Raw genomic sequence first — 56,262 nt, 5'->3', positions numbered from 1 at the left:
CCGCCAACAACGCGATGACCATCGGCGCGCTGCGCGCCCTGCGGGAGCGCGGTCTGTCCGTGCCCGGTGACCTCGCGCTGTGCTGCCTCGACGACTTCGCCTGGGCCGACCTCTTCTCCCCCCGGCTGACCGCCGTCGCGCAGCCCAGCAGGGAGCTCGGCGCCCAGGCCGTACGGCTGCTGCTGGAACGCCTCGCCGTGCCGGACCGGCCGGTGCGGACCCTGCGGCTGCCCTGCGCCTTCGTCCACCGCACCTCGTGCGGCTGCCCCGAGCAGCCCCAGCAAGCCTCCGCAAAGGCTCACGAAAGGAGTCTCCCGTGATCGTCGTCGCCGGTGAGGCACTGATCGACCTGGTTCCGCAGGGCACGGGTGCCCTCGCCGCGCTGCGGCCGGCGCTGGGCGGCGGACCGTACAACACGGCCGTCGCGCTGGGCCGTCTCGGCTCGCCCGCCGCCTTCTGCTCCCGGGTGTCGCACGACGCCTTCGGCGAGGCGCTGCTGGACCGGCTGCGCGGAACCGGCGTGGACGTCTCGCCGGTGCAGCGCGGGGCCGAGCCGACGACACTCGCCGTGGCCTCGGTGGGGGCGGACGGCTCGGCCGCGTACTCCTTCTATGTGGACGGGACGGCGGACCGGCTGTTCTCGGTGCCCGCCGCGCTGCCGCCCGGCACCCGGGCGGTCTCCTTCGGGACCTGCTCACTGGTGCTGGAGCCGGGGGCGAGCGCGTACGAGGAGCTGCTGCGCGAGACGGCCGCGCGGGGTGTGTTCACGGCGCTGGACCCGAACATCCGGGCCGGGCTGATCCCGGACCCGGACGCCTACCGGGCCCGGTTCAGGAGCTGGCTGCCGTCGGTGTCACTGCTGAAACTGTCCGCCGAGGACGCCGAGTGGCTGGGCGGCACGCCCCGGGAGTGGCTGGCTGCGGGCCCGGCGGCGGTCGTGGTCACCCGGGGCGGTGCGGGACTGACGGCGTACACGCGTGACGGGGGCGAGTACGCCGTGCCGGGCGAGCGGGTCGACGTGGTGGACACGATCGGCGCGGGCGACACGGTGAACGCGGCGCTGCTGCACGGCCTCGCGGTACGGGACGCCCTCGACGACGAGGCCGTGGCCGGTCTGGGGACGGAGGGCTGGGCGGAGCTGCTGGGGTTCGCCGCCCGCGCGGCGGCGATCACCTGTTCGCGGGCGGGCGCGGAGCCGCCGTACGCCCACGAGGTGGCCGTCTGAGCCGCGTCGGCGACGGCGCCGGCCGGGTGGCTCAGCCCGTCGGCCGTACGGCCCGCAGGGCGCCGGGGCGGCGGCCGTCGAGGCGGTCCAGGGCCGCGGCCGTGGCGTCGTCCGCGGGCAGGTGTACGACGATCCGCTGGCCCTCCTCGGGAAGCGCCAGCGTCTCGTACGACAGCCGCAGGGGTCCGGCCTCCGGGTGCTCGACGTGCTGGGTCCCGACGCGTCGCGGGGCCGCAGCGAGGTCCGCGAACCGGTCGGCGAACACCGCCCCCGCCGTCACCGTCAGCTCGTCGGCCAGCTCGGCCACGTACGGGTCCCGCAGTGGGGCCTCGTGCCGGAGCTGGGCGACCAGGTCGTCGGCCACGCGGTCCCAGTCGGGGTAGGCGGCGCGGGCCCGCTCGTCGGTGAACAGGTGCCGGAGCAGGTTGGGCCGCTCGTCGTCGAGCAGCCCGAGCGGCCCGGTCAGCCGCGCGTAGCCGTCGGTGTGGGCGAGGACGTCGCCGATCCAGTTGAGCACCACGGCGGGGGCGGGCTCCAGGCGGTCCAGTACGGCCCGCACGGTGGGGCGCGCGCCGCGGCTGAGGGGCGGGGCCGCGGCGCAGAGCAGCGGGTCACCGCCGTCGGCCTCCTTGGTCAGGCGGCGCAGCAGCACGCGGTCGCGCAGCGACAGGTTCAGCGCGTCGGCGAGGGCGCCGAGCACCTGGACGGACGGGTTGCGGTCGCGGCCCTGTTCCAGCCGGGTGAGGTACTCGACGCTGACCCCGGCGAGCGTGGCCAGTTCGGCGCGGCGCAGGCCGGGGGTGCGGCGGCGGGGGCCGGCGGGGAGACCCACCTCGATGGGGGTGACGGATTCGCGCCAGGTCCGCAGGAACGTGCCCAACTCGTTGTCGCTCACCCCTGGAACGTACCAATGTGCGCGGGCGGAAGGATGGCCCTGCGACTACCACGCTCGGGCCGGTCTCCCTGCGGGGGCACGGTCGCCCCAGGGTTGAGGGCATGACGAATGACATCTCCAGCACCGGCACCGCCACTCCCCTGCCGATCGCCCCCGGCCAGTGGGCGATGGACCCGTTCCACTCCGCCGTGAACTTCACCATCCGCCATCTCGGCATCGCCAAGGTGCGGGGGCGCTTCGGCGGTGTGCGAGCCGAGCTGTTCGTCGGGGAGCGGGTCGAGGACGTTCGGGTGTCCGCGACGATCGATCTGGCCTCCATCGACACCGGCAACGCCGACCGGGACGCGCACGTACGCGCCTCCGACCTGCTCGACGTGGCGAAGCGGCCGACGATGAGCTACCGCTCGACCCGGGTGTCGGGCGAGGGCGAGGACTGGACCATGGAGGGCGAGCTGACGATCGGTGACGTGACCCGCCCGGTGACGCTCGCCGTGGAGTTCGGCGGGCTGGGAGCCATGACCGACGGCGGCGACGGCCGGCACGCCGGGTTCGAGGCGACGGGTGAGATCCGGCGCAGCGAGTTCGGCCTGGACTTCGCTCCGGGGCTGCTCGGGGAGGTGGTGAAGATCCAGCTCGACATGCAGTTCGTGGAGCCGGCGGGTGCCTGAGCGCGTCGGCTGCGCGAACGCCGCGCCGGGCCCCACGGACGATCCCGTGGGGCCCGGCGCGGTTTCGGCTCAGGCCTTGCTCGTCCGCGTCGTCTTCTTCGCGGCGGGCTTGGCGGCCTTCGTGGTGGCCTTCGTGGCCGTCTTGGTGGCGGCCTTCTTCGCGGCCGTGCCGGTGACCGTCTTGGTGGCGGCCTTCTTCGCGGAGGCCCTGGTCGCGACCGTCTTCGCGGCCGCCTTGCGCGGGGCCTTCACCGGGGCGGCGTCGCTGATCCGGTCGGCGCCGAGGACGTCCCGCAGGAACTTCCCGGTGTGGCTGGCGGGAACGCCGGCCACCTGCTCGGGCGTGCCCTCGGCGACCACCAGGCCACCACCGGCGCCGCCCTCGGGGCCCATGTCGACGACCCAGTCGGCGGTCTTGATCACGTCGAGGTTGTGCTCGATGACGATGACCGTGTTGCCCTTGTCGACCAGGCCGGACAGGACCGTCAGCAGCTTGCTGATGTCCTCGAAGTGCAGACCGGTGGTCGGCTCGTCCAGGACGTAGACCGTGCGCCCGGTGGAGCGGCGCTGCAGCTCGCTGGCGAGCTTGACGCGCTGGGCCTCGCCGCCGGACAGGGTGGTCGCGGACTGGCCGAGCCGGACGTAGCCGAGGCCGACGTCCTTCAGCGTCTTCATGTGCCGGGAGATGGCGGGGACCGCCTCGAAGAAGTCGGTCGCCTCCTCGATTGGCATGTTCAGGACGTCGGCGATGGACTTGCCCTTGTAGTGGACCTCCAGGGTCTCCCGGTTGTACCGGGCGCCGTGGCAGACCTCGCACGGGACGTAGACGTCCGGGAGGAAGTTCATCTCGATCTTGATCGTGCCGTCGCCCGCGCAGTTCTCGCAGCGGCCGCCCTTGACGTTGAAGGAGAACCGGCCCGGCATGTAACCGCGGACCTTCGCCTCGGTCGTCTCGGCGAAGAGCTTGCGGACGTGGTCGAAGACGCCGGTGTACGTCGCCGGGTTCGACCGCGGGGTGCGGCCGATGGGCGACTGGTCGACGTGGACGACCTTGTCGACGAGGTCGTCGCCGTCCACGCGCGTGTGCCGGCCGGGAACGCTCCGTGCGCCGTTCAGCTCGCGCGCCAGGTGCGTGTACAGGATGTCGTTGACCAGGGTCGACTTGCCGGAGCCGGAGACTCCGGTGACTGCCGTGAACACGCCCAGCGGGAAGGACACGTCGATGTCCTGGAGGTTGTTCTCGCGGGCGCCGTGCACGGTGAGCTGCCGGGAGGGATCGCGCGGGCGCCGGATGTCGGGCAGCGGGATGGCCTTCTTGCCGGACAGGTACAGGCCGGTCTGCGACTCGGCGTTGTCGAGCAGCTCCTTGAGGGAGCCGCTGTGCACGACCTTGCCGCCGTGCTCGCCGGCGCCGGGGCCGATGTCGACGATCCAGTCGGCGACCTTGATGGTGTCCTCGTCGTGCTCGACGACGATGAGCGTGTTGCCCATGTCGCGGAGCCGGACGAGGGTCTCGATCAGCCGGTGGTTGTCGCGCTGGTGCAGGCCGATGGACGGCTCGTCGAGGACGTACAGCACGCCGACGAGTCCGGAGCCGATCTGGGTGGCCAGGCGGATGCGCTGGGCCTCGCCGCCGGAGAGGGTGCCGGCCGCGCGGTTCAGCGAGAGGTAGTCCAGGCCGACGTCGACCAGGAACCGCAGCCGCTCGTTGACCTCCTTCAGCACGCGCTCGGCGATCTTCTTGTCGCGGGCGCTGAGCCTCAGCTCGCCCAGGAAGTCCGCGCAGTCGCTGATGGACATCGCCGAGACCTCGGCGATCGACTTGCCCATGACGGTGACCGCGAGGACGAGCGGCTTCAGGCGGGTGCCCTCACAGGTGGGGCAGGGCACCTCGCGCATGTAGCCCTCGAAGCGCTCGCGGCTGGCGTCGCTCTCGGCCTCGCTGTGCCGGCGCTTGACGAAGGGGATCGCGCCCTCGAAGGCCGTGGTGTACCGGCGCTCGCGTCCGTACCGGTTGCGGTAGCGGACCTCGACCTGGGTCTTGTGGCCGTACAGCAGGGCCTTGCGGGCGCGCAGCGGCAGGCCGGCGAAGGGGATGTCCGTCCGGAAACCCAGGGCGTCCGCGAGGGCACCGATGAGGCGGCCGAAGTAGTCCTTGGTGTGTCCGTGCGACCAGGGGTGGATGGCGCCCTCGTCGAGGGACTTGTCCTCGTCCGGGACGATCAGTTCCGGGTCGACCTCCATGCGGGTGCCGATGCCGGAGCAGTCGGGGCAGGCGCCGAAGGGCGAGTTGAAGGAGAAGGAACGGGGCTCCAGCTCTTCGAAGGACAGGTCGTCGTACGGGCAGTACAGGTGCTCCGAGTACATGCGCTCGCGCTCGGGGTCGTCCTCGGGGAGGTCGACGAAGTCGAGCACGACCATGCCACCGGAGAGGCCGAGGGCGGTCTCCACGGAGTCGGTGAGGCGGCGCTTCGCGGTGTCCTTCACCGTGAGGCGGTCGACGACCACCTCGATGGTGTGCTTCTCCTGCTTCTTCAGCGTGGGCGGGTTGGACAGCTGGATGGTCTCGCCGTCCACCCGCGCGCGGGAGTAGCCCTTGGTCTGGAGGTCGGCGAAGAGGTCGACGAACTCGCCCTTGCGCTCGCGCACCAGGGGCGACAGCACCTGGAAGCGGCTGCCCTCCGGCAGCTCCAGGACCTTGTCGACGATGGCCTGCGGCGACTGGCGCGTGATCGGCCGGGCGCACTGGGGGCAGTGCGGCTTGCCGATGCGGGCGAAGAGCAGCCGCAGGTAGTCGTAGACCTCGGTGATGGTGCCGACCGTGGAGCGAGGGTTGCGCGAGGTCGACTTCTGGTCGATGGAGACCGCTGGGGAGAGGCCCTCGATGAAGTCGACGTCCGGCTTGTCCATCTGGCCGAGGAACTGCCGGGCGTAGGAGGAGAGCGACTCCACGTAGCGCCGCTGGCCCTCGGCGAAGATGGTGTCGAAGGCCAGGGAGGACTTGCCCGACCCGGACAGGCCCGTGAAGACGATGAGCGAGTCACGAGGCAGGTCGAGCGAGACGTTCTTCAGGTTGTGCTCGCGCGCGCCACGGACGATGAGACGGTCGGCCACGCCGGTCCGCACCTTTCTTGAGAGAAGTGACAGGGGCGAGGCCCCCGTCTTTCTCAGACTAGGGGGAGCCACTGACAACGCCGGTCGGATTCACCGGTTGTCAACAAACCCCGACTCTCCAGCATGCCCGACGCCGCATCCGACCATATAGCACGTGCATTCGATTTGCGGGTGTCGCCCATCGTCTTCACCCGAAGGTGTGGCGCGGTCTAGGGTCAGCACCATGATTGATCACGCGCATGACCTGGCGTCTGTACGTGACGCTACCGAGCGGCTGCTCACCGCGGTCGGGAAACTGGACAACGCGTCCGTGACGGAGTCGTCACGGCTACCGGGCTGGACCCGCGGCCACGTCCTCGCCCACCTCGCCCGCAACGCGGACGCCCTGGTGAACGTCTTCGAAGGACGCCCCATGTACGTCTCCGGCGAGGCCCGGGACGCCGACATCGAGCGGGACGCCCCGCGCCCACTGGACGTCCAGCTCGCCGACGTGCGCGAGAGCGCGGCCCGGTTGCAGGACGCCTGGGCCACGCCCGGGGACTGGTCGCGCACGGTGGAGCTGCGCAACGGGGTCACCGACTCGGCGTCCCGGGTGCCGTTCCGGCGCTGGGTCGAGGTGGAACTGCACCACGTGGACCTGGGCATCGGGTACGAGCTGGAGGATCTTCCGGCGGAGTTCACGGAGCGGGAGACCGAATTCCTGGCCGCCCGGTTCGCCGGGCACCCGGACGTGCCGCCCACCCGCCTCACGGACGGCACGCGCGCGTGGAGCACGGGCCGGGAGGCGAGCGCCCCGGAGGTGACCGTCGCCGGTCCCCCGGCCGATCTGCTCGGCTGGCTCGCCGGGCGCCGCGAGGGGACCGCACTGACGGCGGAGGGCGGCCCGCTGCCGTCGCTGCCGCCGCTGTAGCCCGGGGACGGCGGTCCGCGGACCGCCTCCCGGCGCCATGGGGTGTCGTTGGGATCAGGCCGGCTCCGGGCAACCGTGCCCTGCAACCGACCCGAGCGGGGTCTGGTGCGTGCGGCTGCGAGGCGGAGGAGGGCGGTTGGGGCGGAGCCCTGTCATCCGACGACAACGCCGCGGATGTGCGTGCCACGGCCCGCGACCCCGGCAAGGTCCGAACGACACCCTCTAGGCTGGCGGTCATGACGTACAGCGGAGAGGTGCGGGTCGGCGGCCCCGCCGACGTGCACGAGCTCAAGGACCTGATGATCACCAAGGTCGCGGTCGGCCCGATGGACAACAACGCCTATCTGCTGCGCTGCCGGGCCACCGACGAGCAGCTGCTGATCGACGCCGCGAACGACGCGCACTCACTGCTCGGCACGATCGGTGACGGCGGCATCGCGTCCGTCGTCACCACCCACCGGCACGGCGACCACTGGCAGGCGCTCGCCGACGTCGTCGCGGCCACCGGCGCCCGCACCTACGCGGGCCGGCACGACGCCGAGGGCATCCCGGTGCCGACCGACGTCCTGGTCGACGACGGCGACACGATCCGGGTGGGGCAGGTGGAACTCACCGCGCGCCACCTGGTCGGGCACACTCCGGGCTCCGTCGTCCTGGTGTACGACGACCCGCACGGGCATCCCCATGTGTTCACCGGGGACTGCCTCTTCCCTGGTGGTGTGGGCAACACACATGACGATCCGAAGGCGTTCGCCAGCCTGATCCACGATGTCGAGACCAAGGTCTTCGACGTGCTCCCGGACGAGACGTGGGTCTACCCCGGGCACGGCAAGGACACCACGCTCGGCGCGGAACGGCCGCGTCTGCCGGAGTGGCGCGCACGCGGCTGGTGACTGCCGCGTGCGCCTCGTGCGACGCGTTCACGGGCCGCCGGTTCCCCGATTCCCGCCCTCGGCCGGCGCGGCCCGGGCGTCTCAGGTCCGGGCCTGTCCCGCCCCGGCCAGCGCCGCGATCCGCTCCACACCGAAGACGTAGCCCTGCACACCGCACCCCGCGATCACACCGTCGGCGCGCTGCGAGACGTAGGAGTGGTGCCGGAACGACTCGCGCTGGTGGATGTTGGAGATGTGGACCTCCACCACCGGGAGCCCGTCGCAGGTGTTGAGCGCGTCCAGGATCGCGACGGAGGTGTGCGAGTAGGCGGCGGGGTTGATCACGATCCCGCAGTGGTTCAGCCGGGCCTCGTGGATCCAGTCGACGAGTTCGCCCTCGTGGTTGGACTGCCGGAAGTCCACCGTGCCGCCGTGTGCCGTCGCCGCCTTCACGCACAGGGCCTCGACGTCGGCGAGGGTGTCGGAGCCGTAGATCTCCGGCTGACGCTGGCCCAGCAGGTTCAGGTTGGGGCCGTTGAGGATCATGATCGGGGCGTTGGCCAGGGTGCGGGGCACGGTTCCTCCGGTCCGTTCGGGGTGCGGCGGCCCTTGCGCGACCGCTGCTCGGACCCCGGTTTATCACGGTGCGCCGACGATCCGGCCGGCCGTACCCTCCGTGCATGACGCCGATCGCGTATCCGCCCAAGCCCTTGCCCGGCGACCGTGTCGCGGTGATATCCCCCTCCTCCGGTCTGCCTGGACTCTTCCCGCTCCCCTACGAGTTGGGTTTGGATCGGCTGCGCGAGGAGTACGGGCTGGAGCCGGTGGAGTACCCGGCCAGCCGGAAGATGGGCTCGACGCCCAGTGAGCGGGCCGCCGACATCAACGCGGCCTTCGCCGACCCCGGGATCAAGGCCGTGATCGCGTCGATCGGAGGCGACGACCAGATCACCGTGCTGCCGCTGCTGGACCGGGAGCTGATCCGGGCCAACCCGAAGCCGTTCTTCGGCACCAGCGACAACACGAACCTGCTCGCCTACCTGCGCAACACCGGCATCGTCGGCTACCACGGCGCGAGCGTGATGGTCGAGCTGGGACGTCCGGGCGGCATGCACCCGCAGACCGCCGACTCCCTGCGCGCGGCCCTGTTCACCTCGGGCCCGTACGAGCTGCGGCCGGCCGGGCGGTGGAACGACGTCGACCGCGACTGGGCCGACCCGGCGACCTTCGACGCGGAGCCCGGATCCCGGCCCGGCTCGGGCTGGTCCTGGGTGAACGCCGACCGGGTGGCCGAGGGCCAGACTTGGGGTGGCTGCCTTGAGATCCTCGCCTGGCTGCTGATGGCCGACCGCGAGATCGCCCGTGACCCGGCGGAGTACGACGGCGGCGTGCTGATGCTGGAGACGTCCGAGGACATGCCGAGCGCCACGGAGGTCTTCCGCACCCTGCGCAACATGGGCGAGCGCGGGCTGCTCCGCCGCTTCTCCGCACTGCTGATGGCCCGCCCGAAGACGTGGTCGTTCGAACGTCCCAACAGCCCCGACGAGGCCGCCCGGTACGCGGCGGAACAGCGCGAGGCGGTCCTCCGGGCGATGCGGACCTACGCGCCCGAGGCCACGATCGTCTTCGACGTGGATTTCGGCCACACCGACCCGCAGGTCGTCATCCCGTACGGGGGCACCGTACGGGTCGACGGACCCGCCCGGCGCATCACCGTCACGTACTGACGCTCGCCCCGTCTGCGTCTGCGCCTACGGGTTGACGGCGAGTTCCAGATACGCCGCGAACAGCACCAGGTGGACGCCTCCCTGCAGGGGCGTGGCACGGCCCGGCACGACCGTCAGCGAGGCGACCACCACGGTCAGGGCGAGCAGCACCATGTGGGTGGAGCCGAGGCCGAGGACGAGCGGTCCGGAGAGCCACACGGAGGCCAGGGCGACCGCCGGGATGGTCAGGCCGATGCTGGCCATCGCCGAGCCGAGTGCGAGGTTCAGGCTGGTCTGCACGCGGTCGCGGCGCGCGGTGCGCAGGGCGGCGATGGTCTCGGGGAGCAGCACCAGCAGGGCGATGATGACGCCGACTACGGCGTGGGGCAGCCCGGCGGCCTCCACTCCGTCCTCGATGGTGGGCGACACCCCTTTCGCGAGGCCGACCACGCCGATCAGTGCCAGGGCCAGCAGCCCCAGGCTGATCATTGCGGTGCGGGCTGACGGGGCATGGGCGTGGTCCTCGGCGGTGATCACGTCGCCCTGGCGGGTGATCGGAAGGAAGTAGTCGCGGTGCCGCACCGTGAGGGTCGCGATGAACAGGCCGTAGAGGACCAGCGAGGAGAGTGCGGCGAACGTCAGCTGGACGGTGGAGAACTCCGGACCGGGCGCGCTGGTGGTAAAGGTCGGCAGCACCAGGCTGAGCGTGGCCAGGGTCGCGACCGTCGCGAGGGCCGCGCCGGTGCCCTCCGGGTTGAACACCGCGGTGCCGTGCCGCAGGGAGGCGACCAGGAGGCTCAGGCCGACCACGCCGTTACAGGTGATCATCACGGCTGCGAAGACGGTGTCCCTGGCCAGCGTCGCGCTCTCGTCGCCGCCGTCCGCCATGAGGGTCACGATGAGTGCGACCTCGATGACCGTGACGGCGACGGCGAGGACCAGGGAGCCGAACGGCTCCCCGACCCGGTGGGCGACCACCTCGGCGTGGTGGACGGCGGCCAGTACGGCCATCGCGAGGACGAGCGTCAGCAGCGCGACGACCGCGCCGGGCACATCGCGCCCCCAAGTGAAGGCCAGCAGCACGACCGCGACCACGGGTGTGGCAGTCGTCCAATGCGTGATGAGCGCCCTGGGACGAGTGACCATGCGGAGATCGTCGCAGAGGGCGACGGGCCCCGCATGTGCACGCGGGGAGCGGCGGGCGGCTCTTCGCCGCTCGCCGCTCCCGGTGCTGGTCCCCCACGCCCAACTGGGGGTCGTACGTGGTCAGGCGTCGACGCTGTCCTTCGGAGCGTCGTCGTCCTTGGTGGCCGACGCTTCCGCCTCGGCCTGCTTCTTGGAGGCCCGAAGGCTGGTGATCGTAGTGACGATCAGGACGGAGCAGATCACGCCGAGCGAGACCGGGATGCTGATCTCGGGGACATGGACCCCGGTCTCGTGCAGGGCGTGCAGCACCAGCTTGACGCCGATGAAGCCAAGGATCACCGACAGGCCGTACGAGAGGTGCACCAGCTTCCGCAGCAGACCGCCGAGGAGGAAGTACAGCTGTCGCAGACCCATCAAGGCGAACGCGTTGGCCGTGAACACGATGTACGGGTCCTGGGTCAGGCCGAAGATCGCCGGGATGGAGTCGAGTGCGAAGAGCACGTCGGTGGTGCCGATCGCGAGCATCACGACCAGCATCGGGGTCATGACGCGCTTGCCGTTCTCCTCGATCCACAGCTTGGTGCCGTGGTAACGGTCGGCCACGCCGAAGCGGCGCTCGGCCGCCTTGAGCAGCTTGTTCTCTTCGAACTCCTCGTCGTCCCCGTCGGCCCGGGCCTCCTGGATGAGCTTCCAGGCGGTGTAGATGAGGAAGGCTCCGAAGATGTAGAAGACCCAGGAGAAGTTGGCGATGATCGCGGCACCCGCCGCGATGAAGACCGCCCTGAGAACCAGGGCTATGAGGACACCGATGAGGAGCACTCGCTGCTGGTACTGCGAGGGCACCGCGAACTTCGCCATGATCAGGATGAAGACGAAGAGGTTGTCCACGCTCAGGGACTTCTCGGTGATGAAGCCCGCGAAGAACTCGCCGGCGGGCTGGCCGCCGCCGAAGACGAACAGGCCGATTCCGAAGAGGCCCGCCAGGGCGATCCAGACGGCCGTCCAGATCCCGGCTTCCTTGATCGATACGTCGTGCGGCTTGCGGCCGATGAAGAAATCGGCCCCGATCAGAGCGGCAAGGCCCGCGACGGTCAGGACCCACAGGGTCACAGAAACTTCCACTACTACGCCTCCGGCAGTACGTCACACGGCAAATGTCAGCGTCGTCGCTGCCGGAGGTCTCTTCCACCCGGGTCCGGGACGCATGACGCGTTCGGAACCCACGGGCCGACGCCCCGGGATCTGGCCTGATCCGTATTGACGGGTACGCCGCACAGACAGGGAGTACTCCCCTCCGTACGGACGACAGTACCCCATTCCCCAAGAGAAGGTAAAGAGATTTGCAAATTAAGCTCAAAAGGCCAGCTCGGAGGCCGTCACCGGTCCCACGAACGGCGGGCTGCGGCGACCTGGGTGAGCACCTGTTGGAGCACCTGACTGCCGGGCGGCACGAGCGCGGGCTCGTACGTCCAGGCATGCCCGACCCACGGGTCGGCGAGGTGGTCGTCGGCCACCGGCGTCAGCCGGAGAAGCGAGCGCCACAGCGGGTCGAGCAGCGGCCCGTACCCGGCGGACTCCTCACGGTCGGCGACCATCATCAGGTGGACGCCCACGGCCGGCCCCTCGTCGGCGAGATAGCGGAGCTGGTTCACCGCCCGGTCGTCGAAGCCGTGCGGGAAGTCGTTGACGATCAGGAGCTGCTGGGACGTGTCGAGGCCGGGCGGAAGCGCGTCGGGAGCGCCTCCGCGCAACGCCATCTGCACCAGGTCGACGCGCTGGGTGAGGCGGGCGAGCACGTCAGCCGTCCCGGCGGCGCCCAGGGCGGGCGGGGCCGCGAGCACTCCGGTCTGCACCAGCGGGGCCAGTGCCGGCGCTCCTGATCCGGCCGGGTCGATGACGTGCACGGTGAACTCGCCCGCCGGATAGACGGCGAGCAGCCTCGCCGCGTGCGCGACCGCCGTCTCCAGACCCAGGCGCCGCATCTCGTGGGAGTCGGCGAACGAACCGTCGAGCGAGGCGGAACGCCCGCTGTCGATCCACAGGCCGCGCTCCAGCGGCAGCCGGACCAGCAGCGGGATGCGTATGCGGTCCGCCTCGGAGAGATGGAGGTCGCCCAGCCGCAGGGCCATGGGGATCTCCATGGGGACGCGGTAGGCGTGCCAGACGGGGTTGTCCCAGCGCGCGTACGCCGCCGGCAGGGCGGGCTCGACCACATCCGCCTCGGCGGCGAGCTGAGCGACGTCCCGGTCCAGGGCCTCCCTGGCCTGGGACACGAGCTGGGTGTGCCGGGTGCGCGCCGCTTCCCGGGCGGCGTCGCCCTGACCGCCGATCCGGCTGCGCGGGTCGGACAGAACCTGGTCGAGTTCCTTCTCCATGCGCGAGTCGGCGAAGTCGACGGCGCTGCGGTACGCGGCCGTGGTGCGGGCCAGGTCCTCGAACATGCCCCACACCTGGTTGTAGAGCCGCTCCTCCATGGACCAGCCGGTGGCGTCGCCCGCGACGGGCCGCGCGGGCTGCCCGGGCGCGGCCGGGGGTGCGGTCGGTGGGGGCGGAGGCGGAGCGGCGTTCCGCCGGCGCGGGTGGCTGTAGTCGATCGGGCCGCCGCCGGTGGGCGCGGACGACTGGCCGGCGGTGGCGGAGCCCCCCGGTCCGGCCGGGTACGGCTGCTGTGTGCCGTGCTGTGCCGGGTCGCCGGGCGTCTGCGGGTCGGACCCACCCTGGGCGTCGTACGGCGACACCGGGGGCACGGTGCCGGAGGTGCCCTGGGATGCGGCGGCGCCGTGGTCCGGACCGTGCGCCGGGGTGGCGGCCTGCCGGGAGCGGTTGCCGTCGGCCGTCCGTGCCGGGGGCGCCGGCACCGAACGGGCCAGGCCGCCGGCCACCGCCTCCTGGATGCTTCGGGCGAGTTCGTGGGCCTGGGGCAGGTTCTGGTCGGTGAGGAGTTCGGCGAGACCGCCCGTGTAGCCCTGGCCGACGGCGCGCACCTTCCAGGCACCCTGCCGCCTGTAGAGCTCCAGCGCGACGACGGCCGACTCGGCCTCAAGGCCGGTGATGGTGTAGCTGGCGACCTCGTCACCGTCGAGGCCCGTGACGGCGACGAAGGGGGCGGCGACGGCCCCGAAGCGGCCCGGGCCCGTCCCGCCGGCAGGCAGGGCGAGCAGCACACTGACGCGGTGCACCGCGTCCGGCACGGCGTCCAGGTCCACGGCGAGGCGGTGATCGGCGGCTGCCTGCCGGGAGACCTCCAGACCAGGCAGGGCGGGCGTGCCCGGGTGGGCCACCCATTCGACGCCGTGGACCCTGCCGTTCTCGTCGCCGAGCGTTGCTCCGGCCAGGATCGGTGTGCCGGCCGAGACCCGGATCTCGAGACGGGCCCGGGGAAGCGGGTGGTTCTGTCCCCGCGTCAGCTCGGCCGTCATCGCCTTCCCCCTGTGTCACTCGTGCGTCACTCGTGATGTGTCGTGCGGCGACCGCCCGTCCTGCTCACGGGGCCGGCCGGGAACCTGACGGCCTGCTACAGGACCGGCAGGATCGCCGGCATCAGGTCCTGGAAGGTGCGGCCGTTGGCCGGGGAACCGATGGCGGTCATCGCCCAGCCCTGGCCCGCACGGTGCACCTTCGCCATGATCTGGGCCGTGTAGGCGCCGCCACCGGCCAGCGTGTAGCGGGCGAGTTCCTGGCCGTTGGTCTCGTCGACCAGGCGGCAGAACGCGTTCTGCACTTCCTGGAAGGTCTGGCCCGTGAAGGAGTTCACGGTGAAGACGATCTGGTCGATGTGGACCGGGACGCGCTGCAGGTCGACGAGGATCGCCTCGTCGTCGCCGCCCTGGCCGACACCGCCGACGAGGTTGTCCCCGGTGTGGCGCACCGAGCCGTCGTCGCTCACCAGGTGACGGAAGAAGACGACGTCGACCGGCTGCTTGTCCGCGAACAGGACGGCGGAGGCGTCCAGGTCGATCTCCCGGGTGCGCGAGCCGAACAGGCCGCGCCGGGGAGCCGCCTGCCAGCCGAGACCCATGCGCACCGACGTCAGGCTGCCGCCGTCGCTCTTCTGCAGACTGATGGCCTGACCCTTGGTCATGTTGACGGTCACGCGCTGATCCCCTCTCGAACTGTCCCCTGTTGCCACGGACTCGCGGTTGACCAGAACCCTACGCAGGGACACTGACAGCGCCCCACCCAGGTCCGCACTTTGTGTCGGTCTTGCAACACAGCGCGTGCCCGGGCGGGCCGTCAGGCCAGACCGGCCTCCTTCATCTGACGCAGCTCCTTCTTCATCTCGGAGACCTCGTCCCGCAGCCGGGCCGCGATCTCGAACTGCAGGTCCGCGGCGGCCGCCCGCATACGGGTGGTGAGGTCCTCGATCTGTTCGGCGAGCTCCGCCGCGGGGCGGTCGGTCGGCACGGTTTCCTTGCCCTTGCCCTTGCCCTTGGCCGCCTTCGCACCGGCCGTTGCCTGGCCGCCGAGGGCGGGCACGAGGGCCTTGGCGGCCTTGCCGTCCTTCGACTGGCGGTAGCCCGAGCCGAGCAGCTGCTCGGTGTCGATGTCCTCACGGGCGATCTGCGCGACGATGTCGTTGATCTTCTTGCGGAGCGGCTGGGGGTCGATGCCGTTCGCCTTGTTGAACGCGACCTGCTTCTCGCGGCGGCGGTTGGTCTCGTCGATCGCCTTCTCCATCGCCGGCGTGATCTTGTCGGCGTACATGTGGACCTGGCCGGAGACGTTGCGCGCCGCGCGGCCGATGGTCTGGATCAGGGAGGTGCCGGAGCGCAGGAAGCCCTCCTTGTCGGCGTCGAGGATCGCCACCAGGGAGACCTCCGGCAGGTCGAGGCCCTCCCTCAGCAGGTTGATGCCGACCAGGACGTCGTACTCTCCAACACGCAGCTCACGCAGCAGTTCGACCCGGCGCAGCGTGTCGACGTCGCTGTGCAGGTAGCGGACCTGGATGCCGAGTTCCAGGAAGTAGTCGGTGAGGTCCTCGGCCATCTTCTTGGTGAGCGTGGTGACCAGGACGCGCTCGTCCTTCTCGGTCCGCTTGCGGATCTCGTGCACCAGATCGTCGATCTGGCCCTCGGTGGGCTTGACGACGACCTCCGGGTCGACGAGGCCGGTGGGGCGGATGATCTGCTCGACGGCGCCGTCCGAGCGGGAGAGCTCATAGGTGCCCGGGGTCGCCGACAGGTACACGGTCTGTCCGATGCGTCCCTGGAACTCCTCCCACTTCAGTGGACGGTTGTCGAGGGCGGAGGGCAGCCGGAAGCCGTGGTCGACCAGGGTCCGCTTGCGGGAGGCGTCGCCCTCGTACATGGCGCCGATCTGCGGAACGGTGACGTGCGACTCGTCGATGACGAGCAGGAAGTCGTCCGGGAAGTAGTCCAGCAGGGTGTTCGGAGGGGAGCCGGGCAGGCGGCCGTCGAAGTGCATCGAGTAGTTCTCGACGCCGGAGCAGGAGCCGATCTGGCGGAGCATCTCGAGGTCGTACGTCGTGCGCATCCGCAGTCGCTGGGCCTCCAGCAGCTTGCCCTGCTTCTCCAGCTCGGACAGCCGCTCTCCCAGCTCCTTCTCGATGTCGTTGACGGCCCGCTCCAGACGCTCGGGGCCCGCGACGTAGTGGGAGGCGGGGAAGACGTACAGCTGCTGGTCGTCGCTGATGATCTCGCCGGTGACCGGGTGGAGCGTGGACAGGGCCTCGATCTCGTCACCGAACATCTCGATGCGGACCGCGAGCTCCTCGTAGACCGGGAAGATCTCGATGGTGTCGCCGCGCACCCGGAAGGTGCCGCGGGCGAAGGCCATGTCGTTGCGCGTGTACTGGATGTCCACGAAACGGCGCAGCAGCTCGTCCCGGTCGTGCTCTTCGCCCACCCGGAGCGGGACCATGCGGTCCACGTACTCCTGCGGGGTGCCGAGGCCGTAGATGCAGGAGACGGAGGCGACCACGACGACGTCGCGGCGGGTGAGCAGTGAGTTGGTCGCCGAGTGGCGCAGGCGCTCCACCTCCTCGTTGATCGAGGAGTCCTTCTCGATGTAGGTGTCCGACTGCGGGACGTACGCCTCGGGCTGGTAGTAGTCGTAGTACGAGACGAAGTACTCGACGGCGTTGTTCGGCAGCAGCTCGCGGAACTCGTTCGCGAGCTGGGCGGCCAGTGTCTTGTTCGGCGCCATCACGAGGGTGGGGCGCTGGAGCTTCTCGATCATCCACGCGGTGGTGGCGGACTTGCCGGTGCCGGTCGCGCCGAGCAGGACGACGTCCTTCTCGCCTGCTTCGACACGCCGGGCGAGCTCGGCGATGGCCGCCGGCTGGTCGCCGTTCGGCTGGTAGGGGCTGACGACCTCGAAGGGCGCCACCGTGCGTTCGATCTGGGAAACGGGCCGCATGGGTTCCACCGTACGACCCCGCACTGACAACGGGTCCGGATCAGCGGTTCTGCGGGGTCCGGGAGCGCCGGACGAGCGGGCGGCGCGTGTGGTGGGCGGGGTGGTGCGGAGGGCGGCGGGCCGTGCGCGGTGCCTCGGAGTGGGCGGGGACGCCCGGCTTCCGCTCGGCGGGGACCTCGACGGCCCTCTCCATGATCATCAGCGGATCGAACATCACCACGACGCCGGCGAGGAGGAGGAAGGCCAGGGGGCCGATGAGCATGGGGGCGAGCAGTTCCGCGGCCGAGCCCCCGGTGGAGGGATCGGTCGTGCCGTGGAGATGGACTTCGAGGGCGGCCATGCCCGTGTAGTGCATGCCGGTGACGGCCAGCCCCATGACCAGGCTGGCGCCGACGCTCCACAGGAATCCCCGGACCTGTCCGGCCGCCCACAGGGCGGCGGTGGCGGCGGCCATGGCTATGACGACGGACACGGCCACGGTGAACGTGTTGTACGTCAGCTGCCCGTCCAGGCGCATCCCGGCCATACCCAGGTAGTGCATCGACGCGATGCCCAGGCCGGTGATCGTGCCGCCGGTGAAGAGGGCCGTTCCTCGCGCGCCCCGATAGCCGACGATGAAGATCCCGATGCCCACCATCACGATGGCGACGGCCAGGCTGGCGAAGGTCATCAGCCAGTCGTAGCGGATCGGCGTGTGTTCGATCGTGAACCCCATCATGGCGATGAAGTGCATGGTCCAGATGCCGGAGCCGATCGCCGCCGAGCCGAGCGCGAGCCACGCCGGGCGCCAGGACCGGGTGACCCGCATGGACCTGGTGGTGCAGCGCAGACCGAGGGCACCGCCGAGGCAGGCCATGAGGTAGGCCACCAGCGGTGTGACGAGTCCGTAGCTGAATCCGTCGACCGTGCCTTGCATGTGCGGCTGCCCTTCCGCCTTCTTACACCCCGGTTACGTCCCGGAATTTCCTGATGTGCGCCCCCTCCCAGGACCGCGCGAACGGTCAGGGTCGAGGCAGAGAGTATGACTCCCACCGGAATGGACGAACGATTCGCCGGCAAAGAATCACGGCCTTGCCCCACTTGTGGGGCCCCCGTGAGCGGAGTTGAGCAACTCCATTCAGCCTGTGGCCATTCTGCACCCCTCTCCCGTTGACTCTCTGGTGTCACAGTGGTGCTGTCCGTGATCGCTCGACGCGAGGAGTACGCATGCACGCGCGCGCAGTTGCCGTCACGACCACCGCGCTCCTGGGAGTCGCCCTGCTCACTCCGCTCTCGCACGCCGGGACCGCCCAGAGCGGGGACGACGGTCCCTCGGTCGTCGCCCACCGGGGCGCCTCCGGGTATGCGCCGGAGAACACGCTGGCAGCCGTCGACAAGGCGGCCGAGCTGGGCATCCGCTGGGTGGAGAACGACGTCCAGCGCACCAGGGACGGCGAGCTCGTCGTCCTCCACGACGACAGTCTGCGGCGCACGACCGACGTGGAGGAGGTCTTCCCCGACCGCTCGCCCTGGAAGGTGAAGGACTTCACCGCGGCGGAGATCGCGCGGCTGGACGCGGGGAGCTGGTTCGGGTCCGAGTACGCGGGCGCGCGCGTGCCGACGCTGAAGCAGTACGTGGACCGCGTGGAGCACAACCACCAGAAGCTGCTGCTGGAGCTGAAGAACCCCCAGCTGTACCCGGGCATCGAGCAGCAGACCCTCAAGGTCCTCGCCAACGAGGGCTGGCTCGACCGGCGGCATGTGGCCGGCCGGCTGGTCGTGCAGAGTTTCAGCGCGGACAGCGTCCGGACCGTCCACCAGCTCAAGCCGGCCGTCAAGACCGGGTTCCTCGGCACTCCGTCGGTGTCGGACCTGCCCGAGTACGCGGAGTTCACCGACCAGATCAACCCCTCGCACCGCTCCCTCTCCATGAGCTACGTCTCCTCGGTGCACGCGTTCACGGGCCCGCACGGCAGGCCGATGGAGGTCCTCACCTGGACGGTCGACGACGCGGACACCGCCCGGCGGGTCGCCGGGTACGACGTCGACGGCATCATCACCAACAAGCCCGACGTGGTGCGGGACGCCGTCGGCGAGGACGAGGACTCGGCCGGCCGGTGACCCCGGCACGCCCGGGGCAGGGACCGGTCGCGTCCGCCGCTGTCCCGGGCGTTGTCAGTGGCCGGCCGTACCGTTGGCGCATGGACAGCCATGGGCAGTACGAACAGCGGGTCGTGTGGACCGTCGTCGGCACCGGCATCGGTCCGCTGCTGCTGGCCGCCACCCGCGACGGACTGGTCAACGTCGTGTTCCACGCCACCGACGCCGCGCGCGACCGGGCGCTCGAAAGGCTCGCGGCCCGGCTGGGCACGGAGCCCGTCGAGGCGCCCGGCTCGCCGCTGCTGTCCGAGGCGATACGGCAGGTGGAGGCGTACTTCGCGGGTCGGCAGCGCGACTTCGACCTGCCGCTGGACTGGTCGCTGATCTCGGGCTTCAACCGGGAGGTACTGCGCGAGCTGGCGTCCGGCGTCCCCTACGGCTCGGTCGTCGGGTACGGCGACCTCGCCGACCGGGTCGGCCGACCGGGCGCCGCCCAGGCGGTGGGCATGGCGATGGGGGCCAATCCGCTGCCGGTCGTCGTGCCGTGCCACCGGGTCGTCGAGAGCGACGGCGGCATCGGCGGGTTCGGGGGCGGCGTGGGCACCAAGCGACACCTGCTCGCGCTCGAGGGCGTGCTGCCCGAGCCGCTGTTCTGAGAGGTCGGCCGCCCGGGGCCCGGCGGGGCTACTCGTAGTGCCGAGCCTCGAAGATGTTGCCGTCCGGGTCGCCGAAGTAGAAGCTGCGCCGGGCCGGGCCTCGGGCGCCGTAGGAGTCGTACGCCAGTTCCGAGACCGGAACGCCCTGCTCTTCAAGGCGGGCGCGCAGTGCCTCGAAGTCGTGCGGTGACAGCGACAGGCAGATGTGGTTGACGGGATGGCCCGCACTGCCGTCGGCGCCGGGGACCACTCGCATGCGTTCCGCCAGGGAGTGTGGCGCCAGGTCGAGGATGGTCTCGTCGTTGAGGCGTACGGAGGGGAAGCTCACGGTCCCCGCGGTGTACTCGGCGACCCGCAGCGGCTCCAGCCCCAGATTCTTCTCGTAGAAATCGGCAGCGGCGACCGGGTCGCGCACCCAGAGGACGACATGGTCGAGACGTGTCGTGTCGTGCGTCATGGTTCCCAGGCTCGTGGTCTTCCCGGAGGGCCGCAAGACTCCGGCCGGGGCCCTTGAGGGGTTTGGCCCGGTCCCCCGCCCGCCAGAGATGAGGGAGAACCGACGGACAGGAGGCAGGCGCGTGATGCTGATGGTGTCGGAAGAGGTACGGGCGGCGATCGACGCGCGTCACCCCGTGGTGGCGCTGGAGTCCACGATCATCGCGCACGGGCTGCCGCGCCCGCGCAATCTGCTGGTGGCGCGCGAGCTGGAGGAGACCGTACGGCAGGAGGGCGCCATACCGGCGACCATCGCCGTGCTGGACGGGCGGCCCCACGTCGGCCTGGACAAGGAGCAGCTGGAGCGGGTCGCGAACGAGGACGGCATCCGCAAGCTGGGCCACCGCGACCTGCCGCTCGCGGTGGCCGCCGGAGCGAGCGGGGCGACCACCGTCTCGGCGACCGCCCTGCTGGCGGCCCTGGCGGGCGTCAGGGTGTTCGCCACCGGCGGGCTCGGCGGCGTGCACCGGGAGTGGACCGTGACGCAGGACGAGTCGGCCGACCTCGGCCTGCTGGCACGCACCCGCGTCACGGTGGTCTGCGCGGGCGTGAAGTCCATCCTGGACGTGCCGGCGACCCTGCAGCGGCTGGAGACGCTGGGTGTCGCGGTGGCCGGTTACGGCACGGACCGCTTCCCCGGCTTCTACCTGTCCGACTCGGGGCATCCGGTGGACTGGACACTGGACACTCCGGAGCAGGTGGCGACGGTCATGCGGGCGCAGGACGCGCTCGGCGGGCCGCGGTCCGCGCTCGTGGTCGCCCATCCCGTCCCGGAGGAGGAGCAACTCGATCCCGCGCTGCACGCGCGGGTGCTCGCCGACGCGCTGCACGCCTGCGAGGAGGAGGGGGTCACGGGCCAGGCGGTCACGCCGTTCCTCCTCGACTACCTGGTACGGCACACCGACGGGGCCTCGCTGAGCGCCAACCTGGCGGCAGTGCGCGCAAACGTGCGGCTGGCGGCCCGCGTCGCGGCGGCCTGGACCGGGGCATGACCACGGGGCCGGGCGACGCGCTGCTGGTCGTCGGGGACGTCATCACGGACGTCGTCGCCCGGCACCGGGGGCCGCTGGCCTCCGGCACGGACACGGCCGCCTCGATCCGCCGACTGCCCGGTGGGGCGGGTGCCAACGTGGCCTGCTGGTCCGCATACGGAGGGTGCCGGGACGTACGGCTGCTGGGGCGGGTCGGCTCCGACGCGGCGGCCTGGCACGAGCGTGAGCTGTTGGCCAGTGGCGTACGTCCTCTTTTGGCTGTCGACGAGGCGGCCCCGACGGGGACGGTGATCTGCCTGGTCGACACGGGCGACTCGGCCGAGCGGACGTTCCTGACGGACAGCGGGGCGTCGCTGCGGCTCGGGCCCGGCGACTGGTCGGACACGCTGCTCGACGGCGTCGCCCGGCTGCACCTGTCGGGCTACCTCCTGTTCTCGAAGCCGAGCCGTGCCCTGGTGCCGGTCGCCCTGGCCGCGGCACGCGCGCGCGGGGTACCGGTCAGTCTGGACCCGGCGTCGGCCGGGTTCCTCACCGAGCTGGGCGTCGACCGTTTCCTGGACCTGGTCGAGGGGGTGGACGTGCTGCTGCCCAGCCGGGACGAGGCGTGCCTGCTCACCGGGCTGCCCGACGCGGCGGACGCTGCGGCCAAACTGAGCCGACTTGTCCCGCTGGTGATCGCCAAGCAGGGCGCGGAGGGAGCCTTGGTGGCCCGGTCCGGCGCCGTGTGCGCGCGTGTCCCCGCCGCCCCGGCGTCGCCGCGGGACAGCACGGGCGCCGGTGACGCCTTCACCGGCGCGTTCCTCGCCGCACTGCTCGCGGGCGCGGTGCCCGAGGAGGCGGCGGCTGCAGGATGCCGGGCGGGAGCGCGGGCGGTCGAACGGGTGGGCGGGAGGCCTCCACGGGCGCCGGACTGACGGTAGTAGGTGTGAGAGGGGCGCTGGTGGCGACGTGTCAGGAGTTCGCCGTGGTCGGTGGCGACGCGAGCGGCTCGAGGTACGGGGGCACGAGTCGCGGAGGGGGCAGGCCGCGGGGGCGCAGACGGGGGCACGAGCCGCGGAGGCACGAGTCGCGGAGGCACGGGGGCCAAGGGCGAAGCAGACAGCCCGTCGGCAGCCCTCGCCCACGAACACCGCGCCGGTCGACCGGGCCGTGCCACGCCCGCCGTGGCTCCACGGGGCGAGGGGCTCCGCGGCATGTCGGCCGGGGCAGACGTCCCGGGCCGGCCGGGACCCACCCCCCTACGCCTTGCGTCCCCATGCCGAGACCATCGGAGCCGTCGCGAGGTCCATCCTGCCGGACGCGACGTTCGCGAGGTGGCGGTCGATGTCCTCGTGGCTGGCCACCCCGGCGCCGACCAGCTCGTCGCGGACCTGACGCACCGTCGCGGACTCCAGGGCGGCGCACGCGGGTGAGGTGACCGGGAAGTAGGCATCGGCCTCCACGCGGCGCAGCCCGGCCTCCCGGAGCAGACGCGGGAGCCGACGGCCGTAGGAGAGATCGGCGCCGCGACGGGCCAGCAGTTGGCGGAAGCCGTGCCGCAGCCGGTTCGCCAGCTGCTGCTCGGGACCGTGCTCGTCGGGACAGAGCAGGGGCTGCAGCGCGGGGTCGGCGTCCTCGACCAGGAGGCGGCCGCCGGGTCGCAGGGCTTTGACCATCGAGTGCAACGCCCTTTCCCGGTCCGGGACATGGACGAGCACGAGCCGGGCGTGCACCAGGTCGAACCCCTCCCCCGGCGGTTCCTCGGCGCCCACGTCGTGCACGCGCACCTCGACCGGAGGCCGGCCGGCCGGAGCGACCCGAGAGGTGTCGATGTCGGTCGCCAGGACCCTGCCGGTCGGCCCCACCCTCTTGGCCAGCCAGGACACCACCGAGGTGCCTCCGGCCCCGACCTCCCAGCAGCGCCAGCCGGGTCCGGCGCCGAGCGCTTGGAGGTGCCGGAACGTCGTGGGATCGAAGAGGGTGGCGAAGGCCTCGAAGCGCTCCGCCGCCTCGGCCTGCCGGTTGTCGAGGAGGTATCCGTCGGTTCGCGTCATGCGGCGATCATCCCAGTTGTCCGGCTTGCCTGAAGCGGTCGACGCTCCGGCGCGGCGGCTCGTCGGGGGCGGCCGGGTCGATGTGCGTCCGCGTCCGAACGCCCTGTCCACAGCCGGGAACAAAGCGGAACGCCCCGTACCCACAGGCTCGTCCGCGGCTGACGCCGGCCTGGCAGACTGGCTCGCCAAGGCGCGGGAAGCACGGCGCGAGGGGACCCACGCGAGGAGACACGGATGACGATGACAGGGAATCTACGGAAGGTCACAGGCCTGGGACGGGTCAGCGGCCTCCGCAAGGCGGCCCGGCTGGCCCGGCGGCGCCCGCGTGTGGACCTGAGCCATCCCGCCCGCTCCCCGCTGGGTTCCTCGGTGGTGAACTGCGTGACCTACCGGGACGGTGTCCGCACTCCCGAGGGCGGCGATCCGGCCGACGCGGTGAAGCGGATGCGGGGGCGCGGGGCCGGTTTCGTCTGGCTCGGCCTGCACGAGCCCACGGACCAGGAGTTCGCGGGGGTCGCGGAGCTCTTCGACCTGCACCCGCTGGCGGTCGAGGATGCGATCGAGGCCCACCAGCGCCCCAAGGTGGAGCGGTACGGAGAGACGCTCTTCGCCGTGTTCAAGACGGTCTGCTATGTGGAGCACGAGGAGCTCACGGCCACGAGCGAGGTGGTGAGCACCGGCGAGATCATGGTGTTCGTCGGCCAGGACTTCGTGATCACCGTGCGACACGGGCGGCACGGCTCGCTGGGACCGTTGCGGGAAGGGCTGGAGTCCGATCCCGCGCAGCTCGTCAAGGGGCCGTCCGCTGTGCTGCACGCGATCGCGGACCACGTGGTGGACGAGTTCCTGAGCGTCATCGAGGCGGTCCAGGCGGACATCGACCAGGTCGAGACGGAAGTGTTCGCGGAGCACGGCGCGCGGGTCGATCCGGGGCGGATCTACCAGCTCAAGCGTGAACTCCTGGAACTGAGGCGGGCAGTGGTACCGCTCGGCCGGCCGCTGGAGGAGCTGGCCACACGACCGGTCCGAGTGGTCGAGCCGGAGATACAGGCCTATTTCCGCGACGTCGCCGACCATCTGCTGCGGGCCGCGGAGCAGATCGCGGCGTTCGACGAACTCCTCAACTCCATCCTCCAGGCGCACCTGGCCCGGGTGACGGTCGCGCAGAACGAGGACATGCGGAAGATCACCGCCTGGGCCGCGATCGTCGCGGTACCCACGATGGTCTGCGGGGTGTACGGCATGAACTTCGACCACATGCCCGAACTGCGCTGGCGGTACGGCTACGGCCTGGTCATAGGTGTGATAGCCGTCGCGTGCCTGGCACTGCACCGGGGTTTCCGGCGCAACGGCTGGCTCTGACGACGGGCCGGGCCGCTCAGGCCGAGATGCTCACGGTCTTCCGTGGCACGACCCGGGTGATCACGCGGGCGCCTCCTCGTCCTTCTCCGCGGCGGCGTCGACGCCGAGGTACTCGGGCGAGAGCTCGTACGGGAGTCGCTTGCCCTCGTCGGGCACGATCCCGGCGGTACCGCGGAGCCCGGATGTGTACGGGTTGGCGAGGTCGTGGACAGACAGGCCGATGGGGCGGGCCGGCCGTCCGCCTGGCGCGTCAGCCGTTCCACGCGGGATGCCGTGGATCGTCGGCGCGCACGAGGACGTCGGCGGTGCCGGAGGGGTCGGTCTCGTCCGCGTAGCGCTCGAAGGCGGGCAGCGTCCAGTGCTCGGCCTCGGGGGTTCGGCGGCGCAGTGCGCCGGGGCTGAGGACCAGACGGACGCTCAGATCGAGGGGGAACCAGTGGCGCAGCAGGAAGGGGCCGTGCAGCAGCAGAGCGCCGCCGGGTGGGAGGCGGACGTAGGAGCTGCGGGTGGCACGGTCGGTGACCGGGTCCCACAGGTCGGGCAGAACGCGCCCGTCGCCACCGGGCCCGAGCGGGTCGAAGACCTCGCGCCACAGAGCGCCGGTGTCGTGCCAGCCGTTGTAGTAGGACTCGACGTCCTGATGCCCGTACTCGAGGCGGAGAGAAGCGGGGCGCAGGAAGCCCTCCGTCCCGATGACGAGGGAGGGGCGGCCGCGCACGCGCAGCGCCTCGGAGACCCGCTCCGCGAGGTCGCCGGGGCGGGCTGCCGGGGCACCGTCGAAGGCGACGCGCGGCCAGGCGCCGCCGTCGGCGGGTTCGAGGTCGAGCAGGCGCTCGGCGAGCAGGTCGCCGAGCCTGTCCCAGGTGATCGCTTCCAGTCGCACCTGCCCATGATGCGTCAGCCACCGGTCCGCCCGCCTGGACGCTCGCGCATGCGCCCGCGCCGGTCGGCCATGGTCACCGTGCCTGTGCGGAGGTTGACTTGGGATGATCGATGGCCGACGGTGCCGAGCGGGCATCGACGCGACGGGTGGGAGCTGACACGACATGATCGACGGACCGTACTTCGTGCTGACAGTGCTGGGTGTGCTCGGGACCGGTCTGACGGCCGGCGCCTTCTGCGCGTTCTCGACCTTCGTGATGCGGGGGCTCGCGGCGCTGCCGCCCGCGCAGGGAGTCGCCGCGATGAACGCGATCAACACGGCCGCGGTGCGGCCGGCCTTCATGCTCCTGTTCCTGGGGACGGCGGTGCTCACCGCGGTGATCGCCGTGGTCACGTTCGTGCTGTGGCCGGACGGGGCCGCGGTGGAGCTGCTGCTGGGCAGCGCGCTGTACCTGTTCGGGTCCTTCGGGGTGACCGCGGCCGCCAATGTGCCGCGCAACACCGCGCTGCTCCGGCTGGAGCCGGGCACTGCGGAGGCGGCCGGCCAGTGGCCCTCGTACGTGCGGGAGTGGACGGCGTGGAACCACGTGCGTACGGTCGCCTCGGCCGCGGCGGCGGTGGCGTACGTGCTGGCCCTCTCCTGATGGGGCGCCCGCCGCCTCGTTTGAGGGGCGGGCGCCGCCACGGCCGGGACGCCGTGGGCGCGGAGCCGTCCGGCACTCTGCACGCGGGGCGGGCGGGACGTATCGTGGGCCGGAAGAGCGCCGCCCCACGACGCACGGCCTGCCACCCGCACGCAAGGAAGACGGCCATGGCCGATCCCAAGGGTTTCCTGACCACGCCCCGCGAGGAGTGGCCCCGCAGGCCGGCCGAGGAACGAGTCCGGGACTGGCACGAGGTCTACGTCCCGGGGGCGCTGCTGCCGATCATCGGCGCCCAGGCCGACCGCTGTATGGACTGCGGCGTCCCCTTCTGCCACGAAGCCTGCCCGCTCGGCAACCTGATCCCGGAGTGGAACGACCTGGTCTCCCGGGCGGACTGGAGGGCGGCGAGCGAGCGGCTGCACGCCACGAACAACTTCCCTGAATTCACCGGCCGGTTGTGCCCGGCACCGTGCGAGGCCGGCTGTGTGCTCGCCATCAACCAGCCGGCCGTCACCATCAAGAACGTCGAGTGCGCGATCGCCGACAAGGCCTGGGAGGAGGGTTTCACCCCGCCGCGCCCGCCGGACCGGCTGTCCGGGCGGACGGTGGCGGTGGTCGGTTCGGGGCCCACCGGGCTCGCGGCGGCGCAGCAGCTGACCCGGGCCGGGCACACGGTCGCGGTCTACGAGCGGGACGACCGGATCGGAGGGCTGATGCGGTACGGCATCCCCGAGTTCAAGATGGCGAAACGGCACCTGGAGCGGCGCATCGACCAGATGCGGGCCGAGGGGACGAAGTTCCGTACGTCGACGGCGGTCGGGCGGGACGTGGCCGCCGGCGAGCTGCGGGCCCGCTACGACGCGGTGGTGATCGCCACCGGCGCGACCGCGTGGCGTGAACTGGCGGTGCCCGGCCGCGAGCTGGCCGGCGTCCATCAGGCGATGGAGTATCTGCCGCTGGCCAACCGGGTGTGCGAGGGCGATCTGGAAGGCTCCCCGCTGTCGGCCGCCGGCCTGCACGTCGTCATCGTCGGCGGTGGTGACACGGGCGCGGACTGTCTCGGTACCGCGGTGCGGGAGGGGGCCGCGTCCGTGACCCAGCTGGACATCTACGCGCAGCCTGGTGGGGAACGCGACGAGGAGGCCGAGCCCTGGCCGACGTATCCGCGGCTGTACCGGCTGTCGGCCGCGCACGAGGAGGCACGTGACCTGCGGTCCGCGCCGGCGGCGGACGCCGACGCGCGGCTCTTCGCCGCGTCCACGCTCCGACTCACCGGTGACTCGGAGGGGCATGTGCGGTCGCTGCGCCTGGTCGGTGTGGACGCCGGACGCCGTCCGCTGCCCGGCACCGAACGGTCGCTCCGCGCGGACCTCGTCCTCCTCGCCCTGGGCTTCTCCGGACCGGACCGGGAGGACGGGCTCGTCGAAGGGCTGGGGCTGGAACTGGAGCCCCGTGGCACGATCGCCCGGGACCGGGGCTTCGCGACCAACGTCCCGGGTGTGTTCGCCGCCGGGGACGCGGCGCGCGGGCAGTCGCTCATCGTGTGGGCGATCGCGGAGGGGCGGGCGGTGGCGGCGGCCGTCGACCGCCACCTGTCGGGCGGCAGCACACGGCTGCCGGCACCGGTCGGCCCGTACGACCGGCCGATGACGGCCTGAACACGACCACCGCTGCCCGGCCGGTCATCGATCGGATCACGGCGGCTTACTGGTCCCGGGTCACGCACGGGTCCGGGTCACGGCCTGCGTGTCACGGCTCACGGGTGTTGAGTGTTCTTCGCAAAAGGTGATCAACTCAGTACCAACAGCTTAAAAACAACAAAGCAACAGCGCGCACGTTTCAGGACAGCAGGAAGTCCGCCTCTCCCGCCTTGGCGCCCTCGATGAAGGCCGTCATCTCGGCCGAGGTGTAGATCAGCGCGGGGCCGTCGGGGTCGGTGGACTGACGTACCGCGATCCGGCCGTCGGCAAGCTTCATCGCTTCCAGGCAGTTGCCCCCGTTGCCGCCGCTCCACGGCTTGTGCCAGCCCTCGCTGCCCAGCTCACGGGCGGGCATGCCGTTGTAGATCCGCTCGCTGCGGGTCCGTGGCGAGCGCTGGGGTTTGATGCGATTCATTCACAGCTCCTTGCGGAGATCCCGAAGGATCTCCTTCGTGCGATGTGCCGTGGCGGCCTGCGCCGCCATGCGGTCCATGACCTCGAGGTGGGTCGCCACCTCGGCACGCGCGTCGAGGTAGACGGCGCCGGTCAGGTACTCGCTGTAGACCATGTCCGGCAGCTCCGGCATGGCGAATCGGAACAGCACGAAGGGCCCGTACGTGCCCGGGTGCGGCCCGCTGGAGAACGGGGCGACCTGCAGCGTCACATTGGGCAGCTTCGTTGCCTCGAGCAGCCTGTCGACCTGGGCACGCATCACCTCCGGCCCCCCGACGGGGCGGCGCAGCGCGGTCTCGTCCATGACGACCCACAGCCTGGGCGCATCCTTGCGGGTGAGCAGTTCCTGGCGTTGCATGCGCAGGTCGACGTGGCGCTCGATGTCGTCGGGCCGGGTCTGCCCGATGGCTCCCGAGCGGAGCACCCCGCGCGCGTAGTCCTCGGTCTGCAGCAATCCGGGGACGAAGTGGGGCTCGTAGGAGCGGATCAGGACGGCCGCGCCCTCCAGGCTGACGTACATCGAGAACCAACCCGGCAGGATGTCGTGGAAGCGCTGCCACCATCCGGGCTTGTTGGCGTCCTCGGCCAGCCGGACGAAGGCGTCGGCCTCGTCGTCCGCGATGCCGTAGGCCTTCAGCAGGAGCTGGAGGTACGGGATCTTGAAGGCGACCTCGGCCATCTCCATGCGGCGGACCGTGGCGGGGGCGACGCGCAGGATGCGGGCGGCTTCCTCGCGCTTGAGACCGGCGCGTTCCCGGAGGTCCAGCAGGCGCCGGCCGAGGACGACCTGGCCGACCGTCGGCGCGGACCGCGGCTCGCTCACCGCCCACCTCCTGAAGAGTCCCGAAGAGTCCCTGTGTCCTTGTGCGGACAGCCCGGCGGCGCCATTCGAATATCCGTTCGAAAGCCTGGGCAGGCCTTCGGAGATCTGAAGTGGCGCCGCTCGACGTGCTGTTGCGAGCAGTGTGCCACGGCCGTCCAGACCGTCACACAGCACTCTGCATTTTTCAGAGTGACTCTTGCCAAGTGTTCACGGCGGGGCGATAGTGGCAAGCGTGATTCCGTCCGCGCCCTTAGGAACAGACGCCACCGCGGGCTCCCTGGGCCTCGGTGCCGCCACGGGAGCCGGCCTTTCGGGGACCGCCGCTGCCGAGCGCCGGTTCCGATTCGAGCTGGCCGCGCATCCGGGCTCTCCCGCACAGGCCAGACGCCTGACACGGGCCCGGCTGAACGGCTGGTCGGTGTGCGAGGACACCTGCGACACCGCGGCCCTGGTCGTCTCCGAGCTGGTGACCAACGCGATCGTGCACACCGCGAGCAGACACATAGTGTGCGAGCTGCACGACGGCGCCGATCTGGTCCGCATAGCCGTGCGCGACGAGGGCTGCGCCCCCGGCCAGCCCCACCCCTCGGCCGATCAGCAGCCCGAGGACGAGCACGGCAGGGGCCTGTTCCTCGTAGACGCCCTGTGCGACGCCTGGGGCGCTCACGAGCACGGCCCCGGACTGCTGGTCTGGGCCGAGCTGCCACGCAAGGCCGACGGGCCGCGCGACCCGTCGGAGCCCCACAACGACCTGGGCTGGGGCGCCCGCCCGAAGCCCGGCCCCGCCGACGGCACGGGTGACGAGGGCGAGGCGGAGGCACGCCGCCGAGAGGCACACCGCGGAACGGGGACCGAATGGCTATGAGGGCTGCGTCCGGCATCCGACCGCTCGGTCTGGACACCCTGGTCCGCCTGCAGCGCGAGCTGACCACCCAGGGAGCGCTTTCCGCGACACCCCGGCGGCTGCCCGTGCCGGACGGCATGACGGCCCCGCTGGGCTGCGACGCGGTGGCGGTGCCCGCCCGCTTCGGCCCTCTGGTGCTGCCCCGGCTGCCGCGCGTGGGGTGCGTCTACGCCGACGACGCGCACTGGTGGTGGATCGTCCCGTCCGACTCCGACTACGCGTTGGAATGGCCCGCGCCCGCGCGGTACGCCACGGGTGCGGTCGTCCTCGACGCCCCGGGCCTGCCCGGCCTCATCCACCGCCCGGACGGCACGGTCCCCTACACCCCGCCCATCCCGCTCTACCTGGCACTGTGCCGGCTGACGAACACGACGCCGACGTGGTCGCGGCCGGTGAGCGCATAGGCGCCGCCGCGCTCTCCCGTCCCTCTTCGCTCCCCCGGCTCCGCCCCGCACGCCCCCTTCCGGCTTCCTCCGGCCGGGCGTGCGCCCGCGCGCTCCGGCCTCCCCCGTCCACGCCCTGCCCGTAGGCGTCCGCCCCCGCGATAGTGGCCGTCCGTCGACGATGGGGAGGCAGACGGTGCGCAGGAAGGGCGGCACGGAAGCAGCCGGGGTGTCGGAGTCGGAGCGGCTGCTCTTCGGCGGTCCGCTGCGCTACGACATGGGATGGAACCAGCACGCCGACGCGTTTCTGGAGCTGGGCTTCCGGGCGATGCTGACACGGTTGCCGTCCCTGCTGTCGTCCAGCCTCCGGCTCGCCCGGCAGGCCGACCCGCAGGCCGCGCGGACCGTACTGGCGGCCGAGATGGGCCGGGGTCTGGCACAGGCGGTCAGTCTGCTCGCGGTCAACAGCGTGCTGGCCGGACTGATGGCCGCCGGGCCCATCGAGGAACGCCTTCGCGGGGCGGTCCCCGCGCTGGTCACCGTAGCGGCGGTGATACTGCTCGCGGCACTGCTGCGGGCGGCCTCCACGTACGCCATCGGACGGCTGGAGCCCAAGGTGGAGCGGGTGGCCACCGAGCGGTACCTGGAGCGGGCGGCGGCCGTGGAGCTGTCCGCGATCGAGGACCACGCCTTCCACAAGCTCCTGGACACCGCCCAGTACGGCGCGGCCTCCGCGCGGCGCATGATCATGTACGGCACGCGCGTGGTGAACGCGATGATCTCGCTGATCGCGGCGGCCGGCGTCCTGACCGTGCTGCATCCGGCGCTGCTGCCGCTGCTGGTGACGATGACCCTGCCGAGCGCCTGGAGCGCGCTGACCCTGGCCCGCCGCCGGTACGAGTCGTTCCACGCCTGGGTGCAGCACGAACGCGCGGGGCGGCTGCTGGGCAGTCTGCTCATCGAACCGGCCGCGGCGCCGGAGATCCGGGTGCACGGCGTGGGCCCCTTCCTGCTGCGGCACTTCCGCGCGATGTCGGAGACCGCCGAGGCGGAGCAGGCCCGGCTGGCCCGGCTGGCGGCGCGTACGGGGCTGATCGCGGCGGCGTGGACCGGGCTGGCCACGGCGGCGACGTACGTGACGCTCGGTGGGCTGCTGTTGGGCGGAGCGATGTCCCTGTCGGTGGCGGGTACGGCCGTGATCGCCATCCGCACCGGCTCGCAGAGCCTCGGCACCCTGGTCGTTGAGGTCAACGTGCTCCACGAGGAGGCCCTGTTCGTCGGCGGCCTGGAACGGCTGCACGTGGAGGCGGCCGACCGGGCCATTCCGGTGGGCGGCGCCGCACTACCGGAGGATCCGAAGGAGATCCGCTTCGAGAACGTCACGTTCCGCTACCCGGGTGACGCCGCCCGCCCGGCGCTCGACGACGTGACGCTCTCCCTGCCGCTGGGCCGGATCGTGGCGCTCGTCGGCGAGAACGGCTCGGGCAAGACGACGCTGGTGAAACTGCTCGCCGGGCTGTACACGCCGGACCGGGGCCGCATCACCTGGGACGGCGTCGACGCGGCGACGGCGGACCGGCACGCGCTCGCCGAACGCGTCGCGATGGTGGCGCAGGACTTCAAGCGGTGGCCGTTCACCGCGCGGGTGAACGTCGCGGTGGGGCGCTCCTCGACGCCGCTCGGCGACGACCGTGTGGCCGCCGCGGTCGCCGAGGCCGGGGCCGAGGAGGTGGTCGCGGATCTGCCGCGCGGCCTGGACACCCTGCTGGCCCGCAACTTCAGCGGCGGCCACGAGCTGTCCGGCGGCCAGTGGCAGCGGGTCGGGATCGCCCGCGCGGCGTACCGGCAGGGCCGCATCCTCATCGTGGACGAGCCGACGGCGGCCCTGGACGCCCGGGCCGAGCTGGAGGTCTTCGAGAAGATCCGCGCCCTGGCCGGCAGTGGACAGACGGTCGTCCTGATCACTCACCGGCTGGCGTCCGTGCGTCACGCCGACCTGGTGCACGTCCTCGACCAAGGCCGGCTCGTGGAGTCCGGGACACCGGACGAGCTGCTGGCCACCGGTGGCGTGTACGCGGAGCTCTACTCCCTCCAGGCGGAACAGTTCACCGGGGCGCCGGTGCCCGCCCCGAAGGCGGGCTGACGTCAGGGCCGCGCCCGCCCGTCAGGCGGCCACGTCACCGGCGGCGTCGCCGGCGCGGACGATGACCAGGAACATGTCCGTGGCGAGGTCCATGACGACCTCGGCGGGCAGGCCCTCCAGACGCCGCGCGTTCGCGAACTCCTCCGCCGGCCAGGAACCACGCGGTCCGCCGGCGGGAAAGCGTTCGAGCACCGTTCGCCCGTTCACCCTGCACCTCCATGTAGCGCTGTACTCGTAGAGTTAAACGCCAACCATGGAGCGATCGCCTCGCGGAGTGATGGTACTGAGACATAGTTGACACTCGTTCACCGCAAAGTGTGAGCGGCGTCTCAGCCGTTCGGCCTCCTTCGCTACGGTGCGTGTCAGCCCTCGTACTCGTCGTGGTACCGGATTCTCTCGCTCCCCGCAGGCGCACCGAAGGCCGACGCGCGTCCCTCGGGTTTCTCCCACCGCTCCTGCCGGCCGAGAGCGGTCAGGTCGAGCAGGCTGGTGGTCGAGCCGAGTCCGTCGAGGCCGCGCTCGTACGTCGAGTAGGTGTGGAAGACCCGGTCGCGGTCCCGCAGGAAGCAGCTGAGCCCGGGCCGCTCGACCAGCTCGCCCTCGTGTTCGAGGGTCACCTCGAAGTCGGTGTTGAAGTCGCTGACGTACGACGAGTACCAGGGCAGCGTCCAGCCCATCCGCGCCTTGAACGGAAGGATCCGCGGGTACGGCGCCCGGGACACGGCCGCGAACGACGTACCGCGCGCTCTCAGGTGTGCGAGGTGTCCGATCTGGTCCAGGAACGCCGAGCAGCTGCGGCAGCCGGCGTCCCACTCGGGCGCGAACATGAAGTGGTAGACGACGAGCTGGTCGCGTCCCTCGAAGAGGTCGAGCAGCGTGGCCTTGCCGTCGCCGCCCTCGAACACGTACTCCTTGTCGACCTCCACCATGGGCAGCCCGCGCCGCTCGGCGTTGAGCGCGTCACGCGCGCGTGTCGCCGCCTTCTCCTTGGCCAGTAAGGCCTCGCGCGCCGCGCGCCAGTCCGCGCGAGTGACGATCTCGGGCAACGACATGGGATCCAGCTCCTCCTGTGCGACACACGACGGTCCGTCGGAGGTGCTGACCGACGGGCGGAGCGGAACTCATCGCGGCTCGGCAAGATTCTTTTCGGAACGCCGCCGGAACGCCGTCGGAACGCCGCCGGAACGCCGCTGGGAAGCCGCCCGGAAGGCGCCGGCCCCGGTGTTCAGGTGTCGTACTCCTGGACGCGCCGGCCGTGGCCGCGGTCGGTCAGGGCGGGCAGCCGCTCTCCGAGTTCCCGCACCGCCGCGGGGACGTCGAGGGTCAGCAGCTCGCGGTCCCGCATGAGGACGCGCCCGTCGACGATCGTCGTGCGCACGTCCGCGGACCGCGCGCTGTGCACCAGGGTGGCGGCGAGGTCGTGGACGGGCTGGGTGTGCGGGCCGGTGAGGTCCACGAGGACGAGGTCGGCCCGTTTCCCCGGCGCGATGCGGCCGACGGTGTCGCCGAGCCCGACCGCGCGGGCGCTCTGCGGGCCGGCGTGATGGAGGGCCTGACGGGAGGTCAGCCAGCGGGGGTCGCCCTCGGTGGACTTCTGGATCAGGGAGGTGAGCGCCATCGACTCCCACACGTCCAGGGAGTTGTTGGACGCGGCGCCGTCGGTGGCGAGCCCCACGGGGACGCCGATGTCGCGCAGGGCGCGCACGGGTGTGGTGGTGGGCCAGGCGAACTTGAGGTAGCCGCGGGGCGCGGTCGCCACGGCGGTACGGCCGCCCGCGCGCGCGAGGAGCGGCAGATCGGCCTCGACGATGCCGGTGCCGTGCGCGATGAGCACGTCGGTGTCGAGGATGCCGGTGCGTTCCAGGATCTCGATCGGGGTGGCGCCGTGACGGGCGAGGCTGGTGTCGGTCTGGTCGCGGTTCTCGGCGGCGTGGAGGTGCACGGGCAGGCCGTGGTCGCGGGCGAGTCCGGCGGTGGCGGCGAGGTCGGCGTCGGTCACGGTGTAGGGGGCGTGCGGGGCGAGGGCGGTCGTGATCCGGCCGTCCGCGGAGCCCCGGTGCCGCAACGCGAACTCCAGCGACGCCTCCCGCCCTTCGGGGCCCTGCGAGGAGAAGTACGCCTGGCCCAGCAGCGCCCGCATCCCGCACTCGGCGACCACGGCGGCGACGGCGTCCATGGCGAAGTAGTGGTCCGCGAACGTCGTCACCCCCGCGCGGATCATTTCGGCGCAGGCGAGCCGGGCTCCCAGTTCCACGTCGCGGTCGGTGAGGTTGGACTCGACGGGCCAGACGACGTCGTTGAACCACTCCTCGGTGGGGAGATCCTCGGCGAGGCCCCGCAGGGCGACCATCGGCGCGTGCGTGTGGCAGTTGATCAGCCCGGGGAGGGCGACCTGGCCGCGTGCGTCGATGCGGTCGGCGGCCGCGAGACCCCGCACGGCGGCGGCGGTCGTCACGGAGTCGACGACTCCGTCGCGTACGACGACGGCCGCGTCCTCCTGGAAGCCGATCCGCTCCCGGTCGTCGTGCACGAGGACGGTGCAGCCGGTGATGACGAGATCGGCGGGCTTCGCACGGCTCTCATGGGGAGAAGGCGTCATCACGCCAACGTACGGTGCCGCCCCACGCGCCCGCGCCGCTCTACGAGTTCGTCCCGCAGTCCGGCGAGCCGGTCGGTGTGGCGGGGCGTGAGCCGGCCGGTGTCGTCGAGGTGCACGGCGCACGCGGTGGTGGTGTCGACGAGCCGCTCGAGGACGGCAGCGACCTCGTCCGCGCCCTCCGAGTGCCGGGCGAGGGCGGGCAGTTCCACGGCGGCGAGGGCGATCGCGGCGCGGGCCTCGGCAAGCGTGCGGTAGGCCTCGCGGCGCAGCGTCCACCGGGCGGCGCGGTCGCCGGACTCGCTCAGTACGTGGGCGAGGTAGGCGTGGGCTGCGGCGTCGGCGACGTCGATCCGGGCACGGACCCCGCCGCCCCGCTGTCCCGGCATCGGCAGATGCCCGACGACCAGGACGATCGCGCAGGCCAGCAGTGTCTCGCCGATGCGGCTGACGGAGGCCTGGGGTTCGCCGCCCACCATGACCAGCGCGAGGACGAGGACGGTGACGACAGTGGTCTGGGCGGCGAAGTGCCGCGCGGCGACCGGCACCAGGGCACCGCAGACGGCGACGAGCGCGACGAGCCCTTCCGGCCGGGGCAGCACGGCGGCGAACCCGGCGAAGACGAGCGCCCCCAGAACGGTCCCGGCCGCCCGGCACAGCACCCGGGAGACGAGCGGGCCGAGGTCGGGCTTGACGAGGAAGACGGCGGTGGCGGGCAGCCAGTACCAGTGCTGGTGGGACCCGTACCAGTGGCCGTGGTGCAGTACCTGGGCGACGGCGGCGCTGGCGCCGAAGCACAGGCCGACGCGTAGCCCGTACTCCCGTCCGCCCGCGCCGAGGACGGTGCGGGCCAGGGAGACGACCGACCGCCTGCGGGTGTGCAGGTCCCGGCCCCTCCCCCGGTCGAAGGCCTCCGCGGCGTGCAGCAGGGCGTCGTCCAGGGCGCGCAGGGCGGGTTCGGTGCGGGTGGGCGCGGGCAGCGGTCCGGCGTGGGTGCTGCCACGGACGGCCGCCGCCAACCTCCGGGGCCCCTCGGAGGCCCGCGCGGGCACGGCCTGCTCGGCCCACGCGAGGGCGGTCGCGGCCTCGCCGAGAGGCAACGCGGCGGCGTACTGGGCGTGCAGCCGCCGTTCGGCCGCGGACGAGGCGTAGCGCCGCAGCCGGGGCCCGGCGAGCGCGTCCTGCGCGTGGTCGAGGGCGGCGGTGAGCGCGGTCCGGCGGGCGACGGCCTGCTCCGTGCCGGCCGCGTCCAGGAGCGCGGCCACGGCGTCGTAGACGTCGGCGACGGCCGCCCGCTCACCGTCGAAACGGAAGTCGAGGCGGATGTCGAGGCGGAAGCCCCCGGTGACGGAGCCGGGCGTGGGCAGGACCAGCCGCAGCGCGAGCAGCCATCCGGCGCCGGCGAGGAAGGCCAGCACGCTCTGCCACCCGGGGTCGGGCAACGGCATCCCGGCACCGACGGCGCTGGTGACCAGCAGCTGCGTCCCGGCCCCGGACGCCACGGTCCCGACGGCGCTGATCCCTCCGGCGACCAGACCGAGCCCGGTCAGCACCAGGGTCAGCGGTACGGCTCCGAGGTGCTGCCCGGCGTACGTCCCGACGAACAGCCCGACGGCCCCGGCGAGCGCGGGAACACCGATGCGCCGCACGGAGGTACGGCGACTGCCCGGCCGGTCGTTGATGCCGGCCAGCATGGCGGCGATGGCGGCGACAACCCCTGGAGAGGCCCGGTCCGCGAGCACGGCGGCGAGCAGCAGCGGCCCGCCGGCCAGCGCACCCCGGAACACCGCGCTCCAGGGCACGGGCCCGCGCTGGGCTCTCAGGGCGTGGGCGATCCAGGGCGGAAGCGAGAGGCCGAGTCGGCGTGCGGGGCGGACGGTGCGGGACACGGGGCGCGGGGCTCCTGTCGTCTGGTCGAGGGCGGGGGTGAGCCTTCGGGCGACGGTGGCCGGGCTGTGGTGTCAGACGGTGTGGTGTCAGACGGTGTGGTGGGACGGTGCGGTGCCCACGCTAAGGAGTGTTCTTGGACGAGGAGGGACGGACGTGTTTCGGGAATGTGACGGCAGGCCGGAACGGCGCGTTCTTAATGAACGCAATCAGGTCGTGATGAACGCAATCAGGTCGTGCCTCGTGAACGCGATCCGGTCGTGCCTGGTTCCCGCCCCTCGTGACGGCCCTGGCCTCCCCGGGCTCCTTCCACGGCCTCGCGCAGGAGTGCCTCGGTGTCCGTGACCGACCGCGCCAGGGCCTCCGGCCGGGGTGTCAGGTTCGCCAGCAGCCCGTCGACCCCATCGGCCCCGCCCAACCCGGCCCGCCGCACCATCCCCTTCTCATTGGTGACCCACTCCCCCCGTGCCGCCAGTACCGCGTGCGCCGTCTGTGTCGCGGCCAGGGCGATAGCGCCGGCGACCTGTGTGACGGCGCCCTTGGGCGCGTGGCCGGCCCTGGCGTACGCGAGGGTGGCCGTGGCCGCGCCCTGCCAGCGCTCGGGGGCGGTGGCACGGAGGGCCTCGGGGTAGGCGGGGCGGGGCAGTTCGCCGCGCAGCACCTCGTTGATCGCGAGCTCCGCGACCACGAGGTACGTCGGGATGCCCGCGAGGTGGAACATCAGCGGCTCGACGCCGAAGCGTCCCGCCGCCGCCTCCGCCACCTCGTGCTCGACCACGTCGAGGTCGCGGTAGTGCAGGTCGACCCGGCGTTCGTCGATCGTCAGCCAGGCGCCTCCGTTGAAGACCCCGCCGCCCCATGCGCCCACCTCGGAGACCTCCCCCGCCCAGCCGAGGGCACGGATACCGTCCGGGTCGAAGGCGCCCCGGTAGTAGACGGCCAGGTCCCAGTCGCTGTCGGGCCCGTGGGTGCCCTGGGCCCGGGAGCCGCCGAGGGTCACCGCCCGGACGTTGGGCAGAGCGGCGAGGCGGTCGGCGGTGGTGCCGAGGAAGGCCTGGTCCGTGAGGGAGGGCACTGCTGCGGGCTCCTGACGAGTGGGGGTGGTGGCGGGCGGACGCCGGAAGCGTACGCGCGGACGACCGGCGGCACGAGGCAATTGTCAGTGGCGCGCGTTATCAATGAAGTCGTCACACAGCGTAGCGACGGGGGAGGTCGTGATGGCGTCGTGGGAGTGGGAGGAAGGGTGTCCCGGACCGGAACGGAACGAGCGTGCGGTACAAACCTGGGAGCCCGGCGGGGTCGAGCCGGAGCCGGGGCGCACGCATGTGTCCACGGCCGGGCTGCGGGCCAGAGGCTGGACCGCGGGGATGGTGCGCCGCCTGCTCGGTGAGCCCGATCTGCTGCGCGCCCACCCGTACGTCCGCTCCGCACCCCCGACGCGCCTGTACGCCGTCGAACGGGTCGAGGCCGTGGAGCGCGGCACCGCGTTCCGGGCCGCGTCGGCGGCGGCCGCGCGCCGGTCCACCGTGGTGCGGGCGGCCGCTCGGCGCAGGGCCCGGGAGTTGCGGGCGCGCATCACCGCGCGACCGGGTGGAGGCCGGGTGGGCGAGCATCCGGACGGGACCGGGGGAAATTCGGATGCGAGAGCGGTTCGGAGAACAGACGATCGGGAGGTCGACCGTTCACCGCCCCAGGAGCCCACGTGATCCAGCGCACCACCGTGCCGGGCCTTTTCCCGCCGCCCACCTACTCCCATGCCTCCGTCGTCGAGGCCGGCACGAAGCTCGCCTTCCTGGCCGGGTCCGTTCCGCTCGACGCGGAGGGGAAGCTGGTCGGTGAGGGTGATCCGGTCCGGCAGGCCGAGCAGGTGATCGCCAACCTCACCGAGCAGTTGCGCTCCGTCGGGAGCGAGTTGAGGCACGTTCTCTCGACCGATGTGTACGTGGTCAGCGGGGAGACCGCAGCACTGTCCGCCGTCTGGGAGGTCGTCGAGGCGTCCGGGCTCAGCGCCGGCCCGCACTCCTCGACCCTGCTCGGGGTGAGCTGCCTCGGGTACCCGGGTCAGCTGGTGGAGATCACGGCGACGGCGGTCGTGCCGGACGAGATACGTCCGTGAACCGGGAAGTGAGCGGGCCGGTCGTCCTACGACGGGCGGAGGCCGCCGACGCGCGTGCCGCGGCCGGCGTCTGGCTGGCTTCCTTCACCGCCGCGCTGCCGACCGTGGTCCGGCCTCGCACCGACGAAGAGGTCCTGGACTACTTCCACCACGTACTGGTGCCCCTGCGCGAGACATGGGTGGCGGAGGCGGCCGGCCGCGATGTCGTCGGCGTGATGGTGCTGGAGGAGGGGGAACTGTCGCAGTTGTACCTCGCCCCGGACTGGCGCGGGCGCGGCATCGGGGACCGGTTCGTCGCGCTCGCCAAGGAACGCGGGCCGGAAGGGCTGTCGCTGTGGACCTTCCAGGTCAACGCGCCCGCGCACCGCTTCTACGAGCGGCACGGTTTCAAGGCCGTGGAGTGGACGGACGGCGCCGGCAACGAGGAGCGGGAGCCGGACGTGCGGTACGTGTGGGAGCCATAGGGCACGGGCTCGGCCGTGGGGGGGGACCAGCCGGTCGTGCCCCCCCCGGCCGGTCAGGCGTCGGCGCGTGCGTACCTGTCCGTCGCCGCCACCAGTACGTCGTCACCCATCGCTCCCGCGTCGTGCCCGGCCTCGTCCACGACCACCAGCTCGCTGTCCGGCCAGGCGTGGTGGAGCCGCCAGACGATGCCGAGGAGGTTGCCGAAGTCCAGGCTGCCCTGCACAAGGGTGCCCGGGATGCCCTTCAGCAGGTGCGCGTCCCGCAGGACGACGCCCTCGTCGTTGCCGTCGCCGAGGAAGTGATCGTTGCCCCAGTAGTGGGTGACGGTTCGTGCGAAGCCCAGGCGGAACTCCGGGTCCTCGAACCGGGCGACCGAGCGTGGCGGCGCGGGGATGATCGCCGTCTCCCAGTCGGTCCAGGCGCGCGCGGCCCGGGCTCGGACTCCGGCGTCGGGCGACTCCAGCAGCCGGTTGTACGCGGCGGCCGGATTGCCGCCGTGTTCGTCTGCCGGCAGCTCGGCGAGGAACCGCTCGTGGGCGTCGGGGAAGATCTTCCCCAACCCCCGCGTCAGGAGGGCCACTTCGGCGTTGGAGCCGGTCGCGACCCCGGTCAGCACCAGCTCGGTCACCACTCCCGGGTGAGTCTGCGCGTACCGCAGTCCCAGGATCGACCCCCACGACACGCCCCACACCAGCCACCGCTCGATGCCGAGGTGGGCGCGCAGCCGCTCCAGGTCCGCCATGATGTGGGCGGTCGTGTTGACGCTCATGTCGGTCTCGTGGTCGCTCGCCGGAGGGACCGACCGTCCGGCGCCGCGCTGGTCGAGGAGCACGATCCGGTAGGCGGCCGGGTCGAAGTACCGTCTGAGATTGGGGCTGGTGCGGGATCCCGGTCCTCCGTGCAGCACCAGCGCGGGCTTGCCGTGCGGGTTACCGCAGGTTTCCCAGTAGACGCTATTGCCGTCACCGACGTCGAGCATGCCGTGGTCGTACGGTTCGATCTCCGGATACAGGCCCATCGGGGCACCGTAACGCCGTCGGCCCGGGACGTTCACCCCCTTTACGCCGTGGGCCCCTACACCTTGGGCAGCCCCGCCGTCTCGGCCGCCGTGCGCAGCACGTCCCGGAGCATCTCGGGTGTGAGACGGCCGGTGAAGGTGTTGCGCTGGCTGACGTGGAAGCAGCCGAAAAGATGCAGGCCGGGCCCGTCAGAGGCGTCCAGTGTGACGTGCCCGCCGTGCGTGAAGGCGGGGCGGGGCCGGGGCACCGTCCAGCCCGCCTCGGCGAACGCGGGCAGCGCCGCCTGCCAGCCGAAGGCGCCGAGTACCACCACGGTCCGCAGCGTCGGCCGCAGCAGACCCAGTTCCTGGACGAGCCAGGAACGGCAGGTGTCGCGCTCGGTGGGGGTGGGTTTGTTGGCGGGCGGGGCGCAGTGCACCGGCGAGGTGACACGCACGCCGTACAGTTCCAGGCCGTCGTCGGCGGAGACCGCGGTGGGCTGCGAGGCGAGACCCACGTCGTACAGCGCCTGGTACAGCACGTCTCCGGAGCGGTCGCCGGTGAACATCCGGCCGGTGCGGTTGCCGCCGTGGGCCGCGGGGGCGAGCCCGACGATCAGCAGACGCGCGTCCGGCGGACCGAAGCCCGGCACCGGCCGGCCCCAGTACGTCCAGTCGGCGAAGGCCGCCCGCTTGGTGCGGGCCACCTCCTCCCGCCAGTCGACCAGCCTCGGGCAGGCCCGGCACCCCGCGATCCGCTGGTCGAGTACGGAGAGGCCGCTGGTGTCCATGCCTCCACCGTAAGACCACCGGCCTCGGTGCCCGGCTCTCGGCCCCCGGCCACTGGCGACCGCGACGGCGCGCTACAGCGCCGGGACCGCGGAAATAGGAGCCCCTCCCGCCCGGCCGAACGGTTAGGGTCGAGCCATGGCTTCCGAGCATGACGAGGGCAGGAACGGCGGGGCGGCCGACCCACAGGACACCACCGGGGCCAAGGCCGGCACGAAGGCCGACGAGAAGAACGGTGACAAGACCGACGGCACAGCTGCCGCCACCCTGTCCCCGGATCCGAAGACCGCCGCCGCGATCGCCGCCGCCGAGGCGGCCGGACCGCAGAACGGCGGGAGCGTCCGCGTGGACAGCTGGATCTGGGCCGTGCGCCTCGTCAAGACCCGATCCCTCGGCGCGACCGCCTGCAAAGGCGGCCATGTCCGGGTGAACGGCGAGCGGGTGAAACCCGCGTACTCGCTGCGCGTCGGAGACGAGGTGCGCCTGCGGCACGAGGGCCGGGAACGCGTAGTCGTCGTGAAGCGGCTGATCCGCAAGCGCGTCGGAGCCCCGGTCGCCGTCCAGTGCTACGTCGACAACTCCCCGCCGCCCCCGCCGCGCGAGGCCGTCGCCCCGGCCGGCATCCGCGACCGCGGCGCCGGCCGCCCCACCAAGCGAGACCGTCGCGAGCTGGAACGCCTGCGCGGGCTGGAGGGCCTGAGCCAGGCCCGGCGCGATGCCGAGAACAGGCCCTGAACACCCGCACCGTCCACGGGTGGTCAGACACGCCCGCGTCGTGCCAGGCGGAGCAGTTCCTCGTTGTGCCCGCGGCGGGCCCAGGCGATGACCAGGAGCGGCACCATCAGGACGAGCGGTGTCGCGGCATGCTCTCCGTCGAAGTAGGTGAGCTGGACGACGAACGCGCCCACCATCAGCGCGCTCAGGGCCGTCGCCGCCACCGATTGCAGCGCCGGAATGAACAGGGCGATCGCTCCGGCCAGTTCGAGGACGCCGATGGCGTACATGCCCGCGTTGCCCCAGCCCATCTCGGCGAAGGACTCCGCCGCCGAGGAGTGCGCGACCAGCTTGGGCGCGGCGCTCGCGACGGCGAAGAACAGCGCGAGGAGCACCTGCACCGCCCGCAGGGCGATCCGGGCGCCGCGTCCCCGGTTCGACGTGGCGAAGGTCGCGGAAGCAGTGGCCGCGGAGGTCGGGGAAGCAGTGGCCGCGGTGGCGGCGGTTGCGGTGGCGGTGGAAACGGCGGTCTCGGACATGAAGGTCTCCTGAGCTGAGCGGTCCGTGATGCAGTCAGGTATTCAGACCGCTCGCCCGCCCGGAACTCATCGCCGATCCGCTACCTCCGGGCCACGGGAACCGCCCTCACCCACGTCCCGTCGTCGGTCAGATACCGGTCCACAGCGAGTCCCGCCTCCCCCAGTGCCTCCTCGAACTGTTCCTTGGACAGCGGCCGGGCCCGGAACGTCTGTGTCCAGACCGCGTCCGGGAACTCGTACTCCGCGTGCACCGCGTTGACCCCGTCCCCGACCGGCTCCGACGACACGATCCGCACGGTGAAGCCGCTGGGGTCCACCCGCTCACGCGGCAGGTTCGTGTGGTAGTCCTCGCCCTCCCGCTGGATCAGTACACAGCCGTCCTCCGTGACATGGCGGGCACAGGTGCGCAGCAATCCGCGGCTCACCTCGGCGTCCCCGGTGTGCACGAGGAACGACGCCAGCATCACCACGTCGAAGCTCTCGCCCAGGTCCAGGTCCTCGATCGGGCTGCGTATCGTCCGCGCCCCGCGCACGTGCTCCAGCATCGCGGCGGACTCGTCCACCGCGGTCACGGCGAACCCCCGCTCCAGCAGTGGATGGGTCATGCGCCCCACACCACTGCCCAGCTCCAGGATGCGCGCCCCCTCGGGCACGGCGGCGGCGACGATGTCCGGCTCGGCTCCGGCGGGCAGTCTCGAATAGAGCTCGACCGCGCAGCCGTCCGGGGTGATGGCTCCGGGCCCCGTCCCCTGGTGTCCCTCTCGCATTTTCAGCTCCATGCCCGTCCAACGGGCTGCCCCCGCACACCCGTTCCCACCCGGCACCGGTTCACCCGACCGAGTGAAGGGGACCTACCGTCAGAACGGAAACCAGCCGTGCCCGGTGTACCAGTGGCCGCCCGCCCGCAGATGGTCCCCGACGGCCCGTTCCACCGAGGTGCGCCGCGGCAGCCCCTCGACCGGCAGGTGAGGGTTCCCGAAGACGAAGCGGACAGGCTCCTCGTCGGCGGCCTCGGTGTCCCGGACCGCCCGGAAGCGCTCCTGGAACCGGACGATGTTGGAGTCGGCGGCCAGGTACCGCTTCAGCTGCGGGTCGAGGAGCCAGGAGTGGCACGTCGCGGCACGATGCGGCTCCTCGGGGAAGTGCCGGCGGAAGAACTCCCTGGCGAGGCCGAGCGAGCGGTCGCAGGCGGCCGGTGTCAGCGGCCCGCGGTAGTCGGGGACGTGCAGGTTCAGGCAGGGCTCGCCCGGCACCGCGTCCATCCCTGCCGCCCGCAGCACCGGCGCGGTGCGCTGCCCGATGGCGGCCCGTTCGAACTGCAGCCGCCCCAGCTGGTACAGCTCTCCCCGGAAGTGGTGCACCAGCCACCGTGGGACCCGCACTCCGCCCGTGCCGTGCCGCCTGCGGTGGCTCGTCATGTTCCGCCCCAGGTCGGCGAGGGTGTGCCGGGTGGTCTCGGCCGGGATGCCGCGCTCCCGGTGGTAGGCACGGGTGTACGGCAGCGCCGCGACGAACACGTACGCGGCGAAGTACCCGCCCAGCGCCCGAGGCGCCTCGGCCAGCCGCTCCCCGAAGCGCCGCACGTCCTCCGGGTGCGCGGCCGGCTCCCCGAGGTCCCGCACCAGTTCCCGGACGCACTCCTCCAGCAGCCGCGCCGTGTCGGCATCACGCGTCACTCCGCCGCGCAGTCCCACCAGTGCGTTGATGTCCTCGTGCGGGACCGCCAGGTCGAGCAGTACGTCGGGCAGGTCGTCGGCGTCCGGCAGGGCGGGGCGGTTCTGTGGCACGGCTCGTTTCCCCCTCGTCGTCTCCCGGAGTACGTTTTCCACAGGAGTGGTGATCCGATGCGCACCGGGAGTGAACCGGCCACCGCGCGCAGTGCCCTGCGGGCGCGTTTCTGGCTGAGCCTTTGGGGGCTGGCCTGGGCGACCTTCGGAACGGCCGCGTTCGCGCTCGCCGGGCGACCGGGGTGGGCCGTCGCGTGCGGAGTGTTGTGGCTCGTCGTCACGGTCGACCTGACCGTGATCCTCCGGCACATCCGCCAGGGCCCGCACTACCAGCCCGGGCCGGACATACCGCCGTACCGGCCGCCGAGGAGCTGACCGTCAGGAGTCGAACCGCGCCTGCTGCAGATACTCCGGATTCGGATCCAGAGCCGCCGCCAGCCGGAAGTGGCGCCGGGCCTGGTCGGGGCACCCCCGCCGCTCATAGGTGCGGGCGAGTGCGAAGTGCGCGAACGCGTTGTCCGGCTCACGCTCCAGGACGATGGTGAACTCCAGCTCGGCCGCTCTCAGTTGTGCCGCCGCGAAGAAGGCACGCGCGCGCAGCAACCGAGCGGCGGTGCTCTCCGGATGCGCGGCGATGACCCCGTCGAGCAGTTTCACCGCGCCCCGCGGGTCCCGCGCCGCGAGCAGTTGCTCGGCGGCACGGAAGTCGATGACATCCGTCTCCGGAGTACGTCCGGTCGAACCGCTGGTCTCGGGCACGGCAGAGTCCTTCCCTCACTGAAAGGGATCAACGCCCGCTCGGGGGCCGCTATTCCTGGGCCGGGTGGAGCGACCGAAGCCTCCGGAGGCGCCAGGGCGCTCAGCGCGGCGCGTGCGCCTTGCGCGTCAGCTCGGCCCACACCTCTGCCACGCGGCGCCGCAGCTCGTCCAGCGGTACGTCGTTGTCGATGACCAGGTCCGCGATCTCCCGGCGCTGCTCGCGCGTCGCCTGGGCGGCCATCCGCGCGCGCGCGTCCTGCTCGGTCATGCCGCGCAGCCGTACCAGCCGGTCGAGCTGAGTGGCGGGCTGGGCGTCCACGACGACCACGACGTCGTACAGCGGTGCCAGGCCGTTCTCCGTGAGCAGCGGAACGTCGTGAACGACGACGGCGTCCTCGGCGGCGGCCTCTTCGAGGGCACGGGACCGGTCGCCGACCAGGGGGTGCACGATCGAGTTCAGCGCGGCCAGTTTCTCCGGGTCGGCGAACACGATCGAACCGAGTTTCGGCCGGTCCAGGCTGCCGTCGTCGGAGAGCACGTCCTCGCCGAACGCCTCCACGACCGCCGCGAGCCCCGGGGTACCCGGCGCGACGACCTCGCGCGCGATCCGGTCCGCGTCGATCAGTACGGCGCCGTACTCGACGAGCAGCCGCGACACCTCGCTCTTGCCGGCGCCGATCCCGCCGGTCAGGCCCACCTTCAGCATGAGCGGAAGCCTAGGGCCTGCCGGTGACGGCCTTCCTACCGGGCCGCCCAGGGGGCGTCAGTTGTCGCCCTCCCGCTCCGCCAGGAACCGTTCGAACTCGCGGCCGATCTCGTCCGCCGACGGGATCTCGACGGGCTCGGCGAGCATGTTGCCGCGGGTCTCGGCTCCCGCGGCCGCGTCGTACTGGTGCTCCAGGCCCTGGATGAGGGCGGTGAGTTCCTCGTCGCCCTCCTGGATCTGCCGGTCGATCTCCGTCTGGGTGCGGAGGGCGTCCGTGCGCAGGGAGTGCGCGATGCCCGGCAGGACCAGGCCGGTCGCCGCGGTGATCGCCTCCAGGACGGTCAGCGCCGCGTCCGGGTACGGGGAGCGGGCGATGTAGTGCGGGACGTGCGCGGCCACGCCCAGCACCTCGTGGCCGGCCTGCATGAGCCGGTACTCGACGAGTGCCTCGGCGCTGCCGGGGACCTGCGCCTCCTCGAAGGGGCTGCTGTGGCCCGGCACCAACTCGGCGCGGTTGCCGTGCGGGGTGATGCCGACGGGGCGGGTGTGCGGGACGCCCATGGGGATGCCGTGGAAGTTGACCGCGAGGCGGACACCGAGCCGCTCGACGATCTGCCCGACGGCCGCGGCGAAGCGTTCCCACTCGACGTCCGGCTCGGGGCCCGACAGCAGCAGGAACGGGGCCCCGGTGGCGTCCTGGACGACGCGCACCTCGATGGCGGGTTCCTCGTAGTCCGTCCAGGTGTCCCGCTTGAAGGTCAGCAGCGGGCGGCGCGCCCGGTAGTCCACGAGCCGGTCGTGGTCGAAGCGGGCGACGACCTGGTGAGGCAGCGAGTCGAGCACCTGGTCGACGATCTGGTCGCCGGTCTCGCCGGCGTCGATGTATCCGTCGAAGTGGTACAGCATGATCAGTCCCGCCGACTCCTGGGCGAGTGCCATGTCGACGACGGCCAAGCCCTTCGGCTCCCATGCGTACAAACCCTGCGGATCAAGCACAGTGACCGCTCCCCTCCTGGTGTTCGTACTGCACAACACGGGTCCTGGCCCGGGCATTCCCCGTCCGCGTTCCCGCCCGGCGTCGCCGAACGCGCCGAGGGCCCGCACCCCGGGAAGGGTGCGGGCCCTCGGTTCACGAGCTACCGCTCGATGAGGAGCTCCTGCTCAGCCTGCGCTCAGCTCTGGCCGCCGGCCAGCTTCTCGCGCAGCGCGGCCAGCGCCTCGTCCGACGCCAGGGCGCCGGAGTTGTCGCCGCCCTCGGAGGAGTACGAGCCACCGCCGCCGCCACCGCCGGCGGACGCGGCCGGAGCCGCACCCGCGGTGTCGACACCCTCGGCAGCGGCCTTCTCGTCCGCCTCGCGGGACTTGATGACCTGCGCCTGGTGCTGCTCGAAGCGCTGCTGCGCCTCGGCGTACTGGGTCTCCCACGCCTCGCGCTGGGTCTCGTAGCCCTCGAGCCAGTCGTTGGTCTCGGGGTCGAAGCCCTCGGGGTAGATGTAGTTGCCCTGGTCGTCGTAGGACGCGGCCATGCCGTACAGGGTCGGGTCGAACTCGACCACCGACGGGTCGGCACCGAAGGCCTCGTTGGCCTGCTTCAGCGAGAGGCTGATGCGGCGGCGCTCGAGGTCGATGTCGATGACCTTGACGAAGATCTCGTCGTTGACCTGGACGACCTGCTCCGGGATCTCCACGTGGCGCTCGGCCAGCTCGGAGATGTGGACCAGACCCTCGATGCCCTCGTCCACGCGGACGAACGCACCGAACGGCACCAGCTTCGTGACCTTGCCGGGCACGACCTGGCCGATCTGGTGGGTGCGGGCGAACTGCTGCCACGGGTCTTCCTGGGTCGCCTTCAGCGACAGGGAGACGCGCTCGCGGTCCATGTCCACGTCGAGGACCTCGACGGTGACTTCCTGGCCGACCTCGACAACCTCGGACGGGTGGTCGATGTGCTTCCAGGAGAGCTCGGAGACGTGGACCAGACCGTCGACGCCACCCAGGTCCACGAAGGCACCGAAGTTGACGATCGAGGAGACGACGCCGGAACGGACCTGACCCTTCTGGAGGGTCGTGAGGAACGTCTGGCGGACCTCGGACTGGGTCTGCTCCAGCCAGGCACGGCGGGACAGGACCACGTTGTTGCGGTTCTTGTCCAGCTCGATGATCTTCGCCTCGAGCTCCTTGCCCACGTAGGGCTGGAGGTCGCGAACACGGCGCATCTCGACCAGGGAGGCCGGGAGGAAGCCGCGGAGGCCGATGTCGAGGATGAGACCACCCTTGACGACCTCGATGACGGTACCGGTGACGATGCCGTCCTCTTCCTTGATCTTCTCGATGGTGCCCCAGGCACGCTCGTACTGGGCGCGCTTCTTCGAGAGGATCAGGCGGCCTTCCTTGTCCTCCTTCTGGAGAACAAGGGCCTCGATCTCGTCACCGACGGCGACGACCTCGTTGGGGTCGACGTCGTGCTTGATCGAGAGCTCGCGGCTCGGGATGACACCTTCGGTCTTGTAACCGATGTCGAGCAGGACCTCGTCCCGGTCGACCTTCACGATGACGCCGTCGACGATGTCGCCGTCGTTGAAGTACTTGATCGTCTCGTCGATCGCGGCGAGGAAGGCTTCCTCGTTACCGATGTCGTTGACCGCAACCTGCGGGGTGGTGGCGGTGGTCTCGGTGCTGCTCGTCATGTGGGAAAGGGCTCCGGTACGGACATTGAAGTCGTAGGTACTGCTTACGCCGGGAGCCCGTTTCGCTCTGCAGAAGCCGGACAGCCAAGGAAGTGTCACCCAAACCAGGGGTGACACCTCGAGAACCGAGGGGACATACAACAGATGCGAGCGCGACCTGCTACGTCTGAGGTGCGCAGGCCCGCAGCGCAACTTGTAGCATACGGGGGCAGCCGGGCAGGGTCAATGCGCGAAGCCGCACACCCGGGACAGATCGTCGCATACCCGGCACAAAAGCCGTCTCCCGAGGCCACGCGGACCCACAGAGGCCCCCTTGGTGACACGCGGGACCGGCTGCGTGAAGAGCCGCAGACTAGTACGAGGGAGCCGGTCATCCAAGAGCCCGAAACGTCCGAAGCCGCAGGGATGGAGCCCGAGGCCACCCGGCGTGCCGCCGGTGTCACGGAAAGCTCCCGCGCCAACCGTGGCTGGTGGGACCGGAACGCGGACGAGTACCAGGTCGAGCACGGCACCTTCCTCGGCGACGACCGCTTCGTGTGGTGTCCCGAGGGCCTGGACGAGGTGGAGGCCGAGCTGCTCGGCCCGGTGGAGGACCTGAAGGACAAGGACGTCCTGGAGATCGGTGCCGGCGCCGCCCAGTGCTCGCGCTGGCTGACCGCCCAGGGTGCCCGTCCGGTGGCCCTGGACCTCTCCCACCGCCAGCTCCAGCACGCCCTGCGCATCGGCGGCTCGTTCCCCCTGGTCTGTGCCGACGCGACCGTGCTGCCCTTCGCGGACGGCTCCTTCGACCTGGCGTGCTCGGCGTACGGGGCGCTGCCCTTCGTCGCCGACCCGCGGCTGGTGCTGCGGGAGGTCCGCCGGGTGCTGCGGCCCGGGGGCCGCTTCGTCTTCTCCGTCACGCACCCGCTGCGCTGGGCGCTCCCGGACGAGCCGGGCCCCGAGGGGCTGTCGGTGTCCGCCTCCTACTTCGACCGCACGCCGTACGTCGAGCAGGACGACGAGGGCCGCGCGGTGTACGTCGAGCACCACAGGACGCTCGGCGACCGTGTCCGGGACGTGGTGACGTCGGGGTTCCGGCTGGTGGACCTCGTGGAGCCGGAGTGGCCGGACTGGAACACGTCCGAGTGGGGCGGCTGGTCGCCGCTGCGGGGCCACCTGATCCCGGGGACTGCGATCTTCGTGTGCGAGCGCGACTGAGCCGCACCCAATCTGTCGCGTGCGCAATCTGTCGCGTGTCCACGCGCGCGTGGGGGGTGGTTCCGCTGCAGCCCCCTCCACGCGCGCGTGGAAGGTGCTCTCGCCGGCGTACGACACTGGGGGCGTGATCCGTTACGACGCCCTGGACGCCCTGCCCGTACGCGGTGCCCTGCCCGCTCTGCGCGACGCCCTGGAGGGGCACGGCACCGCGGTGCTGGTCGCGCCGCCCGGCACCGGCAAGACGACGCTGGTGCCGCTCGCCCTGGCCGGACTGCTGGGCGAGGGGCCCGAGCGGCGTGTGGTCGTGGCCGAGCCGCGGCGGATCGCGGCGCGTGCGGCGGCCCGGCGGATGGCGTGGCTGCTGGGTGAGAAGCCCGGCGCGAGCGTCGGGTACACCGTGCGCGGTGAGCGGGTCGTCGGGCGGCACGCGCGCGTGGAGGTCGTCACGACCGGCGTGCTGTTGCAGCGGCTCCAGCGGGACCAGGAGCTGACGGGCGTCGACGTGGTGGTGCTCGACGAGTGCCACGAGCGGCACCTGGACGCGGACACGACGGCGGCGTTCCTGTGGGACGTCCGGCAGGCGCTGCGGCCGGAGCTGCGTCTGGTGGCCGCGTCGGCGACGACCGACGCGGAGGGCTGGGCCCGGCTGCTGGGCGGGGCGCCGGTGGTCGAGGCGCGGGGCGTGTCGTACCCCGTGGAGGTGGTGTGGGCGCCGCCGACGCGTCCGGTCCGGCCGCCGCACGGCATGCGGGTGGATCCGGCACTGCTCACGCACGTGGCGTCGGTGCTGCGCCGTGCGCTGGCCGAGCGGGACGGGGACGTGCTGTGTTTCCTGCCGGGGGTCGGTGAGATCACCCGGGTCGCCGGACAGTTGACGGGCATCGGGGACGACGTCGACGTGCTCCAGGTGCACGGGCGGGCGCCGGCGGCCGTGCAGGACGCGGTGCTGGCGCCCGGCGTACGGCGCCGGGTGGTGCTGGCGACCTCGGTGGCCGAGTCGTCGCTGACGGTTCCGGGCGTGCGGGTGGTCGTGGACGCGGGGCTGGCCCGGGAGCCGCGGGTGGACCACGCGCGGGGGCTGAGCGCGCTGACGACGGTACGGGCCTCCCGGGCCGCGGGGCGGCAGCGGGCAGGGCGGGCCGGACGTGAGGCGCCGGGCGCGGTGTACCGCTGCTGGGCGGAGGCCGAGGACGCCCGCCTGCCGCGCTTCCCCGCGCCGGAGATCAAGGTGGCCGACCTGACGGCGTTCGCGTTGCAGGCGGCCTGCTGGGGCGATCCGGACGCGTCCGGGCTGGCCCTGCTCGATCCGCCGCCGGGCGGGGCGATGGCGGCGGCCCGGTCGGTACTGACGGCGGTCGGCGCGGTGGACTCCTCCGGCCGGGCCACCGCGCGGGGCGTACGACTGGCCCGCCTGGGCCTGCATCCACGGCTGGGGCGGGCGCTGCTCGACGCGGGGGCGCCGGGCGCGGGGGCCACCGGTGGAGGTGTCTCCGGCGGAGGCCCCGCGGACGCGGGCTCCCGTGCGGCCGCCTCGCACGCGACCCCGCGCGGTGCCGGGAGTGCGGACCGGGGCGCCTCGGGCGCCGGCACGGCGGCCGGTGCGGGCGCCTCCCGCGCGGGCGACGCCCCTGCGGTGGCGGAGGTGGTCGCTCTGCTCAGTGAGGCGCCGCCGCGGGAGTACGGGGACGATCTGGTGGCCGCGCTGCGGGCCGCTCGGCGTGGCGGAGATGCCTATGGTGCGCGTTGGCGGGCCGAGGTGCGGCGCCTGCGAGCCGCCGCGGAGAGCACCGGTCGGCCGGCGCAGGACGGCACCAGCGACAGCATCGCGGGGCTGGTGGCCGCGCTGGCGTTTCCCGAGCGGGTGGCCAGGAAGGACGGCGGTTCGTACCTGATGGTCTCCGGCACCCGGGCGGAGCTGCCGGAGGCGTCGGCGCTGCGCGGGGCGCCGTGGATCGCCGTGGCCGTGGCCGACCGGCCCGTGGGGAAGGGGCACGCGCGCGTGCAGCTCGGGGCGGCCGTCGACGAGGGGACGGCCCGGCTCGCCGCGGGGGCGTTCCTGGAGGAACGGGACGAGGTGCACTGGGGCGACGGTGACGTCGTGGCCCGGCGTGTCGAACGGCTCGGGGCCGTGGAGCTCACCGTCCGGCCGCTCGCCGGCGCCGACTCCGGTCTCGTACGGAACGCGCTGCTGGAGGGGCTGCGGCAGGAAGGGCTCGGGCTGCTGCGCTGGTCGGCCGACGCGGACGTGCTGCGCAAGCGGCTCGCCTTTCTGCGGCGGCGGCTGGGTGAGCCGTGGCCGGACGTCTCCGACGACGCGTTGCGCGCGCGTGTGGACGAATGGCTGGAGCCCGAGCTGGGCCGGGCCCGGCGGCGGGCCGACCTGGCGCGGATCGACGCCGGTCAGGCGCTGACCAGGCTGCTGCCCTGGGCCTCCGGAGAGGCGGCGCGGCTCGACGAACTCGCCCCGGAACGGATCGTCGTCCCCAGTGGGTCCAGGATCCGGATCGACTACGACGACCCGGGCCGGCCCGTCCTGGCCGTGAAGTTGCAGGAGATGTTCGGGCTCCAGCGCTCGCCCGAGGTCGCCGGGGTGCCGCTCCTCGTCCACCTCCTCTCGCCCGCGGGCCGCCCGGCCGCGGTCACCGCCGACCTGGCCTCGTTCTGGAAGGACGGCTACAAGGGCGTGCGGGCGGAGTTGCGCGGCCGGTACCCGAAGCATCCGTGGCCCGAGGACCCGGCCACGGCGGAGCCGACGCGACACACGAAGGCGCGCCTCGGGAAGTGACGAGGGCGCCCTTCCGCCGCGGCGGAGGGGCGCCCTCGGTCGTTCCCGCGCGAGTCGCGCCTACGCGTCCGGCTCGGTCGACGGCTCGGCGGAGGGGCTGGGCGAGGCGTCCGGCGAGGCGTCGCCGGACGGGGTCGGCGACGGCTCCGGCTCGGCCTCGGCCTCGGCCACCTTCAGCTGGACGTTGAGCGTGGCGCCGCCCGCGGTGGTGAGGCGGAGCACGAACGTGCCGGCGGTCTTGTCGGCGTACAGCTTCGGCAGCTTCAGCAGGCCCTTGGCGTCGGTCTTCAGGCCGGTCAGGGTGCGGACGGCCTTGCCGTCCGCGTCCTTGAAGTAGGGACCCTTGTCGTTCTCGGTCGGGTCGAGCACCGACTTGACGAGCGTGGCGGTGACGGCGACCTTGTCCGCGGCGGCGCCCTTGTACGTGGCCTTCACCTCGACCTGGTCCGCGAACTCGCCGCCCGGCGTGCAGGTCAGCGCGGTGTCGTCGGTGCGGGCGAGGACGTCGGCCACGCGCTCGGTGACGGTGGCCTTGTAGTCGAGGCCGGCGACGGCGCGGCCGACGACGGTGGCACGGACGGTGAACCCGCCGGTCTTCTCACCGGCCACCAGGGCGGGCGCGACGGCCACGCCGGAGGCGTTGGTGGTGACCGCGGCGAACTTGTCCCCGCCGGTGAAGGTGGCGTCGGTGTCGCCCAGGACGGTGAAGCGGATCCGTACCTTGCCGACGGCCTTTCCGGCCTTGGTCTCGGCGCGGGTGCTGATCTTCTCGTCGAACGTGTCGCCCGCGATCGCCGTGAGCCCCGCGGTGCCGGCGTTCTCCAGGTGGTGGACCGTGTCCGTGGGGGTCTCGGTCTCGGGCGGGGTCTCCGGGTCGGTCGGGGTCGGCTTGGGGCTCGGGGAGCCGGTGCCGGGATCCTTGGGATCGTCGGCCGGGATGGGCTTGTCCGGCTTCTCGGGGCTGGGGTTGGGACTGGGCGGCGTCGTACCGGGGGCCTGGGGTCCGGTGGTCGCGCCCGGTCCCCGGGGCGAGGGGCTGGGCCCGCTCACGTCGGTGTCGTCGTCGCTGCGGTCCACCGGCAGGGCGCCGGTGCCGTCGGGGATCTCGTGGGTGCCCTTGCGGTAGTGCTCCAGCCAGGACAGGACGGTGTGCAGGTAGTCCTGCGAGTTGTTGTAGCTGAGGATCGCCCGGTTGAGGTCGGCCTGGGTGGACAGGTCCCAGTCGAAGCGGCACAGGTAGTGGCCGGCGGAGAGAGCGGCGTCGTAGATGTTGTTGGGGTCCTCCTTGCCGTCGGCGTTGCCGTCGCGGCCCGCCCAGGCCCAGGTGGAGGGGATGAACTGCATGGGGCCGACGGCGTTGTCGTAGCTGCTGTTGCCGTCGTGGACGCCGTTGTCGGTGTCCTTGATGAGCGCGAAGCCGTTGCCGTCGAGCTGCGGGCCGATGATGGGGCTGAGGGTGGTGCCGTCGGCGGTGACGCGACCGCCGCGTGCCTGGCCCGACTCCACCTTGCCGATGGCGGCGAGGAGTTGCCACGGCAGATTGCAGCCGGGCTTGGACTGGCGCAGCGCCGACTCGGCCTTCTTGTAGGCGTCGAGGACCGTCGCGGGGATGCCCGCCTCGGACGGGCCCCGGGAGGCGGGGGTACCGATGGTGGGGGCGGGGCTCGGGCTGTCGAGCGGCGGCAGGTCCGTGTAGTACGGCGAGTTGCCGGTGGCGCTCTCCTCGGAGGGCGTGTCGGACGTCGGCACGTTGTCGGCGGTGGTCTGTCTGCCGTGGGCGTCGGCCGTCACGTTGGGAGCCTGGGACGCGGACAGGGCCGCGACCGCGACCGCCGCCACGGTGGTGGTGACCGCCGCCTTGCGGAGCCTCCTGTCGAAATGCGCCGCCATAGCGTGACCCCTCCCGTGGACGCCCGCGCGTCCGTCTCCGTCTGTCTTCACCGGTCTTCGGCTGTTGTGCTCGCCCGTGGTACCCGCCCTGTTGTGACGATCGGTCCGTGTCAACGGTTGCACCGCGACTTTCCCCGCGCGGTGCTCGTCTGTTCGACCAGTACGGTGCCGCAGGCGACCCTACGACAACTTGCTTTGCACGGGCACCCATTCGTGCCCGATATTCACCAGTTGGCCATATGAGGAGTTGTCTCGCCGTTCACCCTCAGTCATGCGGTCGCCGTGCTGCCGGCGGTACGGGGCGACGGGACCGGGCGGGGGCCGCTGGTGCCTGTCGCGCTGGTGGCGGGTTCCTTCTCGCCCGACATGACCTACTACGCGGCGAGTTTCCTGTCCGGGGCGATGGAGTTCGGGGACGTCACCCACTCCTTCCCGGGCGTCTTCACGGTCGACGTGCTCATCGCCTGGGTGCTGGTGGCGGTGTGGCTGCTGGTCCGCGAGCCGCTGGTGACCCTGCTGCCGCGGGCCGGGCAGGGCCGCGCGGCCACCCTGCTGCGCTGCGGGGCGCCACGCGCGCGCGTGGGGGCGTCCCTGGTGGCGCGGTGGTACGTGTCGGCGGTGCTGGGGGCGCTGACGCATGTGGTGTGGGACGCGTTCACCCACCTCGACCGCTGGGGGATGCGGGTGTTCCCGGTGCTGGGCCGGGAGATCGCGGGCTCGCCGCTCTACTGGTACCTCCAGTACGGCGGGTCCGCGGTGGCGGCGGTCGTGATCGCCGTGTTCCTGGTGCGCGCACTGCGCCGGGCGCCCCGGGCCGAGCCGCTCGGCGTCCCGGTCCTCTCGGTACGGGACCGGTGGTGGGCCGGGGCGGTGCTGGGCGGCTGTGCGGTGGCCGGAGCCGTGCAGCGGGCGACCCGGTGGTGGGACTACTGGGGTGCCACCGCGAAGCCCTGGGAGCTGATCCCGACGGTGTGCTTCGGGGCGGGCGCGGGGCTCGTCCCGGGCTTGCTGCTGTACGCCGTGGGGGTCAGGGCGTGGCGTCCGGCTCCGGTCCTCAGAAGTTCGGCCGGCGTCGGTAGGGAGCCGAACCGCCGGATCCCGCACTGAGGGTGTCGGCGGTCGCGACGAACACGGTGAAGGTGTGTGCGGGACGTGACCGCGGCAGCAGGGTGAGGGCCAGCGCCAGGTAACCGCGGGTCAGGTCGGCCCACAGACGCCAGGCGGGCGTCTCGCGCGGGGACGCGGCGGTCGGTTCCCGGTGGACGAGTCTGCGGCGGAGGTCTGCCGCGGTGCGCCGCAGGGCCGTCGCGAGGGTGGTGGGGATGCGGCCGGTACTTGCGCCGGGCGCGACGACCGGGACCGGTGGGAGTGGCACGCGGGCGGGTCCGTCTGTGCTTGCCCGTGCCGGTGCCGTCCGGTGGTGGAGCATGCGTATACCCATGCCCGCATCCTCACGGAGGACGGAGGCGCGGGCGTTTCCGCGAGGGCCACCTGAGTGACGGGCCCTGGGGAGTGGGCGGAAGCGTGCGGACGTGGGCCGCGTGGCGGCGTCTCCGGGCCGGCCCTCCAGGGTGAAGGGAGGCGCGAGCCAAGAGGCTCGGCGTCACCCGGGTCCCCCAGCCCAGCGGACCCGCCCGTTCAACGGAGCCATCCGTTGGCCGGACCCGCCGGCTCCGGCCGGAGCCGGCGGGGAGCCGGAGCCGGCGGGCGGTCCGGCCGACCGGCCAGGGCACGGCGAGCGCGACACGCCCGCGCCGACGATGAGGGCGGCGCGGCACCGGACACTCGCGCCACTCCCCACCCGTACCGCAGACGCCGACCGCCGACCGCCGGAGGCCGACCGCCGGAGGCTAGGGTCTGTTGCGAAAGTGGATCTTGTTCGTTGATGATCACGTCTTGTGGGACGTGGTGATCTGACGAACGGCCAGTGGGCCCGGCTTGAGCC

At 72.1% G+C, this 56,262-nt stretch carries 54 protein-coding genes (1 of these 54 only partly in view); 24 read left to right on the top strand and 30 right to left on the bottom strand.

The window, feature by feature from the left end:
• Both ACFW48_RS36755 and ACFW48_RS36750 read left to right on the top strand, forming a co-directional pair.
• Positions 1-320 carry the end of a LacI family DNA-binding transcriptional regulator gene (locus ACFW48_RS36755; protein WP_386322729.1) on the top strand. Its footprint begins 745 nt before the window's first position, so 320 of the gene's 1,065 nt are visible here — the last part of the coding sequence; the start codon falls outside the window, past its left edge; it ends in the stop codon at positions 318-320.
• Positions 317-1,225, top strand: coding sequence for a carbohydrate kinase (locus ACFW48_RS36750; protein ID WP_386322727.1), 909 nt, complete (start codon positions 317-319; stop codon positions 1,223-1,225). Before ACFW48_RS36755 ends, ACFW48_RS36750 begins: the two co-directional genes overlap by 4 nt.
• 31 nt (positions 1,226-1,256) lie before the next feature.
• Here ACFW48_RS36750 and ACFW48_RS36745 read toward each other — a convergent pair whose 3' ends face one another.
• A complete protein-coding gene (locus tag ACFW48_RS36745; protein ID WP_386322725.1) occupies positions 1,257-2,120 on the bottom strand; it encodes a helix-turn-helix domain-containing protein in 864 nt (287 codons plus the stop codon).
• A gap of 101 nt (positions 2,121-2,221) precedes the next feature.
• On the opposite strand from ACFW48_RS36745, the gene ACFW48_RS36740 reads away from it, so the two are divergent.
• On the top strand, positions 2,222-2,788 hold the full coding sequence (locus tag ACFW48_RS36740) for a YceI family protein (protein ID WP_386322723.1): 567 nt from the start codon (positions 2,222-2,224) through the stop codon (positions 2,786-2,788).
• Positions 2,789-2,857: 69 nt separating this feature from the next.
• Here ACFW48_RS36740 and uvrA read toward each other — a convergent pair whose 3' ends face one another.
• On the bottom strand, positions 2,858-5,902 hold the full coding sequence (gene uvrA, locus ACFW48_RS36735) for an excinuclease ABC subunit UvrA (protein WP_386322721.1): 3,045 nt from the start codon (positions 5,900-5,902) through the stop codon (positions 2,858-2,860).
• A gap of 223 nt (positions 5,903-6,125) precedes the next feature.
• Between uvrA and ACFW48_RS36730 the strand changes: the two genes are divergently transcribed.
• Positions 6,126-6,812 carry a maleylpyruvate isomerase family mycothiol-dependent enzyme gene (locus ACFW48_RS36730; protein WP_386322719.1) on the top strand — a complete coding sequence of 229 codons (687 nt, stop codon included), beginning with the start codon at positions 6,126-6,128 and terminating at the stop codon, positions 6,810-6,812.
• Between the two features lie 236 nt (positions 6,813-7,048).
• Positions 7,049-7,705 (top strand): MBL fold metallo-hydrolase, encoded by a 657-nt coding sequence (locus ACFW48_RS36725; RefSeq protein WP_386322717.1) that lies wholly within the window; start codon positions 7,049-7,051, stop codon positions 7,703-7,705.
• Positions 7,706-7,786: 81 nt separating this feature from the next.
• On the opposite strand, the gene aroQ is transcribed toward ACFW48_RS36725, so the two are convergent.
• A complete protein-coding gene (gene aroQ, locus ACFW48_RS36720; protein WP_310873916.1) occupies positions 7,787-8,260 on the bottom strand; it encodes a type II 3-dehydroquinate dehydratase in 474 nt (157 codons plus the stop codon).
• A 104-nt stretch (positions 8,261-8,364) separates the two neighbouring features.
• Between aroQ and ACFW48_RS36715 the strand changes: the two genes are divergently transcribed.
• Complete coding sequence (locus ACFW48_RS36715; RefSeq protein ID WP_386322715.1) at positions 8,365-9,411, top strand: S66 peptidase family protein; 1,047 nt, start codon at positions 8,365-8,367, stop codon at positions 9,409-9,411.
• A gap of 24 nt (positions 9,412-9,435) precedes the next feature.
• Here the strand turns inward: ACFW48_RS36715 and ACFW48_RS36710 are convergent, their stop codons facing one another.
• The 6 genes from ACFW48_RS36710 to ACFW48_RS36685 form a co-directional block, all read right to left on the bottom strand.
• On the bottom strand, positions 9,436-10,536 hold the full coding sequence (locus ACFW48_RS36710; RefSeq protein ID WP_386322713.1) for a calcium:proton antiporter: 1,101 nt from the start codon (positions 10,534-10,536) through the stop codon (positions 9,436-9,438).
• A 120-nt stretch (positions 10,537-10,656) separates the two neighbouring features.
• On the bottom strand, positions 10,657-11,658 hold the full coding sequence (locus ACFW48_RS36705; protein WP_386322711.1) for a TerC family protein: 1,002 nt from the start codon (positions 11,656-11,658) through the stop codon (positions 10,657-10,659).
• A 254-nt stretch (positions 11,659-11,912) separates the two neighbouring features.
• A complete protein-coding gene (locus tag ACFW48_RS36700; protein WP_386322709.1) occupies positions 11,913-13,955 on the bottom strand; it encodes a TerD family protein in 2,043 nt (680 codons plus the stop codon).
• Between the two features lie 95 nt (positions 13,956-14,050).
• On the bottom strand, positions 14,051-14,629 hold the full coding sequence (locus tag ACFW48_RS36695; protein ID WP_121746441.1) for a TerD family protein: 579 nt from the start codon (positions 14,627-14,629) through the stop codon (positions 14,051-14,053).
• A gap of 140 nt (positions 14,630-14,769) precedes the next feature.
• Positions 14,770-16,914: an excinuclease ABC subunit UvrB gene (gene uvrB / locus ACFW48_RS36690; RefSeq protein ID WP_386322707.1), complete on the bottom strand. Its 2,145-nt coding sequence runs from the start codon at positions 16,912-16,914 to the stop codon at positions 14,770-14,772.
• Positions 16,915-16,954: 40 nt separating this feature from the next.
• Positions 16,955-17,830 carry an MHYT domain-containing protein gene (locus ACFW48_RS36685; protein ID WP_386322705.1) on the bottom strand — a complete coding sequence of 292 codons (876 nt, stop codon included), beginning with the start codon at positions 17,828-17,830 and terminating at the stop codon, positions 16,955-16,957.
• 290 nt (positions 17,831-18,120) lie between these two features.
• Between ACFW48_RS36685 and ACFW48_RS36680 the strand changes: the two genes are divergently transcribed.
• Positions 18,121-19,014, top strand: a complete 894-nt coding sequence (locus ACFW48_RS36680) for a glycerophosphodiester phosphodiesterase (protein WP_386322703.1) — start codon at positions 18,121-18,123, stop codon at positions 19,012-19,014.
• Positions 19,015-19,094: 80 nt separating this feature from the next.
• Positions 19,095-19,649, top strand: a complete 555-nt coding sequence (locus ACFW48_RS36675; protein ID WP_386322701.1) for a methylated-DNA--[protein]-cysteine S-methyltransferase — start codon at positions 19,095-19,097, stop codon at positions 19,647-19,649.
• A gap of 28 nt (positions 19,650-19,677) precedes the next feature.
• Here ACFW48_RS36675 and ACFW48_RS36670 read toward each other — a convergent pair whose 3' ends face one another.
• A complete protein-coding gene (locus ACFW48_RS36670) occupies positions 19,678-20,106 on the bottom strand; it encodes a VOC family protein (protein ID WP_386322699.1) in 429 nt (142 codons plus the stop codon).
• Positions 20,107-20,227: 121 nt separating this feature from the next.
• On the opposite strand from ACFW48_RS36670, the gene ACFW48_RS36665 reads away from it, so the two are divergent.
• Together ACFW48_RS36665 and ACFW48_RS36660 are read left to right on the top strand one after the other, a co-directional pair.
• Positions 20,228-21,136, top strand: a complete 909-nt coding sequence (locus tag ACFW48_RS36665; RefSeq protein WP_386322697.1) for a pseudouridine-5'-phosphate glycosidase — start codon at positions 20,228-20,230, stop codon at positions 21,134-21,136.
• Complete coding sequence (locus tag ACFW48_RS36660) at positions 21,133-22,050, top strand: carbohydrate kinase family protein (RefSeq protein ID WP_386322695.1); 918 nt, start codon at positions 21,133-21,135, stop codon at positions 22,048-22,050. Before ACFW48_RS36665 ends, ACFW48_RS36660 begins: the two co-directional genes overlap by 4 nt.
• Before the next feature lie 324 nt (positions 22,051-22,374).
• On the opposite strand, the gene ACFW48_RS36655 is transcribed toward ACFW48_RS36660, so the two are convergent.
• On the bottom strand, positions 22,375-23,169 hold the full coding sequence (locus ACFW48_RS36655; protein ID WP_386322693.1) for a methyltransferase domain-containing protein: 795 nt from the start codon (positions 23,167-23,169) through the stop codon (positions 22,375-22,377).
• Between the two features lie 234 nt (positions 23,170-23,403).
• Between ACFW48_RS36655 and ACFW48_RS36650 the strand changes: the two genes are divergently transcribed.
• Positions 23,404-24,531, top strand: coding sequence for a magnesium and cobalt transport protein CorA (locus ACFW48_RS36650; protein ID WP_386322691.1), 1,128 nt, complete (start codon positions 23,404-23,406; stop codon positions 24,529-24,531).
• 250 nt (positions 24,532-24,781) lie between these two features.
• Here the strand turns inward: ACFW48_RS36650 and ACFW48_RS36645 are convergent, their stop codons facing one another.
• Positions 24,782-25,414 (bottom strand): uridine kinase, encoded by a 633-nt coding sequence (locus tag ACFW48_RS36645; protein ID WP_386322689.1) that lies wholly within the window; start codon positions 25,412-25,414, stop codon positions 24,782-24,784.
• 163 nt (positions 25,415-25,577) lie between these two features.
• Here ACFW48_RS36645 and ACFW48_RS36640 point away from each other — a divergent pair, with 163 nt between their 5' ends.
• A complete protein-coding gene (locus ACFW48_RS36640) occupies positions 25,578-26,057 on the top strand; it encodes a DUF1772 domain-containing protein (RefSeq protein WP_386322687.1) in 480 nt (159 codons plus the stop codon).
• A 167-nt stretch (positions 26,058-26,224) separates the two neighbouring features.
• Positions 26,225-27,715, top strand: a complete 1,491-nt coding sequence (locus tag ACFW48_RS36635) for a glutamate synthase subunit beta (protein WP_386322685.1) — start codon at positions 26,225-26,227, stop codon at positions 27,713-27,715.
• 181 nt (positions 27,716-27,896) lie between these two features.
• Here ACFW48_RS36635 and ACFW48_RS36630 read toward each other — a convergent pair whose 3' ends face one another.
• Both ACFW48_RS36630 and ACFW48_RS36625 read right to left on the bottom strand, forming a co-directional pair.
• Positions 27,897-28,172, bottom strand: coding sequence for a DUF397 domain-containing protein (locus tag ACFW48_RS36630; RefSeq protein ID WP_310873900.1), 276 nt, complete (start codon positions 28,170-28,172; stop codon positions 27,897-27,899).
• Positions 28,173-29,033, bottom strand: a complete 861-nt coding sequence (locus ACFW48_RS36625) for a helix-turn-helix transcriptional regulator (RefSeq protein ID WP_386322683.1) — start codon at positions 29,031-29,033, stop codon at positions 28,173-28,175. It lies immediately after the preceding gene.
• A 223-nt stretch (positions 29,034-29,256) separates the two neighbouring features.
• On the opposite strand from ACFW48_RS36625, the gene ACFW48_RS36620 reads away from it, so the two are divergent.
• The 3 genes from ACFW48_RS36620 (at position 29,257) to ACFW48_RS36610 (ending at position 32,463) form a co-directional block, all read left to right on the top strand.
• Entirely contained in the window at positions 29,257-29,898 is a 642-nt protein-coding gene (locus tag ACFW48_RS36620; RefSeq protein ID WP_386322682.1) for an ATP-binding protein, read from the top strand.
• Complete coding sequence (locus ACFW48_RS36615; RefSeq protein ID WP_386322680.1) at positions 29,889-30,341, top strand: hypothetical protein; 453 nt, start codon at positions 29,889-29,891, stop codon at positions 30,339-30,341. Before ACFW48_RS36620 ends, ACFW48_RS36615 begins: the two co-directional genes overlap by 10 nt.
• Before the next feature lie 160 nt (positions 30,342-30,501).
• Positions 30,502-32,463: an ABC transporter ATP-binding protein gene (locus ACFW48_RS36610; RefSeq protein ID WP_386322678.1), complete on the top strand. Its 1,962-nt coding sequence runs from the start codon at positions 30,502-30,504 to the stop codon at positions 32,461-32,463.
• Positions 32,464-32,484: 21 nt separating this feature from the next.
• On the opposite strand, the gene ACFW48_RS36605 is transcribed toward ACFW48_RS36610, so the two are convergent.
• The 5 genes from ACFW48_RS36605 to ACFW48_RS36585 all read right to left on the bottom strand — a co-directional run bounded on the left by ACFW48_RS36605 (position 32,485) and on the right by ACFW48_RS36585 (position 38,021).
• Positions 32,485-32,670, bottom strand: a complete 186-nt coding sequence (locus tag ACFW48_RS36605) for a hypothetical protein (RefSeq protein ID WP_121746457.1) — start codon at positions 32,668-32,670, stop codon at positions 32,485-32,487.
• A 155-nt stretch (positions 32,671-32,825) separates the two neighbouring features.
• A complete protein-coding gene (locus tag ACFW48_RS36600) occupies positions 32,826-33,515 on the bottom strand; it encodes a DUF899 domain-containing protein (protein WP_386322676.1) in 690 nt (229 codons plus the stop codon).
• 173 nt (positions 33,516-33,688) lie between these two features.
• Positions 33,689-35,062: an amidohydrolase gene (locus ACFW48_RS36595; protein WP_386322674.1), complete on the bottom strand. Its 1,374-nt coding sequence runs from the start codon at positions 35,060-35,062 to the stop codon at positions 33,689-33,691.
• Positions 35,062-36,948, bottom strand: coding sequence for an FUSC family protein (locus ACFW48_RS36590; RefSeq protein WP_386322672.1), 1,887 nt, complete (start codon positions 36,946-36,948; stop codon positions 35,062-35,064). The genes ACFW48_RS36595 and ACFW48_RS36590 overlap by 1 nt, the downstream gene beginning before the upstream one ends.
• A gap of 227 nt (positions 36,949-37,175) precedes the next feature.
• Complete coding sequence (locus ACFW48_RS36585) at positions 37,176-38,021, bottom strand: nucleotidyltransferase domain-containing protein (RefSeq protein ID WP_386322670.1); 846 nt, start codon at positions 38,019-38,021, stop codon at positions 37,176-37,178.
• A 142-nt stretch (positions 38,022-38,163) separates the two neighbouring features.
• Between ACFW48_RS36585 and ACFW48_RS36580 the strand changes: the two genes are divergently transcribed.
• Genes ACFW48_RS36580 through ACFW48_RS36570 form a run of 3 tightly spaced genes read left to right on the top strand, consistent with a single transcriptional unit; the run spans position 38,164 to position 39,526 of the window.
• Positions 38,164-38,652: a hypothetical protein gene (locus ACFW48_RS36580; RefSeq protein WP_386322668.1), complete on the top strand. Its 489-nt coding sequence runs from the start codon at positions 38,164-38,166 to the stop codon at positions 38,650-38,652.
• The gene (locus ACFW48_RS36575) at positions 38,649-39,062 is read left to right on the top strand and encodes a RidA family protein (RefSeq protein ID WP_386322666.1); all 414 of its coding nucleotides are present in this window, start codon (positions 38,649-38,651) and stop codon (positions 39,060-39,062) included. Before ACFW48_RS36580 ends, ACFW48_RS36575 begins: the two co-directional genes overlap by 4 nt.
• 8 nt (positions 39,063-39,070) lie before the next feature.
• Complete coding sequence (locus ACFW48_RS36570) at positions 39,071-39,526, top strand: GNAT family N-acetyltransferase (protein ID WP_386322733.1); 456 nt, start codon at positions 39,071-39,073, stop codon at positions 39,524-39,526.
• A 53-nt stretch (positions 39,527-39,579) separates the two neighbouring features.
• On the opposite strand, the gene pip is transcribed toward ACFW48_RS36570, so the two are convergent.
• Positions 39,580-40,545, bottom strand: a complete 966-nt coding sequence (gene pip / locus ACFW48_RS36565) for a prolyl aminopeptidase (protein ID WP_386322664.1) — start codon at positions 40,543-40,545, stop codon at positions 39,580-39,582.
• A gap of 56 nt (positions 40,546-40,601) precedes the next feature.
• Positions 40,602-41,315 carry a uracil-DNA glycosylase gene (locus ACFW48_RS36560; RefSeq protein ID WP_386322662.1) on the bottom strand — a complete coding sequence of 238 codons (714 nt, stop codon included), beginning with the start codon at positions 41,313-41,315 and terminating at the stop codon, positions 40,602-40,604.
• A gap of 136 nt (positions 41,316-41,451) precedes the next feature.
• Between ACFW48_RS36560 and ACFW48_RS36555 the strand changes: the two genes are divergently transcribed.
• Positions 41,452-42,048 (top strand): RNA-binding S4 domain-containing protein, encoded by a 597-nt coding sequence (locus ACFW48_RS36555; protein ID WP_386322661.1) that lies wholly within the window; start codon positions 41,452-41,454, stop codon positions 42,046-42,048.
• A 23-nt stretch (positions 42,049-42,071) separates the two neighbouring features.
• Here ACFW48_RS36555 and ACFW48_RS36550 read toward each other — a convergent pair whose 3' ends face one another.
• The 3 genes from ACFW48_RS36550 to ACFW48_RS36540 all read right to left on the bottom strand — a co-directional run bounded on the left by ACFW48_RS36550 (position 42,072) and on the right by ACFW48_RS36540 (position 44,353).
• Complete coding sequence (locus ACFW48_RS36550) at positions 42,072-42,566, bottom strand: DoxX family protein (RefSeq protein WP_386322659.1); 495 nt, start codon at positions 42,564-42,566, stop codon at positions 42,072-42,074.
• Between the two features lie 80 nt (positions 42,567-42,646).
• Complete coding sequence (locus tag ACFW48_RS36545) at positions 42,647-43,333, bottom strand: class I SAM-dependent methyltransferase (protein WP_386322658.1); 687 nt, start codon at positions 43,331-43,333, stop codon at positions 42,647-42,649.
• A gap of 90 nt (positions 43,334-43,423) precedes the next feature.
• Complete coding sequence (locus ACFW48_RS36540) at positions 43,424-44,353, bottom strand: acyltransferase domain-containing protein (RefSeq protein WP_386322656.1); 930 nt, start codon at positions 44,351-44,353, stop codon at positions 43,424-43,426.
• Between the two features lie 57 nt (positions 44,354-44,410).
• On the opposite strand from ACFW48_RS36540, the gene ACFW48_RS36535 reads away from it, so the two are divergent.
• Entirely contained in the window at positions 44,411-44,668 is a 258-nt protein-coding gene (locus ACFW48_RS36535; protein WP_386322654.1) for a DUF6343 family protein, read from the top strand.
• Positions 44,669-44,671: 3 nt separating this feature from the next.
• Here the strand turns inward: ACFW48_RS36535 and ACFW48_RS36530 are convergent, their stop codons facing one another.
• The 4 genes from ACFW48_RS36530 to rpsA all read right to left on the bottom strand — a co-directional run bounded on the left by ACFW48_RS36530 (position 44,672) and on the right by rpsA (position 48,445).
• Positions 44,672-45,052, bottom strand: a complete 381-nt coding sequence (locus ACFW48_RS36530; protein ID WP_121746472.1) for a tetratricopeptide repeat protein — start codon at positions 45,050-45,052, stop codon at positions 44,672-44,674.
• Positions 45,053-45,152: 100 nt separating this feature from the next.
• Positions 45,153-45,758, bottom strand: a complete 606-nt coding sequence (coaE, locus tag ACFW48_RS36525) for a dephospho-CoA kinase (RefSeq protein WP_386322652.1) — start codon at positions 45,756-45,758, stop codon at positions 45,153-45,155.
• Positions 45,759-45,815: 57 nt separating this feature from the next.
• Complete coding sequence (locus tag ACFW48_RS36520; protein WP_386322650.1) at positions 45,816-46,754, bottom strand: PAC2 family protein; 939 nt, start codon at positions 46,752-46,754, stop codon at positions 45,816-45,818.
• A gap of 176 nt (positions 46,755-46,930) precedes the next feature.
• The gene (gene rpsA, locus ACFW48_RS36515) at positions 46,931-48,445 is read right to left on the bottom strand and encodes a 30S ribosomal protein S1 (protein ID WP_386322648.1); all 1,515 of its coding nucleotides are present in this window, start codon (positions 48,443-48,445) and stop codon (positions 46,931-46,933) included.
• 144 nt (positions 48,446-48,589) lie between these two features.
• Between rpsA and ACFW48_RS36510 the strand changes: the two genes are divergently transcribed.
• Together ACFW48_RS36510 and ACFW48_RS36505 are read left to right on the top strand one after the other, a co-directional pair.
• A complete protein-coding gene (locus tag ACFW48_RS36510) occupies positions 48,590-49,642 on the top strand; it encodes a class I SAM-dependent methyltransferase (RefSeq protein ID WP_386322646.1) in 1,053 nt (350 codons plus the stop codon).
• 124 nt (positions 49,643-49,766) lie between these two features.
• Positions 49,767-52,427 carry an ATP-dependent RNA helicase gene (locus ACFW48_RS36505; protein WP_386322644.1) on the top strand — a complete coding sequence of 887 codons (2,661 nt, stop codon included), beginning with the start codon at positions 49,767-49,769 and terminating at the stop codon, positions 52,425-52,427.
• 60 nt (positions 52,428-52,487) lie between these two features.
• Here ACFW48_RS36505 and ACFW48_RS36500 read toward each other — a convergent pair whose 3' ends face one another.
• Entirely contained in the window at positions 52,488-54,317 is a 1,830-nt protein-coding gene (locus tag ACFW48_RS36500) for a lytic murein transglycosylase (protein WP_386322642.1), read from the bottom strand.
• A gap of 282 nt (positions 54,318-54,599) precedes the next feature.
• On the opposite strand from ACFW48_RS36500, the gene ACFW48_RS36495 reads away from it, so the two are divergent.
• The gene (locus ACFW48_RS36495) at positions 54,600-55,424 is read left to right on the top strand and encodes a DUF4184 family protein (RefSeq protein WP_386322640.1); all 825 of its coding nucleotides are present in this window, start codon (positions 54,600-54,602) and stop codon (positions 55,422-55,424) included.
• Here ACFW48_RS36495 and ACFW48_RS36490 read toward each other — a convergent pair.
• Entirely contained in the window at positions 55,372-55,692 is a 321-nt protein-coding gene (locus ACFW48_RS36490; RefSeq protein ID WP_386322638.1) for a hypothetical protein, read from the bottom strand. The two genes, ACFW48_RS36495 and ACFW48_RS36490, sit on opposite strands and share 53 nt — an antisense overlap.
• Between the last annotated feature and the right edge of the window lie 570 nt (positions 55,693-56,262).

The organism is Streptomyces sp. NPDC058812, from assembly GCF_042744565.1.
Taxonomy (GTDB): domain Bacteria; phylum Actinomycetota; class Actinomycetes; order Streptomycetales; family Streptomycetaceae; genus Streptomyces; species Streptomyces thinghirensis.
Note: the sequence above shows the minus strand (reverse complement) of the source record. Positions and strands in the feature narration are given on the sequence as shown.

Coding starts and splice junctions, on each gene's coding strand:
- ACFW48_RS36670 (WP_386322699.1), bottom strand. CDS start 20,106: ATGACGCACGACACGACACGTCTCGACCATGTCGTCCTCTGGGTGCGC.
- ACFW48_RS36700 (WP_386322709.1), bottom strand. CDS start 13,955: ATGACGGCCGAGCTGACGCGGGGACAGAACCACCCGCTTCCCCGGGCC.
- ACFW48_RS36740 (WP_386322723.1), top strand. CDS start 2,222: ATGACGAATGACATCTCCAGCACCGGCACCGCCACTCCCCTGCCGATC.
- ACFW48_RS36600 (WP_386322676.1), bottom strand. CDS start 33,515: ATGTCGTTGCCCGAGATCGTCACTCGCGCGGACTGGCGCGCGGCGCGC.
- ACFW48_RS36730 (WP_386322719.1), top strand. CDS start 6,126: ATGATTGATCACGCGCATGACCTGGCGTCTGTACGTGACGCTACCGAG.
- ACFW48_RS36635 (WP_386322685.1), top strand. CDS start 26,225: ATGGCCGATCCCAAGGGTTTCCTGACCACGCCCCGCGAGGAGTGGCCC.
- ACFW48_RS36710 (WP_386322713.1), bottom strand. CDS start 10,536: ATGGTCACTCGTCCCAGGGCGCTCATCACGCATTGGACGACTGCCACA.
- ACFW48_RS36725 (WP_386322717.1), top strand. CDS start 7,049: ATGACGTACAGCGGAGAGGTGCGGGTCGGCGGCCCCGCCGACGTGCAC.
- uvrB (WP_386322707.1), bottom strand. CDS start 16,914: ATGCGGCCCGTTTCCCAGATCGAACGCACGGTGGCGCCCTTCGAGGTC.
- ACFW48_RS36580 (WP_386322668.1), top strand. CDS start 38,164: ATGGCGTCGTGGGAGTGGGAGGAAGGGTGTCCCGGACCGGAACGGAAC.
- ACFW48_RS36510 (WP_386322646.1), top strand. CDS start 48,590: ATGCGAGCGCGACCTGCTACGTCTGAGGTGCGCAGGCCCGCAGCGCAA.
- ACFW48_RS36500 (WP_386322642.1), bottom strand. CDS start 54,317: ATGGCGGCGCATTTCGACAGGAGGCTCCGCAAGGCGGCGGTCACCACC.
- ACFW48_RS36555 (WP_386322661.1), top strand. CDS start 41,452: ATGGCTTCCGAGCATGACGAGGGCAGGAACGGCGGGGCGGCCGACCCA.
- ACFW48_RS36650 (WP_386322691.1), top strand. CDS start 23,404: ATGACGATGACAGGGAATCTACGGAAGGTCACAGGCCTGGGACGGGTC.
- ACFW48_RS36660 (WP_386322695.1), top strand. CDS start 21,133: ATGACCACGGGGCCGGGCGACGCGCTGCTGGTCGTCGGGGACGTCATC.
- ACFW48_RS36560 (WP_386322662.1), bottom strand. CDS start 41,315: ATGGACACCAGCGGCCTCTCCGTACTCGACCAGCGGATCGCGGGGTGC.
- ACFW48_RS36615 (WP_386322680.1), top strand. CDS start 29,889: ATGGCTATGAGGGCTGCGTCCGGCATCCGACCGCTCGGTCTGGACACC.
- ACFW48_RS36535 (WP_386322654.1), top strand. CDS start 44,411: ATGCGCACCGGGAGTGAACCGGCCACCGCGCGCAGTGCCCTGCGGGCG.
- ACFW48_RS36685 (WP_386322705.1), bottom strand. CDS start 17,830: ATGCAAGGCACGGTCGACGGATTCAGCTACGGACTCGTCACACCGCTG.
- ACFW48_RS36640 (WP_386322687.1), top strand. CDS start 25,578: ATGATCGACGGACCGTACTTCGTGCTGACAGTGCTGGGTGTGCTCGGG.
- rpsA (WP_386322648.1), bottom strand. CDS start 48,445: ATGACGAGCAGCACCGAGACCACCGCCACCACCCCGCAGGTTGCGGTC.
- ACFW48_RS36655 (WP_386322693.1), bottom strand. CDS start 23,169: ATGACGCGAACCGACGGATACCTCCTCGACAACCGGCAGGCCGAGGCG.
- ACFW48_RS36545 (WP_386322658.1), bottom strand. CDS start 43,333: ATGCGAGAGGGACACCAGGGGACGGGGCCCGGAGCCATCACCCCGGAC.
- ACFW48_RS36550 (WP_386322659.1), bottom strand. CDS start 42,566: ATGTCCGAGACCGCCGTTTCCACCGCCACCGCAACCGCCGCCACCGCG.
- ACFW48_RS36675 (WP_386322701.1), top strand. CDS start 19,095: ATGGACAGCCATGGGCAGTACGAACAGCGGGTCGTGTGGACCGTCGTC.
- coaE (WP_386322652.1), bottom strand. CDS start 45,758: ATGCTGAAGGTGGGCCTGACCGGCGGGATCGGCGCCGGCAAGAGCGAG.
- ACFW48_RS36595 (WP_386322674.1), bottom strand. CDS start 35,062: ATGACGCCTTCTCCCCATGAGAGCCGTGCGAAGCCCGCCGATCTCGTC.
- ACFW48_RS36630 (WP_310873900.1), bottom strand. CDS start 28,172: ATGAATCGCATCAAACCCCAGCGCTCGCCACGGACCCGCAGCGAGCGG.
- ACFW48_RS36715 (WP_386322715.1), top strand. CDS start 8,365: ATGACGCCGATCGCGTATCCGCCCAAGCCCTTGCCCGGCGACCGTGTC.
- ACFW48_RS36610 (WP_386322678.1), top strand. CDS start 30,502: ATGGGGAGGCAGACGGTGCGCAGGAAGGGCGGCACGGAAGCAGCCGGG.
- ACFW48_RS36680 (WP_386322703.1), top strand. CDS start 18,121: ATGCACGCGCGCGCAGTTGCCGTCACGACCACCGCGCTCCTGGGAGTC.
- pip (WP_386322664.1), bottom strand. CDS start 40,545: ATGGGCCTGTATCCGGAGATCGAACCGTACGACCACGGCATGCTCGAC.